This window comes from Pseudomonas shirazensis, assembly GCF_050496565.1.
GTDB classification, from domain to species: domain Bacteria; phylum Pseudomonadota; class Gammaproteobacteria; order Pseudomonadales; family Pseudomonadaceae; genus Aquipseudomonas; species Aquipseudomonas shirazensis_A.
Genome location: NZ_JBNWAE010000012.1, coordinates 113359 through 166951, shown reverse-complemented (window position 1 = coordinate 166951; position 53593 = coordinate 113359). Strand labels below are relative to the sequence as shown.

Here is a 53593-nt window from a genome sequence, read left to right as displayed (position 1 = left end):
TTAATTCACCGACTGTATCAAACAACACTCTGCACGGGGTGCTTGCGGCAAATCGAGCAACCTGCGCACTATAGTGCGCATCGCGCCCACCACAGGATCCCCGCCGAATTATGAGCACCACGCCCCGCAGCATGGCCACCACGCTGTTCCCGATCGGCCTGCTATTAATAGCCATGGCATCCATCCAGTCAGGCGCATCCCTGGCCAAGGGCATGTTCCCCTTGATCGGCGCTCAAGGCACTACCACCCTGCGGCTGATTTTTGCCAGCGTGATCATGCTGCTCATTCTGCGCCCATGGCGGGCACGTATGAACAGCAGCACTTGGCGGAATGTGCTGATCTACGGGATGGCACTGGGCGGCATGAACCTCCTCTTCTATATGTCGCTGCGCACAGTGCCACTGGGCATCGCCGTGGCACTGGAATTCACAGGCCCACTGGCAGTAGCCATTTTTGCCTCGCGCCGTGCCATCGACTTTCTCTGGATCGCGCTGGCAATCGCGGGCTTGCTCTTGCTGATACCGGTGGGGCAAAGCGCAAGCGCTGTTGACCTGATCGGCGCCAGCTATGCGCTGGCCGCCGGAGTGTGCTGGGCGCTGTACATTCTTTATGGGCAAAAGGCCGGCGCCGAGCATGGTGTGCAGACAGCCGCACTCGGTGTCGTGATCGCCGCCTTGTTCGTTGCGCCGGTCGGCGTTATCCATGCAGGCACTGCACTCCTGAACCCGGCGCTGCTGCCTGTCGCTCTGGGCGTGGCGGTGCTGTCAACTGCCCTCCCCTACAGCCTGGAGATGGTTGCCCTGATGCGCATGCCAGCGCGCACGTTCGGTACCTTGATGAGTATCGAGCCAGCGTTCGGTGCTCTATCAGGTTTGCTGTTCCTCGGCGAAAAGCTCACCTCTGGGCAATGGTTGGCTATCGCTGCGATCATCACCGCTTCTGCTGGAGCTACACTGACCATGCGTAAGGAACCTGCACCCGCGGTCGTCGCTGACTGAATTGAGAAATATTTTCATTTGCCGTGTTTAGCGGTTGTACCGACCTGCTGGCCTGATTAAGCTGTCACAAAATCATAATCTCTACGCTATCTACTGTGCCGAACACGGATGCTGAGGTAAATTCAGGAAGAATCAGGCGAGGACGATGGGAGCAGGCATGCAGTCGCCCCCACATTTAAGGACAGGCATGAAACGTATTTTGCTCATCCTGGCTGTAATGGCCATCGCAGGGTGTGCCGCCACCGCACAGACTGAAGTCAAGCGTGGGAAAAAGGGTTTACACATCAATTGCTCCGGCCTTTCCTCTTCGTGGGAAAAGTGTAATGCCAAGGCGGCCAGTGCGTGCAGCAATCGCGGCTATAGAGTAGTGGCCCGCTCGGGCGATACTGACGAAGAACCGGGTGACTACCTGTTCGGGATCAACCCGGCTGGCTATACCAGCCGCAGCATGATCGTCATTTGCAAGTAATAACGCTGAAGGGTAGCCGAATGGCTACCCTTTTTACGTTGGAGCGCAGACTCAGACAGCCACCGTACGATCGCGCAACCACTGCAGTGCAGAACCCGCCAACAGAGGTGCCAACCGCTCGCTGACATGCGCATGATATTGGTTGAGCCAGCCTCTTTCCTCATCATTGAGCAATTCAATCAGCAGGCAGCGCGTATCGATCGGACACAAGGTCAAGGTTTCAAAAGCCAGAAAGTCGCCGAACTCGCTCCTGCCTGCTGCGCGATTGACCACCAGGTTTTCGATCCGTACGCCCCACTTGCCTGGCCGATAAGTGCCAGGCTCGATCGAGCTGATCATGCCCTCCTGCATCGCCGTGTGCGGCAACGCCTGGGCCTGGTAGGCAATGACCTGCGGCCCTTCATGCACATTCATGAAGTAGCCGACGCCGTGTCCAGTGCCATGACCGTAATCGACCTGATCAGCCCAGAGCGGCGTCCGTGCTATTGCGTCCAGCAACGGAGACAAAATGCCACGCGGGAAACTCGCTCGCGACAACGCGATCATGCCTTTGAGCACGCGAGTGCAATCCTCACGCTGTGCCCGGGTCGGCTGACCTACCGGGACCATCCGGGTAATGTCGGTCGTACCGCCCAGGTACTGGCCGCCCGAATCGATCAACAACAGCCCGTCGCCCTCGATTACCGCATGGGACTGCTCGGTAGCACGATAGTGCGGCATGGCGCCATTGGCATTGAAAGCGGCAATGGTCGAGAAGCTTAGTGAAACATAGCCAGGTCGCTGCGCTCGCGCCGCAGTCAGACGCTCGTCGATGGTCAACTCGGTGATCTGTTGTTTGCCAAGGTTGGCCTCGAACCAAGCAAAAAATTCACAGAGCGCAGCCCCGTCCTGCTCCATGACCTGACGAACATGCGCCAGTTCAGCATCGCCCTTGCACGACTTGCTCAACGTCGTCGGGTTGATCTGCTCGAGCAGCTTCACCTGCGCCCCGAGCCGACCGACCAGGCCACAGGTGACCCGGGCCGGGTCGATCAATACAGTGCTGCCACCCGCAATTGAGGCAAGCACGCGCCCTGCGTGGTGGTAGTCCTGCAGCTCGACACCGTCGGCCGCCAGTGCTTGACGCAGCTGGGCATCAACTTTGTTCAGGTCGACAAACAGCACCGCCTGTTGCTGACCAACCCATGCAAACGCGACGAAAACCGGGTTATAGGAAACGTCACTGCCGCGCAGATTGAACAACCAGGCGATGTCATCGAGGGTGGCAATGAAATGCCAATCGGCACCTTTGCTGCTCAAGGTACAGCGCAGCGCGTCCAGTTTTTCCGCTCGGGTGGCTGTGGCCTGGGGCGGCAAGTGCTCGTAGATTGGGGCAGCTGGCAGCGCTGGGCGTGATTCCCAGACTTGATCAAGCAGATCCTTGTCTGTCACCAACCGGATGCCGTTGGCTTGCAAACTCTGCTGAAGCTGCCGAGACGCGGTCACCGACAGCACAGCGCCGTCAACGGCAACCGTCGCCTGCGGCTGGAGATTGCTGCCGAGCCAATCGAACGGGCCTGAGCTACCTGGCATAAGCTTCATCAATTCTATGCCGCTGCCGGCGAGTTCGTTTGCAGCCTGTTCCCAGTAACGGCTGTCTACCCACAGCCCAGCGAAGTCAGCCAGTACCACCAATGTACCCACCGAGCCATGAAATCCGGACAGCCACTGACGACCTTGCCAGTGGCCCGGCAGGTACTCGGACAGGTGCGGGTCTGCCGAAGGCACCAGCAGTGCGTCCACACCCTCACTGGCCATTACCTCACGCACACGGGCGAGGCGCGACGGCACACTTTGCTGCAACTGGGACTGGCTATTCATGTCAAGTGCACTCCTGCGATGGCGACATCATCGGCGATCAAGCCAGTGATAATGGAGCAGCCTCCCGTCACTCGCAATTGGCATAGGTAACAGATGATTAGCGATGGCTACCAAGCGCCCGCGCCAACTTCACAATGCAGGCCGCCATCATTGCCACGCACCAGACTGCGCACAGCCTGATACGCGGCGAAGTTGACGCTCCTCGCCTGATGTTGCTCAAGCAGTTCGAGGAATGGCTCATCAGTGAAAGAGCCGCAGGCCGCTTGCCACTGTTCACGGTTCTGCCACTGTAAATGCTGCAGGACCCGCGTGCCGTCATCGCTGGCCTGAACACTTACCCGCACCAATGCCGGCCAGCGCGTGGCCAGTTGCTCGCTGCGCAACACCAGCGCGTTGGCAAGAGCAGCCTGACGGCTAGCCGGCACTTGATATTCGATCATTTGGGTAAACCATAGGGAATGCATCGCAGCGGCCACAGGCTGTCTCCTTTATGCAGTACTTGCAGTCATCATGGCCGGCAGGGTAAAACCTCGAGTTAAGTCAAGGTCAAGGATTAATTAGCATGCCAGCCATCCACGCCACCGATACCGAGCGCCAGCTCAGCGTCGGCCAACTGGCCAGTCGTAGTGGCGTCGCGGTTACCGCCCTGCACTTCTACGAAACCAAAGGCTTGATCCAAAGCACCCGCAACGCCGGCAATCAACGCCGCTACCCGCGTGCGATGCTGCGCCGGGTGGCGGTGATCAAGATGGCCCAGCGTCTGGGCATCCCGCTAGCCACCATCGCCAAAGCGCTATCCAGCCTGCCGCTGGGCCATACCCCGAATGCCGCTGACTGGCAGCGCCTGTCGGCCGGCTGGCGAGACGATCTCAGCCAGCGCATCGAAGAATTGACCCTGCTACGCGATCAACTGGACGGCTGCATAGGCTGCGGCTGCATGTCGCTGAAGGAGTGCCCGCTGCGCAACAATCACGATCATCTGGCGCTCGGCGGCCCTGGGCCGCATCCGTCAGATCCACCAACAACATTACTGTAGTTTTCCGTATCGCACCTGCCAGGCAATTCGCATCTATAACTAGTGTTCAACCTGACACCCGCCGCAGGAGGCAGCATGAGCAAACAGGCACTGATCGTCATCGATATCCAGAAAGACTACTTTCCTGGGGGCAAGTGGTGCCTCGACGGCGCTGATGCGGCCGCCGACAACGCCGCGTTGCTGCTCAATGCAGCGCGCAAGCGCGGCGACCTGATCGTGCATGTTCGCCATGAATTTACCAGCTCCGACGCGCCATTCTTTGCGCCGGGCTCAGCCGGAGCCGAAATTCACCCCAAGGCTGCTTCCCTCGGTGATGAGCCGGTGCTGCTCAAACAACAGGTCAATGCCTTTCAAGAGACCGGCCTTAAAGAACTGCTTGATGAGCACGCCGTGCAAGCCGTGACGATTGTCGGCAGCATGAGCCACATGTGTATCGATGCCGCCGTGCGCGCTGCCGCCGATTTTGGCTACAGCGTCACGGTCGCCCATGATGCGTGCGCCACACGAGCGCTGGAATTCAATGGCCAGCAAGTGCCAGCTGCCCAGGTGCATGCAACGTTCATGGCCTCACTGGCATTCGCTTACGCAACGGTGCAAAACACTGAGGAATGCCTGGCGGCCTACCAGCAGTGAGCTTCAGATCACAACATTGCGCACGAATCGCACGGGCAGCTCGCCGTCATTACGATAGGCATAGCGGCGGTTGCTGGCAAAGATGTGGAACTGCCCCGTCGCCAACTGCTGGGCCTGACCTTCGATGATCAGCGTCAAGCAGCCCTCGGCGATGTAGATCTGCTCGCTCCAGCCTTCGGCGTCTGCCTCGCTGGCGTAGGATTCGCCAGGGGCCAGCGTCCATTCCCATAACTCCACCTCGCGCCGCGCCGGGCTGCTCCCCAGCAACAAGGCTCTGCTGCCAGGATGCTCGCCGGCCCATGCCAGCTCTTCAATGCGGCTCGGATCGCGCTGCTCAGGAGCCTGAATCAACTGGCTGAACGCCACTCCCAAGGCCTCGGCGATCAAGTCGAGGGTGGTCAGGCTAACGTTCTTCTCACCGCCTTCGATGGCTACCAGCATGCGCCGACTGACTCCAGAGCGCTCGGCCAGGGCACTCTGGCTGAGGCCCGCCGCGCCACGCAATTGGCGAATGTTCTGACTAACGTGTTGGAGCACGGAAGCGCGATGCGTCGAGGTTTTGTGCACTATATTGCTCATCGGTAAGCCTTGCGCAGTATACTGCCCACTTTGCGGCGATTGTGCGCCGCCACTGTCGAGCGTGCAACCATGAGCCAGGCCCCCAGTCAGCCCAAGACCACTGTCAGTTTCCGCCTGAGCAAGGCAGAACTGGTACTGGTGTTCATCACTATGCTGTGGGGCGGCACCTTTCTCATCGTGCACAACGTCATGAGCGTCAGCGGCCCGATGTTCTTTGTCGGCCTGCGCTTCGCCGCGGCAGCCGTGTTCGTGGGCTTGGTTTCGGCAAGAGCGCTGGCGGGCCTGACCATGCTCGAACTCAAGGCCGGCGTTTTGATCGGCATCACCATCATGCTCGGTTACGGTTTGCAGACCATGGGCCTGCAAACGATCAACAGCAGCCAGTCGGCGTTCATCACTGCACTCTACGTACCGTTCGTACCACTGCTGCAGTGGCTGGTGCTGGGCCGACGCCCCGGTTTGATGCCGAGCCTCGGAATCTGCCTGGCATTTGTCGGCCTGATGCTGCTCGCGGGCCCCAGCAGCGCAGGCCTGCACTTCAGTGAAGGCGAACTGCTGACCTTGATCAGCGCCGTCGCGATTGCCGCTGAGATCATTTTGATCAGCCGCTATGCCGGCCAGGTCGATGTGCGCAGGGTGACGGTGGTGCAATTGGCCACGGCCTCGCTGCTGTCGTTTGCGATGATCGTGCCGACCAACGAGTCATTGCCTGATTTTTCCTGGCTACTGCTGACAAGCGCCCTCGGCCTGGGCCTGATGAGCGCGATCATTCAGGTAGCCATGAATTGGGCGCAAAAATCGGTTTCGCCCACTCGGGCAACCTTGATCTACGCGGGTGAACCGGTCTGGGCAGGCGTGGTCGGGCGTCTCGCCGGCGAGCGCCTGCCGGGGATGGCGTTGCTGGGCGGGCTGCTGATCGTGATTGCCGTAGTCATCAGCGAACTGAAGATCCGCCGCAGTGAGCGTTCTCAACAGGCAAATAGCGCGCCAGTCGACGGCGAAACCAGCCAGTAATGGAGAAAAGAACAGCTATCCTTTGTAAAAAGCTGTTATAAAAAAACTGCTTGTCACACCCCTTTTGTAGGATTCTGGCACAGCTTGCGTGTTGGTGATCAACCGTTCGGCACGTATTATCCTTACCAAACTCCTCCAGATTAGGTCGCTATGTCATTGATAGTGCTATTGCTTCTGCCCTTCGTTGGCAGTTGCCTGGCGGCCGTCCTGCCGCACAACGCAAGGAACGCCGAGTCAATTCTCGCCGGGCTGGTGGCCCTCGTCGGCACGGTCCAGGTGGCGCTGCTCTACCCTCAGGTCGCTCACGGTGGCGTGATCCGCGAGGAGTTTCTGTGGCTGCCAAGCCTGGGCTTGAACCTGGTGCTGCGCATGGACGGCTTTGCCTGGCTGTTCTCGCTGCTGGTGCTGGGCATCGGCACACTGGTGTCTCTATACGCGCGCTATTACATGTCGCCGCAAGACCCGGTGCCGCGCTTCTTCGCATTCTTCCTGGCGTTCATGGGCGCCATGCTCGGGCTGGTGATTTCCGGCAACCTGATCCAGCTGGTGTTCTTCTGGGAGCTGACCAGCCTGTTCTCGTTCCTGCTGATCGGCTACTGGCACCACCGCGCTGATGCCCGCCGCGGCGCCTATATGGCGCTGATGGTGACCGGCGCCGGGGGATTGTGCCTGCTTGTGGGTGCCCTGCTGCTCGGCCATGTGGTCGGCAGCTATGATCTGGACAAAGTGCTCGCGGCCGGGGAAACCGTGCGCCAGCATGCGCTGTATCCGGTATTGTTGCCGCTGATCCTGATTGGCGCGCTGAGCAAGAGTGCGCAGTTTCCATTCCAGTTCTGGCTGCCCCACGCCATGGCGGCGCCGACGCCAGTGTCGGCGTATCTGCACTCGGCAACCATGGTCAAGGCAGGCGTGTTCCTCATGGCTCGGCTGTGGCCCACTCTGGCTGGCACCGAGGAATGGTTCTGGATTGTCGGCGGCGCGGGTGCCATTACCCTGGTTCTGGGCGCCTTCGCGGCGATGTTTCAAAATGACCTCAAGGGCCTGCTGGCCTACTCGACCATCAGCCACCTCGGGCTGATCACCCTACTGCTCGGCCTGAACAGCCCGCTGGCGGCAGTCGCAGCAGTGTTCCACATTCTCAACCACGCGACCTTCAAGGCGTCGCTGTTCATGGCGGCCGGCATCATCGACCACGAGAGTGGGACACGCGATATCCGCCGTCTCAGCGGGTTGATGCGGCTTATCCCTTACACCGCGACCCTGGCCATGGTTGCCAGTGCGTCGATGGCCGGCGTGCCATTGATGAACGGCTTCTTGTCCAAGGAAATGTTCTTCGCCGAAACAGTGTTCATTTCCTCCACCGCCTGGGTCGAAGCGGCCTTGCCAGTCATCGCCACCCTGGCGGGCACCTTCAGCGTTGCCTACGCCCTGCGCTTTACCGTCGACGTATTCTTCGGCCCACCTGCCCAGGACCTACCGCATACACCCCACGAACCACCGCGCTGGATGCGGGCGCCGGTCGAGTTGCTGGTGCTGACCTGCCTGGTCGTCGGGATCTTCCCGGCCCAGTCAGTCGGCCCGCTGCTCGCCGCCGCCGCTCTGCCGGTAGTCGGCGGCACACTGCCAGAATACAGCCTGGCCATCTGGCACGGCTGGAATGCGCCTTTGATCATGAGCTTGGTGGCGATGTGCGGTGGCGTGATGCTGTACCTGCTGTTGCGCAAGCAACTGCGCCTGGGCAGATTCCCGTACCCGCCACTGATCGAACGCTTCAATGGCAAGCGCCTGTTCGAACATGGGCTGGTCAGGTTGATGCTGATTGCGCGTCATGTAGAGGCAGCGCTGACTACCCGACGCTTGCAGAAACAACTGTTCATGCTCGTGCTGGCGGCGTTTATCGCTGGCCTGACGCCGCTGCTGTACAGCGGCTTGAGCTGGGGTGATCGACCGAAGATACCTGGCTCCGGGGTGTTCGTAGCCTTGTGGGTGATTGCCATTGCCTGCGCCATCGGGGCTGCCTGGCAGGCCAAGTATCATCGTCTTGCGGCACTGACCATGGTCAGCGTCTGCGGCCTGATGACCTGCATTACCTTCGTCTGGTTCTCGGCCCCTGACCTGGCCCTGACTCAGTTGGCGGTTGAAGTCGTTACCACGGTACTGATCCTGCTCGGCCTGCGCTGGCTGCCTCGCCGTATCGAAGGTGTCTCGCCTCTGCCCGGCAGTCAGGAACGGGCGCGCCTGCGCCGCCTGCGTGACCTGCTGTTGGCCGTGTTGGTCGGTGGCGGCATGGCCCTGCTGTCCTACTCGATGCTGACCCGGCCTACGCCCAACGATATCTCCTCGTTCTACTTGAGCCGGGCACTGCCCCAAGGCGGCGGGACCAATGTGGTCAATGTGATGCTGGTGGACTTCCGCGGCTTCGACACCCTCGGCGAGATCACCGTGCTGGTTGCCGTGGCGCTGACCGTGTTCGCCCTGCTGCGCCGCTTCCGCCCACCCAAGGAAAGCATGCAACTGCCGGCGCAGCAGCGCCAGTTGGCCCCGGATGTGGTTACCGACCTGATCAACCCGCGGCATGCCACCGACACGGCAATGGGCTTCATGATGGTGCCCGCGGCGTTGGTGCGGCTGTTGCTGCCGGTGGCCCTGATGGTGTCGATGTACCTGTTCATGCGCGGTCACAACCAACCGGGGGGTGGCTTCGTCGCCGGCCTGGTGATGTCGGTGGCATTCATCCTGCAGTACATGGTGGCGGGCACCCAATGGGTGGAGGCGCAGATGAGCCTGCGGCCGCTGCGCTGGATGGGCACCGGCCTGCTCTGCGCAACGCTGACCGGCGCTGGCGCGATGCTACTGGGCTATCCGTTCCTGACCACCCATACCGCACACCTGCACCTGCCGCTGCTGGGTGACGTGCACGTAGCCAGTGCACTGTTCTTCGACATCGGCGTGTACAGCGTGGTGGTAGGTTCGACCTTGCTGATTCTGACGGCCTTGGCCCACCAATCAGTGCGCGCCTATCGCCCCGGCAGCGCACAGAAATCCAGCCAGACAGGAGCCGCCTGATGGAAGAAGTCATTGCAGTAGCCATCGGTGTTCTGGCCGCGTCCGGGGTCTGGCTGATCCTGCGGCCACGTACCTATCAGGTGATCATGGGGCTGTGCCTGCTGTCCTACGGGGTCAACCTGTTCATCTTCAGCATGGGCAGCCTGTTCATCGGTAAAGAGCCGATCATCAAGGAAGGCGTGACACAGGACTTGTTGCACTACACAGACCCATTGCCACAAGCATTGGTGTTGACCGCGATCGTCATCAGCTTTGCCATGACCGCGTTGTTCCTGGTTGTGCTGCTGGCCTCGCGCGGGCTGACCGGCACTGACCACGTCGATGGCCGGGAGCGTGAAGAATGAGCTGGATGAATCAATTGATCGTCGCACCAATCCTGTTGCCGCTGGTGACAGCGGCGATTATGTTGCTGCTGGGTGAGAAACATCGGCGGATCAAGGCCCACCTCAACCTGCTGTCGAGCATTATCGGCCTGGCGATTGCGCTGACGCTGCTGAACTGGGTGCGCAGCCAGGGCCAGGCCGAGTCTATCGGTGTTTATTTGCCCGGTAACTGGTCAGCCCCATTCGGCATCGTGCTGGTGGTCGACCATCTCTCGGCATTGATGCTGAGCCTGACCGGCGTGATCGGCGTCAGCGCCCTGCTGTTCGCCCGGGCGCGCTGGGACGGCGCCGGGGCGAGTTTTCATGCGTTGTTCCAGATCCAGCTGATGGGTCTGTATGGCGCATTCCTCACCGCCGACCTGTTCAACCTGTTCGTATTCTTCGAGGTGCTGCTGGCAGCGTCATATGGCCTGCTCCTGCACGGTTCAGGGCGGGCTCGGGTCAAAGCGGGCTTGCACTACATCGCCATCAACCTGTTCGCCTCTTCGCTGTTTCTGGTCGGTGCAGCCATGCTCTATGGCGTCACCGGCACACTGAACATGGCCGACCTGGCCTTGAAGATCCCGCTGGTTCCTGAGGCTGATCGTGGCCTGCTGCACGCCGGCGCAGCCATTCTGGCGATGGCGTTCCTGGCCAAGGCCGGGATCTGGCCGCTGAATTTCTGGCTGGTACCGGCCTACTCCTCGGCGAGCGCACCGGTCGCCGCCCTATTCGCAATCATGACCAAGGTCGGCCTGTACGCCGTACTGCGGCTGTGGACGTTGCTGTTTTCCGGGCAAGCCGGCGCGTCGGCGCACTTTGGCGGCGAATGGCTGGTCTACGGCGGCCTGGCGACCCTGGCGGTCGCCGCGGTGTCGATTCTGGCCGCACAGCGCCTGGAGCGTATGGCAGCGCTGAGCATTCTAGTTTCAGCCGGCACCTTGATGGCAGCGATAGGTTTTGGTCAGCCCATTCTGACCGGCAGCGCGCTGTTCTACCTGGTCAGCTCGACCCTGGCCCTGTGCGCGTTGTTCCTCCTGGCGGAGTTGATCGAGCGCTCGCGCTCGGCCAACGAGACGCCGCTGGATGATGACGAAGGCCTGTCGCCGCCACTGCTGGAGTCTCTGCATCCACCCAAGGGCATCAACCTGGACGATCAGCAGAAGGCGGTAATCGGCCAGATCATTCCGTGGACCATGGCATTCCTGGGTTTAAGCTTTATTGCCTGCGCGCTGTTGATCATCGGCATGCCGCCGCTGTCGGGCTTCATCGGCAAGCTGAGCCTGATCAGCGCGCTGTTCAACCCGCTGGGCCTGGGTGTCGCCCCGGAGCAGCCACTGTCGGCGGCCGGCTGGTGCCTGGTCGCGTTATTGGTGCTTTCCGGCATGGCGTCATTGATCGCTTTTGGCAGGGTTGGCATTCAGCGCTTCTGGAAGCCCGAAGAGCGCCCTTCGCCACTGCTGCGCCGCTATGAGTGCCTGCCGATCGCGATTCTGCTGGGTCTGTGCCTGTTCCTCAGCGTCAGGGCAGAACCGCTGCTGCGCTACACCCAGGACACTGCCGCAAGCCTGCAAGCACCGCAGGCATACATTGAGGCAGTCATGGGCTCGATGCCGATTCCAGGTCCAACCACCTTCAACACCGAGGCGCAGCCATGAACCGTCTGTTACCCGCTCCGCTGCTGTCGGTTGCGCTGTTTGCGTTGTGGCTGTTGCTGAACCTCTCGATCAGCCCTGGCAACCTGCTGCTCGGCGCCTTGCTGGCGATTCTCGCGCCCATCCTGCTGGCCCCACTGCGCCCGCAACATGCGCACGTGAAACGGCCGTGGGTGGTTGCCAAACTGATCGGCCGGGTAGGTCTGGATGTCATCACCTCCAACCTGCAAGTTGCCCGCGGCGTTCTGTCGGCAAAGCGCCGGCCGCCACGATCGGCATTCGTCCACATTCCACTGGCACTGCGCGATGTGCATGGCCTGGCCGCCTTGTCGATGATCACCACAGTGGTGCCCGGCACGGTCTGGTCAGAACTTGCTCTGGACCGCAGCATGCTGCTGCTGCACGTGTTCGATCTGCGTGATGAGGCGCAGTTCATCGAGCACTTCAAGCACACCTATGAACGCCCGCTGATGGAGATATTCGAATGACAGGCCTGCTCGCCAACGCGATTCTCGCCAGCTTGTTCATCTTCACCATTGCCATGGCGCTGGCTTTGGTCAGGTTGTTCCGCGGCCCTTCTGCCCAGGATCGGGTTCTGGCCCTGGATTACCTGTACATCCTGGCCATGTTGATGATGCTAGTGCTGGGCATTCGCTATGCCAGCGATACCTATTTCGAAGGCGCATTGCTGATTGCCTTGTTCGGCTTCGTCGGCTCATTCGCCTTGGCCAAATTCCTCCTGCGCGGTGAGGTAATAGAATGACCGAAGCTCTGCAACTGCCGTTTTGGCTCGAACTCACAACCGCAGCGTTACTGCTGATAGGCAGCCTGTTCGCGTTGATTGGTGCAATCGGTCTGGTGCGGCTGAAAGACTACTTCCAGCGGATGCACCCACCTGCACTGGCTTCAACTATCGGCGCCTGGTGCGTGAGCCTGGCATCGATCCTGTATTTTTCATGGTTGAAGCAGGGGCCAATCGTGCATGCCTGGCTGATCCCGATTCTGCTGTCGATAACCGTGCCGGTTACCACCTTGCTGTTGGCCCGCGCAGCGCTGTTTCGCAAACGTGCGGCAGGCGAGAACGTGCCTGCCGAGATCAGCGGCGGCAATAACCAGGGCAATTGAGATACCCGCCAGGCCGGCCCGAGCCTAGCGATTCAGTCGCTGCAGTTCGCGCCGGACCATTGCAGCCAAGGGCGCAGGCGTAATCTCATATAACTGGCCGGCAACCCAACTCAGCCAGGCGCTGCCCATCACTGCGCGCTGGGCCAGCAGCCGCTCGGCATGCGCCACCGCCTGTGACTCGAACTGGCGGTGAAACTCCGCCCGTCCCTGGGCAGGCAATCGGTCATCACTCACTCGCTGGCCTTGAACGTCGTCAACTCACCCTTGCGCCACTTGGCAACCTTGCCGGTCACTGCCTTGAGCAGCTTGCCCAGGCCATCCTGCACTTGCTGCTGAGCGGCAAAGACCAACATCACGCCATGGCCGTTACGAAACACGATGCCCTCACCTTCCGCCACTTTGACGAAAGCATAATCGCCCCCGTAGACATTCAGCTTGAGCTCGCGAAAACGCAGCTCCAGCTTGCCACCCTCGCGACTGGGTAGAACTGCGGCGCGGAAATGATCACCTACTTTCAGCTCAAGGCGCTGCTTGTCATCCACCACCAACGAGCTTTCGGTATCGATCTCGGCCATGTACAAGCCGTCCGGGCTTTGCTCGGTGACATAAACGAAACGCCCGTGAAACAACTGGGCCAACTTGCCACGCAAGTCGCCCAATGCAAATAACGCATGGGTATCAAGAGTACTGACTGCCAATCTCAAATCCTCAAACAGGGTTACAAGCGCCACACCCGAATTGATCGGCGGCGCAGCCATTTCAGATCGCTGCTGAAAGACTAATGAAATAGAGCACGAGCGGCCCGTACATAAAGACTACGCAGCAGGCAGGATTTCTAACCCCGCTGTGCCAGCTAGATCCGCACATCACATTTCGGCAATTTTCCCACAACGCAGGCGTAAATGCCGACTTCAACACTGCCGGTAGACATGCAATAGATAGCGACAGGTCCCAGGCCTGACGGCCCAAGGCAACCCTCTGCGCGTTACACGGGAGAAATATGCACGAAAATACTGAAATCCGTCGAGGCCCAAGCGACATTTATTGCCTGACCAGCGCTGCAGACCGGCCCAGATTTCGGGTAGTGGCTGCCGGCATCGCCTTTTTTCACGTAACCGACAGCGCTACCGGCCGGGTCAGAGGTTTTCGCCGCCGGCACAGCGATGCGTGTGAGCTGGCGCGCTTCCTGGAGGGCTGAAAAGGCTTTCAGGCTGCCTGTGTTCGGCCCAGCTGGGCCTGCCAGGCAGCTTGACAATCCAGCGCCTCTTGGCGACTGGCAAACGCCGTACCACGACGCTCGCCATTCACCAGCACGACCCAGCAGACCCGCAGGCCCCGCGCCTGCAATGCTGCCGGTACACCGGAGCCGATCATCACTGCGACATCGATCTGGCTATTCATCATCCCCTCCGGAATTTAATTAGCAACCTAACGATATCACCATGATACGCATCAACCGCAACTACAAACAGCGCGGCCTGGTACATCTGTATTGCATCAGCGGCAATAAACCCCGCTCAGTTCAGACCAGGCTCGGGCTTGTAGCCCAGACGCAGGCCACCCCAGTGCTTACCGTTGATGAACAGCGGCACCGACAGGTCATGCATGAGTTCGCCGGTATCGCGGCTGTAGGTTTGCAACAGCAACCGCTGCTTATGGTTGCCACAGCGGATACCGGTGCGGTCGTCGAACTTGCGCTTGCTGCGGTTGTGCGCGGTGTCATGCAGCGGGTCGCCGGTCAGGGGCAGGTTGAACGCCGCGTTGTGGGTCGGAACGTAGCCCTCGCCAGTGCAGGCAATCGCGTGGACCAGCCCCTCATGCTGGGCCAGCAGCGGCTCCTGCAATTGGGGCAGCACCGTATCGGTGTACTGGTCAAAGCGGGTGGTAAAGCGCGGCGGCTGCATGTTCAGGATGGGTTGGTAGCGCCGATCGAACAGCGCCTCTTCGCTAATCAGACCTTGCTCGATATCCTGCTCGAAGCGGGCAGCGATACTCCGCGCGCCCTGCTCGGCAAGCGCAAAGATGCGCTGGTGGTAGTCATCCAGGCCCACCTCAGCAAGCCGCTCGCTGAGCGCCTCGGCCTGGCGTTCCATGTGCACCGCTGCCTGAGCAAGCGTGCGCGTTTGCCCATCGCTGAGCTCCAGATCAGTGCGCACCTGCCCAACCGCCTGGAACAGGTTATCCAGTTGTTGCTGGTTGATCTGGGTCCCCTCGGCGATCTCGTCAACCTGCAGCTCCACAGAGGCCGCCAGCTTGGCGATCAAGGTCAACTGCTCGCCAGTTTGCTCGACCTGAACCAGGTCAGCGCTCAAATCCCCGGCCAGGCTACGAATCTGCTCGACCACCTCAGCGGTGCGGGCCTGAATATCGGCGACCATCGCGCCTACTTCGCCAGTAGCGGTAGCGGTGCGCCCGGCCAGCCCGCGCACTTCATCGGCAACCACTGCAAAGCCACGCCCGTGCTCGCCGGCCCGGGCCGCCTCGATCGCCGCGTTGAGCGCGAGCAGGTTGGTCTGGCTGGCGATGGCCTGGATCACCAGGGTGACCCGAGCGATATCTTCGCTGCGCTGGTGCAGGGCTTCGATCAACTCGCGACTGGCCGTGGCCCGGGCGCTCAACTGGTGCATGCGCTGGATCGACTCGGCCAGTACCTGCTGACCTGCCGCACTGTTGGAATGTGCTGAACGGGCCGCCTGCAACGCCTGCTGGCTGAGCTGAGCGGTGGCTTTCTCGGTGCCGATCATGATCTGTGCACTGTCAACGATCTGATCGGCGGCGCCCAGTTGCGACTGCAATCGAGTGGCCAACTGTTGTACCGAAAAAGCCATGGAGGCGGCAGACAAGGCGTTATGGCTGGTGCTGCGCGCCAAGGTTTGGGTTAGCTCATTGTGCGCTGGTGAAGACGGCTCGGCGTTTCTTGGCTGGGCTGCCTTGCGTCGCCAACCCGGCAACCAGAGCACCAATAATGCCAGCGGCAGGGCCAGATAGAACGCCAATTGAGCAAACGTCATGGCCGCCAGCACGGCAGCCAGCGCCGCGCCCTGCAACGCGGCAATCCCTGGCAGGACCGGGCGTTTTGCGGGTTGCGGCAAGTTACAGGTGGGCACAGATCCATCACGCATCATGTTGAGGGTCCATCCGCTAGGGCATTATTGTGCTCCCATTAGACGCCACTATAACGCCACTATCTATACTTCCTTCGGCTTAACGAGCACAGACTTGATGCAGAGCAAACATCAAAGCGCCCAGCAACCAAAGTAGTGCCGAACAAATGCAAAAAGCCCCAGGGATCGCTCCGTGGGGCCATGCATGCTGCGATCGATCAGATCTGGCGCTGGTGGCGACCGATCTGTTCGTGGCGCTCTTGCGCTTCGATGCAGTACTTGGTGGTCGGGCTGATCAGCAGACGCTGCAGGCCAATCGCCTCACCGCTGTCTTCGCACCAGCCAAAATCACCGTCGCCAATACGGCCGAGGGCCATCTCCAGCTGCGGCAGCAAGCGCTGGTCGCGCTCGATACCGTTGACCAGCCAGTGACGCTCTTCTTCGACCGACGCCACGTCGGCCGGGTCCGAAGGGGTATCCAGGCTTTCGATGGTGATGCGGCTCTGTTCGATGCGCTCGTGGGTTTCTACCTTCATCGCTTGCAGCAGCTGGGTGAAGAACTCCAACTGGGCAGCGTTCATGTAGTCATCGGCCGACATGGCCAGCAACTGTTCCTTGGTCATCGATTTCTCTATGAAAAAATGTGCATTGGGCGATTCGGGTGTCGCTCAGGCCGGTGCCTGCGCAACAGAATTCTTCAAGCGCCAACCGGCACTCTTTTACAGGGGGCGGCAGTCTAAGGCGCCAAGGCGCAACGGGCAACAGGGATTACCGGGCAATTGTCTGAAATGATGTACAAGGTCCATCAGTATCCCCTGCTCCAGCCACAGTCACTGTGCCAGCAATTGGCTGAGCACAGCGCGCAGTTTGCCTGGCTTGACCGGTTTGTTCAGCAGCGGTGCCTTCAGCCGCTGCATGGCCCGCCGGCTCTGCTCGCTGCGATCAGCGGTAATCATCACCGCCGGAATCGCGCAGGCGAAGTGCGCCCTGAGGTCGCGAACAACATGGCAGCCCGTCAGGCCTTGATCAAGGTGAAAATCCGCCAGCACCAGTTCCGGTGGCCGCCCCTGCAGGACCTGCAGCGATTCGTGCAGATCCCCAGCGGTCAATACCTCGCAGCCCCACTGGCCGAGAAGGGCCGCCATGCTCTGGCGGATACTCAGCTCGTTGTCCAGCACCAGCAGGCGCCGCCCAGGCAAAGGGTCGCCGACACTGGCCTGCGCAATCGGCAAGCCCGCCGGCGCCGGCTCCTGACTGGAGATCGGCACTTCGATACTGAACACCGAACCGCGGCCCGGCCAGGAGCGTACGCCGATGTTGCACTCAAGGATGCGTGCGATCCGCTCGACGATTGCCAGCCCCAGCCCGACCCCTTTGCGATCGGCAGCCCGGCCGACATCCAGCTGGTTGAATTCGAGAAAGATTGACTGCAAGCGCTCGGCGGCGATGCCACGGCCGCTGTCCCAGACTTCGATGCTGAGCTTGTCGCCGCGCCGCCGCCAGCCCAGCAGCACCCGCCCCTGCTCGGTGTAACGGCAGGCATTGCTGAGAAAGTTGCGCAGTATCCGCGTCAGCAAGCGCAAATCGGTGTGTATCACCGGCTGCCCACCACGCACCCGCAGCGACAGCCCGGCTGCCTCGGCAACCGGCTGAAACTCCGACTCCAGCGGTAACAGCAGATCATCGAGCCGATAACAGTCGAAGTCGGGCTTGATGGTCGCGTGATCCAGGCGGGAAATATCCAGCAGGTCGCTGAGCAAGTCTTCAGCGCCTTCCAGTGCCTGGTGCGCACGCTCGACCAGCAGGCCTTCGGCCGCGGCCAGGTCGCGTTCGCGCAAGGTCGAAATCAACAACCTGGCGGCATTCAACGGCTGCAGCAGGTCGTGGCTGGCCGCAGCCAGATACTTGTCCTTGCTCAGGTTCGCCGCCTGGGCGGCGTCGCGCGCCTCGATCAGCTCATTGGTACGTTCGGCAACCCGTTGTTCAAGCTGGTCATTGAGCTGCTGCAGGCGTGCCTGAGCCTGCTTGCGCTCGGTGATATCCGCCACGAAGCCTTCGACCACGCCGGGTTCGTCCGGACGCGAGAGCAGGTTCATCAGCACATCGACGCTGCTGCCATCACGGCGGCGCAGGCGGGTCTCATAGGCCAGCAACGCGCGCTCGCGCTGGAGGGTAGTAACGATCTCGGCCAACTCATCGGTACCCCGATCGAACAGCAAGCTGGCCAGATCGCTGCGCGAGAACAGCAATGCCTGCGCGTGGTCGTAGCCGAGCATGCGCGCCAGCGCCGGATTGGCTGCACGCATGCCGTCCTCGAGGCTGGCCTGAAAGATGCCGTGCACGGCGTGTTCGAACAGCCAGGTATAGCGATTGCGTTCCGCTTCCAGCTCTTCCAGGCGCACTGCCAGTTCTGGGTAATGGCTCTTGCGCACCGTGTGGTTGGATAACCCCAACAACCCAGCCAAGGCATCGGCGCCAGGCTCAGAGGGCCTCGCCATAGACCACCTCGACATCTCGCAGGCTCGAACTGCGCGGATTGGTCAGAATGCACGGATCGCCCATCGCATGGCGTGACAGGAACGGGATATCGCTGCTGCCGACGCCATGCAAGCCAAGGGTTTCGTGGAAACCCACCGCATGCTTGAGCGCGATCAGGTGGTCGACCAGACGCTTGCGCACCTGTTCATGATTGAGCCCACGACAATCAATCCCCAGCGTCTGCGCAATCACCTTGAAGCGCTCTGGCGCCGCACTGTAATTGAACGCCACCACATGCTCGACCAGCACCGCATTGCACAACCCATGGGGCAGGTCGAGAAAACCACCAAGGCTGTGCGACATGGCGTGCACGGCGCCAAGAATGGCATTGGAAAACGCCAGGCCCGCCTGCATGCTGCCGAGCATGACCTTTTCGCGCAGGGCAATATCGTTGGGGCTGGCGATCATCTGCACCAAGTTGCCGTTGATCAGGCGCATGGCCTCCAGCGCATGCGGGTCGGTCAGCGGGCCATGCCCGGTCGACACGAACGCCTCGATGGCATGCACCAAGGCGTCAATGCCGGTGCAGGCGGACAAGAACGGATCCATGCTCAGGGTGGTTTCAGGATCGATCAACGACACGTCCGGCACCACCGCCTTGCTGACGATGGAAAACTTCATCCGTTGCTGCTGGTTGGAAATGATCACGAACTGCGACACGTCCGCTGAGGTGCCTGCCGTGGTGGGGATCAGAATCAGCGGTGGGCTCGGCACGCGAATGGTGTCGACACCTTCGAACTCGAGAATATGCCGGCCATGGGCGACCACGATGCCGATGGCCTTGGCGCAGTCCATCGGGCTGCCACCACCGACGGCGACAATCACGTCGCACTGTTCGCTGCGGTAGCGCTCGGCGCCGGCCATGACTTCTTCAACACGGGGGTTGGGCGAGACATCGGTATGCAGGCAGTAGTCGATACCCTGCCCCTGCAGGCTGGCCTCGACGTCGGCGACCCAGCCGGCAGCCAGCACGCCGGGGTCACTGACCAGCAGTACCTTGCGCGCGCCGAAGGTCCGCGCATAGTTGGCAACGTGATGCCTGCAGCCGGCACCAAAGATGATTTCCGGGGAAACGAACTTGCGCAACTGGCTCGGATTCGCGCTCATGCAACGCCTATTGTTTTTTTGAGGGTGAAGCTCAGCCTAAAGCATCCTGAAGGGTTTGCAATCGGATCGGCGCGCACTGGCAGCGGCCTGACAGCGCGGAAAGGGCCGCGTGGCGGCCCCAGAAGATTCAGCGGTTGGCGAAATACATCGTGACTTCAAAACCAATACGCAGATCAGTGAACGCGGGTTTTTTCCACATGGGTTCATCCTCTTCTGGCACCACAGGATTGCGGTGCGTCTATTGATACACCGTTTCCGGTGTAATGCCATTGCTACTTTGGAACCATTAGTTACGGAATCTTCTTTACTTGGGGGCGCTTCGCACCCCTTTCGCGACACAAGGCCGCTCCTACAAAAAGCGAGACCACATTCCAACGCGGTCCCTGTAGGAGCGGCCTTGTGTCGCGAAAGGGGCGCAAGGCGCCCCCAGCCTACTCGGCTCATCCGCAATTTTAGAAAACGTAAATAAGTCGCACCTCAGGACCAGTTACCGCTGGTTCAGAAGAACCCGAGCGGGTTGATGTCGTAGCTGACCAGCAGGTTCTTGGTCTGCTGATAGTGGTCGAGCATCATCTTGTGCGTCTCGCGGCCCACGCCAGACTTCTTGTAGCCGCCGAACGCCGCGTGCGCTGGATACAGGTGGTAGCAGTTGGTCCAGACTCGCCCAGCCTTGATCCCGCGGCCCATGCGATAGGCGCGGTTGATATCACGCGTCCAGACCCCGGCGCCGAGGCCGAACTCGGTATCGTTGGCAATTGCCAGTGCCTCGGCCTCATCCTTGAAGGTGGTCACGCTGACTACCGGGCCGAAGATTTCTTCCTGGAACACGCGCATGCCGTTATGGCCCTTGAGCAGGGTCGGCTGCAGGTAGTAACCGCCAGCCAGATCACCTTCAAGCCGCTCGACGTGACCGCCGGTGAGCAGCTCGGCGCCTTCCTGTTCGGCTACTTCGAGGTAGGTGAGAATGCGGTCGAACTGTTGCTGCGAGGCCTGCGCGCCGACCATGGTCTCGGTGTCGAGCGGGTTGCCACGCTTGATCTTGCGGATCTTCTCCAGCACCACCTGCATGAACTGCGGATAGATCGACTCCTGCACCAGCGCGCGCGATGGGCAGGTGCACACTTCGCCCTGGTTGAAGAACGCCAGCACCAGCCCTTCGGCGGCTTTGTCGATAAAGGCCGGTTCGGCCTGGAGAATATCTTCGAAGAAGATGTTCGGCGACTTGCCACCCAGCTCCACAGTGGACGGAATTATGTTCTCGGCAGCGCACTTCATGATGTGCGAGCCCACCGGGGTCGAGCCGGTGAAGGCAATCTTGGCGATCCGCTTGCTGGTGGCCAGCGCTTCGCCCGCCTCGCGGCCATAGCCATGGACGATGTTGAGCACACCGGCGGGCAGCAAGTCGCCTACCAGCTCTACCAGCAAAGTGATTGATTGAGGCGTCTGCTCGGCAGGCTTGAGGATTACGCAGTTACCGGCAGCCAGCGCTGGGGCGAGCTTCCAGGCGGCCATCAGCAGCGGGAAGTTCCACGGAATGATCTGCCCGACCACCCCCAACGGCTCATGCAGATGGTAGGCCACGGTGTTCTGATTGATCTCGGCCGCGCCGCCTTCCTGAGCGCGGATGCACCCGGCAAAGTAGCGGAAATGATCGGCGGCCAACGGCACATCGGCGTTGAGCGTTTCGCGGATTGGCTTGCCGTTATCCCAGCTCTCGGTAATCGCCAGCTGCTCGAGGTGCGCTTCAATGCGGTCGGCGATCTTCAGCAGAATCAACGAACGGTCCTGTACCGACGTATGCCCCCAGGACTCGGCCACCGCATGCGCGGCATCCAGCGCCGCGTCGATGTCCTCGGCACCAGAGCGCGGGAATTCGGCAATCGGCTGGCCATTGACTGGCGAGGTGTTGGTGAAGTACTCGCCCTTGATCGGCGGCACGAACTGCCCGTTGATGTAGTTGCCGTAGCGCAGCTTGAATTGAACAAGGGCACCGGCGGTGCCGGGAGCGGCGTAAATCATGAAAGCCTCGACTGTCCATGGCCCGTCGGCGCGACAGGCAATGAGCCGATACTAGGCAGTGCGAAGGCCTGCTTGAATCATGCGAAGGGCCAAGCGCTGTGCTTCCTTGGTCGCAAGCCGGCGGCGGATCATTGGTATTGAGTGGGAGCGGTTGCAGGCATCCGCCCCACCTGCAACCACGCGCCGTTGTCAGGCGTCCTTGAACTGCGCCTCGCGCTTGGCGATAAACGCCGCCATGCCTTCTTTCTGGTCGTGAGTCGCAAAGGCTGCATGGAATACCCGACGCTCGAAGCGCACACCTTCGCTGAGGGTGACTTCAAAGGCGCGGTTGACGCTCTCTTTGACCATCATGCTAATCGGGATCGACTTGGCGGCGATGCTTGCCGCCACCTTCAAGGCTTCTTCAAGCAACTCGGCCTGCGGGATGACGCGTGCCACCAGCCCTGCGCGTTCGGCTTCCTCGGCGCCCATCAAACGACCGCTCAGGCACAGCTCCATGGCTTTGGCCTTACCTACGGCACGGGTCAGCCGTTGGGTGCCGCCCATGCCCGGCAGCACACCGAGGTTGACTTCTGGCTGACCGAACTTGGCGTTGTCGGCGGCGAGGATGAAGTCGCACATCATCGCCAGCTCACAGCCCCCGCCCAGGGCAAAACCAGACACCGCGGCGATGATCGGCTTGCGCCGATTGGCGATCCGATCGGACTCGCTGAACAGGTCGTCAAGGTAGATCTGCGGGTAGCTCAGCTCGGCCATTTCCTTGATGTCGGCACCGGCAGCAAAGGCCTTGGCAGAACCAGTGAGGACCACGCAGCCGATCTGTGGGTCTTGCTCCAACTGGTCCAGCGCCTGGTTGATTTCCGCGATGATCTGCGCGTTAAGGGCGTTCAGTGCCTGCGGCCGGTTGAGGGTGATCAGGCCGACCTTGCCGTGGATGTCCAACAGAATGGTTTCGAATGCCATGCAGGTTGCTCCTTCAAAGGTTGCGCGCAATGACCATGCGCTGAATGTCGCTGGTGCCTTCGTAGATCTGGCAGACACGCACGTCGCGGTAGATCCGCTCCAGCGGGAAGTCGCTCAGATAGCCATAACCGCCGAGCGTCTGCAAGGCATCCGAGCAGACCTTTTCGGCCATTTCCGAGGCGAACAGCTTGGCCATAGACGCCTCCTGCAACGCCGGCCGTCCTGCGTCGCGCAATGCTGCGGCGTGCAGCACCATCTGCCGGGCGACAGCGATACGAGTAGCCATGTCGGCCAGGCGGAACGCCACGGCCTGGTGCTCGATCAGTGGCTTGCCGAAGCTTTGCCGCTCACGGGCATAGTCACGGGCTACCTCGAACGCCGCGCGAGCCATGCCGACCGCTTGCGAAGCGATACCGATGCGCCCGCCTTCGAGGTTGGCCAGGGCAATCTTGTAGCCCTGCCCCTCCTCGCCCAGCCGGTTGGCCAGCGGTATGCGCACATCATCGAAGACGATCTGGCAGGTGTCGGAGGCGTGCTGACCGAGCTTGTCCTCGACCCGGGTGACCTGATAACCGGGCGCATCAGTCGGCACGATGAACGCACTGATACCGCGCTTGCCGGCGGCCGGATCGGTCACAGCAAACACGATCACCACCCCGGCATTCTGGCCGGAGGTGATGAACTGTTTGCTGCCATTTAGCACGTAATGGTCACCGTCCAACCGCGCCCGAGTTTTCAGGCTACTGGCATCGGAGCCGGCCTGGGGTTCGGTCAGGGCAAAGGCGCCGAGCATGGCGCCAGTGGCCAGTGGTTGCAGAAACTGCTGCTTCTGCTGTTCGGTGCCGAACTTCAGGATCGGCACGCAGCCGACCGAGTTATGCACGCTCATGATCGTCGAGCAGGCACCGTCGCCGGCGGCGATTTCTTCCAGCGCCATGGCGTAGGCAACGTAGCCGGTATCGCTGCCGCCCCATTGCTCGGGGACCAGCATGCCAAACAGGCCAAGCTCGGCCATCTCGGCTGTCGCCTCGCGGGGGAAGCGGTGCTCCTTGTCCCACTGTTCGGCAAACGGCTTGAGCCGCTCCTGGGCAAAATCTCGCACCGCATCGGCGATTTGTTGTTGCTCATCAGTTACCAGCATGGTTCACCTCAGTACAGACATTCAACGGCCATGGCGGTCGCTTCACCGCCGCCGATGCAGATCGCCGCCACACCACGGCGCAGATTGCGCTGGCGCAGGGCCGACAGCAGGGTCACCAGAATCCGCGCACCAGAGGCACCGATCGGATGGCCGAGGGCGCAGGCGCCGCCGTGCACATTGACCTTGTCATGAGGCAGATCCAGGTGCTGCATCGCCGCCAGGGTAACCACGGCGAAGGCCTCGTTGATCTCGAACAGATCGACCTCGGCCAGGCTCCAGCCGGTGCGCTTGAGCAGCTTGTCGATGGCGCCGATGGGTGCGGTGGGGAACAGTGCCGGCGCATCAGCGAACGCCGCATGGGCGTGGATCACCGCCAGCGGTGTCAGACCGCGCTGCTCGGCCTGCGAGCGACGCATCAGCACCAGCGCCGCCGCACCGTCGGAGATCGAGCTTGAATTGGCGGCGGTCACGCTGCCGCCCTCGCGAAATGCCGGGCGCAACTGCGGGATCTTGTCCAGACGTGCCTTGGGCGGCTGTTCGTCATCGCTGATCAGCCGCGTCTGCTTGCCTTCGGTCACTTCAACGGCAACGATTTCAGCAGCGAAACGGCCCTCTGTGATAGCCGCCTGAGCGCGGGTCAGCGAGGCGATGGCAAAGGCATCCTGAGCCTCCCGGCTAAAGCCACCGGCCTGGGCGCAGTCTTCGGCGAAGGTGCCCATCAGGCGACCTTTGTCATAGGCATCCTCGAGACCGTCGAGGAACATGTGATCAAGCATCCGGCCATGGCCCATGCGGTAGCCGCTGCAGGCCTTGTCCAGCAGGTAAGGCGCATTGCTCATGCTCTCCATGCCACCCGCCACCACCACCTCGGCGCTGCCGGCCAGCAACAGATCATGGGCCATGATCGCGGCCTGCATGCCTGAACCACACATCTTGTTCAGCGTGGTGCAGGTAGTGCTTTTATCCAGGCCTGCGCCCAGTGCCGCCTGGCGTGCCGGGGCCTGGCCGAGGCCAGCCGGCAGCACACAACCAAACAGCAGTTGATCAACGCTGGCCGGGGCTACCCCGGCGCGCTCTACGGCAGCGCGAATGGCCGCGGCACCCAATTGCGGGGCAGTCAGGCTCTTCAGATCGCCCTGCAAGCCGCCCATGGGCGTGCGCACGGCGCTGACAATGACGATTGGATCGTTGGCGAGGGTCATCTGCACTTCTCCTTAGCGGGCAGCCATGCGCAGGGCGCCGTCGAGGCGGATCACCTCACCGTTGAGCATGCTGTTTTCAATGATGTGCAGCGCCAGTGCGGCGTACTCCTGAGGGCGACCCAGGCGTGGCGGGAACGGCACGCCGGCGGCCAGCGAGTCGCGCACTTCCTGGGTCATGCCGGCCATCATCGGCGTCTCGAAGATGCCCGGGGCGATGGTCATCACGCGGATGCCAAACCGCGCCAGTTCCCGTGCCGCAGGCAAGGTCATGCTGGCGACCGCGCCCTTGGATGCAGCGTAGGCGGCCTGGCCGATCTGCCCGTCATAGGCGGCTACCGATGCGGTATTGATGATCACCCCGCGCTCGCCATCGGCATCCGCCGCCGTTTCGGCAATCGCCGCAGCGGCCAGGCGCAGCATGTTGAAGCTGCCTATCAGGTTGACGTTGATAACCTTGGCGAAGCTAGCCAGGCCATGCGGCCCCTGCTTGCCGAGGATTTTTTCAGCGCCGACGATACCGGCGCAGTTGACCAGCCCTTGCAGGCTGCCGAAGGCTGCAACCGCTGCAGTCACTGCGGCCTGGGCGGCTTGTTCGTCGCTGATGTCAGCAACCGCGAAATGAGCATTGTCACCAAGCTCGCTGGCCTTGGCCGCTACGGCCTCGGCATTGAGGTCGACCAACATGACCCGAGCGCCGGCCTCGATCAGCGCCTGCGCGGTGGCAGCACCGAGCCCGGAGGCTGCACCGGTGACAATGAAGTGTTTGCCTTGTACATGCATGGGGAAGTTCCTTGCTGGTGTCGACCGCACGCGGCCCAGACAGACTGGGCCGGCAATGCGCATCGTCGAACTGCTGAGTTGTTGTTGGGCTGCAGTACAACGATGTTCGCGCCGCTGTCCTCAGGCGGCAATGGCCAAAACTGTCAACTCCAGTGACTGATCTGAACGATCAGCGCTTCGCCGTAGAGGGGCTGTCCAACCGCGCGGCGTCCTGCTCCAGTGCCTCACGCGTAAGCTCCAGGCTCAACGCCTGCAGCGCCGCCTCTCGCTCATTGCCCAGATCCTGCCAGCGCTCGGTGTAGAGCTGGCTGTTGAGCTGCTCCCGTTGTTGATCCAGCTGCTCGCCCCTGGCAGCGTAATCCTCGGTAATCGCATCGAACGCCGTGTCATGCCGCTCCCGCAGATAGGCCTGCCAGAACTCGCGCTGGTTCAGGCTGTGCGCCAGCGCCTCATCAGTTTCGGCGGCACGCACAACCCGCAATGCGTCGGCAATTTGTTGCGCGCTCACCGCCGCAGCCAGGGAATAGCGCATGGTCCGCGGCTGCGCGGGCAAATCCAGCGCAGTGGCCAGCTCGATCCGGTAGTACAACAGCACCTCGATTTCGTCCACGCCGCGCTGTGCTCTGACGCGCCCGGCAATGTCCTCGCGAGCGAACCGATCCAGCTGTTCCAAGCGGAATAACTGCCGGTTCAGCTGGATCAGGCGGCTACCGCGCTCATGTAAGGCGCCGTCACGATTGGCCAGGGCAACACGCAATTGCAGTTGCAGCTCGCTGAAGCGCTCGGCGATGCCGTCAGCACAGGTCTGGCTGTTCTGCGTGTGGGTAAAGATCTGCTCGCGCAGCTCAGAGTCATCGTTGAGTGCCTCGAGCAGCGCCCACACCTGCCCCGTCAGGTACTCGCGGTGGCTGGCGAAGTCAGAGGTCGCTTGCAGCTGGCCAAGCAGTTCAAACAGATTGGTGCTGCCAGGTAACGCGCCTAGCGTGTCCCATACCTGCAGACGCGAAGCGTGCTGCTCGGCGCCAGCACCCAACAACCAGGACGCACTGTCGCCGCCGTCGGCAGTGTCGATTTCCTGCGCAGGCTCGGCGATCGCATGCAGGCGATGGTAGTCCTGAACGCTGTAGAGACGCACGATCTCCTGAGTGGGCAGCGGGTTGCGGTCGAGCAGAAATGCCCTGCGGTAGGACAGCGGCATCATCATGATGTCATCGGGCAGCGCCGGCACCTGATTGTCACGCAGATCAACATGTTCCAGGTAACCGCACAGTTCCAGCCCGAACGGCCAAACAGTCAGGCTACAGTGACGCAAGCGTAACTCACGCAGATGCGACAGATGATTGAAGCGCAGTTGCAGGAAACCCACCGGATTATAGCTCAGGTCCAACTGGGCAAGGCGCGGCAGGCTGCTGAGCACGGCCAGGCTATCGGCATTCATGCGTATGCGGTTATGGGAAAGTCGCAGTATCTCCAGGTCTGGCAGGTAAGCCAACCCACGGGGCACTGACAGCAACTGGTTGCTGTTGATGCTAAGCCGCCGCAAGCGCGGGAATGCACGCAGAAAATCGACCGGGATGGTATCTACTTGCAGGTCGGTCAACGCCAACTCCGCGATGTGGTTGAACTCCACTTCAGGCGGTAGGAACGGCAACGTGCGGGCAGGGAAACCACTCAGATCCAGGCGCATGCTTGGCAGTGCATCAGCCTGCAGATCAATCGGCTCACCTTCGAGGCGCCAAGCTCTACGCAGGCTGTCGCCGAACTGCGCGCGCAGGTGGTTGCGCGCCTCGCTGAGCTCAGCGCTCTGCCATTGATTCAAAGTGGAGTCGAGCGCGGCATAGGCCTGTTCCTGTTGAAGCAACAGTGCCATCGGTGAAAGCGGCGAGCGTAACAGCAGCTGCAGGAATTGGCCGACTTCAGCATCGCTGAAGCTGGGATACAGCGCACGTATGCGCTCACGCAGCACCGTCGAGGCCGAGCGCGCCACGGCCTGGCCGCGCCCGCTAAGCAGATAGCCGACGCGCCCGTCGGCGAGGCGCCGACCCGGGTTGAACCAAGGCGTCTGCGCCTGCCAGCCAAGCAGACTGTGCAGGCCACTACCGGTCACAGGCAGCTGTGCAGTGGCAGCGACACGCAGGCGATCAGCGGGCGTGGCTTGCGGATTGGGCAAGCGCTCAAGTTGCGCATCCGTGAGCAGAGCGCTGATCGCTTCGAAGAATCCTGCCGGCTCGGCAACGTCCTCCTCGCGCTCCAGGCCCTGACTGGTATATAGACGCACCCGCCCCTCGCGCAGTGCCAGTATGGTGCGCTCCGCCTCTGCGCCCTGCGGGTTGAGGATCGACAAGAGCCGCCCACTGTCGCTGCCTTCGCGCAGCTCGAGATTGACCGCAGCCGGCCAGCCAGGCGTACGCCGCAGCAAGGCAATGACCAGCTCCCCCGTATCATTGCTGGCCGCGTTCGCCAGGTACAACCCCTCTACAGCGCGGTTGATCCGAGCCAAACCGAGTAAAGCGCGGGCGCGTTTGGCCAGCGCCAGCGGCAGCCGCCCCTCGCGCACGGCTATTTGCCGTTGCGCCTGGCTGGCATCGCGCACTGCAGTCTGTGCATAGGCGGGAGGCAGGCCGGGGAAGTCCCGGCGGATGATATTGAGCAACGCATCATTGGCGGGCAGCACAACATTGCTGAGGTGGTCGAACAGGCCCTTGCGCAGGCGCACGTCCTGATCGAGCAAGGCCTCACGCAGGGCATCGGCGTCAAGCCCGGCCATGCCCGGTTGGGCCATGCACCAGGCCTGGATCTGTGCATCGCTGGCGACGTCGCCGTTGCCAGCCAGGCTGACGAAGAAGCGCTGGGTCCGCGCATCGGCGTCGAACCGGCGCAAAGTTTCGCGCAGGTTGACCGGTAGCGGCCGATTGGCCACCAGCAGGCCGCGCAGTTCTTCCTGATCGATCCTGGCGACCTGCATGATCCGCGAGGCTTGTGCAGCATCCACCGGCGGATCCTGAGGCCACAGCCGCTCCAGCATACGCGCACTGTCATCCCACTCCAGCGGCCGCTCCAGACGCAGGCGCCAGCCGCGCTCGCCGTTGAATTCGACCACCGGGCCAAAAGCCCCCTCGCGCTGCGGGTGACGCAACCGCCACGGGCCATTGGGCTCGGGACGGTGGACCTCATAATAATGCTCGTCGTGCCGCATCCAACGCTGCTCGCCGCTGCCGTACAGGCCATCGGCTTGCAAGCCACTGTCATCCGGACGCGCGCGGTACTGGCTCAAGTCAGCCGACCACAGGCGCATTTCGCCGTCACCTACAGTCACCGGCTCCAGACCGTGGACGAACTCGCTGCGGACAAACCCGCGTGCCACCAGCGCTGCGCCACCGGCAATCGCAGCCGCTACCGCCAGCGTCTCGGCTACGCCCAGCATGTGCTCGAGCGCTTCGTGCTGGTGCCCATAGAGCCAGTCAACGCTGCCTTCGTAGACCTGCGACAGGGTTTGCACCACCAACAGCCCGAGCAGCAGTGCGCCGACCCCGGGAATGAACAGCCCGGCCAGGTTGACCACCCCTAGCCCTACCTCCTCCCAGGCCTGCAAGCGCTGCGCACGAGCTTGCCGGTCAGCCTCCGCCGTAGGCACCAGCAGCAGCCGTGCATCTTCGTGGATGCGTTGCACTTGCTGATTGACCAGCTCGACGAATATCTCATCCTGCGGAGTGACGCCCTCAAGCGCGAGATCTGGCGTCGGGTCACCGAGCCGTTTGGCCAGGGTATTGAGGAAGGCTGGACGTTCGCTCAGAGCGATCATGTGACTGATACGCTGACGACCCGCCGAATCGCGTAACTGGCTCAGCAGCTCGGTTGACAACGCACCCCAATCGGCGAAGCGCTGCAGTGCGCGCTTGGGATCACTGGGCAGGTAAAGCAACAGGCCATGGTCCTCACCCTCGACGCCACGCAACTGGATCACCAGGGCATCGCTGGCCGTACAACCAAGAATGCTCAGCATACCGGCAAAACCGCGCAACCCTTGTTGGTTGGCATCGTGATGCCCGCGTGCAACTTCTTCCAGGGCGATCTGTTCGGCAGCGCTGATTTCGCCTTTCAAGGCCGCAACCTCGACTGCAAGCTTCAACCCGGCCTGCTTGTCGGCTACCAGCATGGCGCAAGTGGCGGTGTTGAAGACCTTGTCCAACTGCTGCTGATACTTCGCACCTACGTCAAGCGCACGGCAGGCTGCCGCCAGCGCTACGGGGTCGCCGGAAAGCACCTGGTCGCTGCCGGCGGCGACCAGGCCACTGCCCTGCAGGACGCTGTCCTCAGGATGGAAGTTCTGCATCAGCCGCAACAGGCCCGGCTCGCGGACTATGTTCGGGATGTAAAAGGGCCATTGCGTCCCCGGCAGCCTCCCGAACTCGCGGCGCACCTCAAGCCATTGCAGGTCTGCGATGTTGCTGCCAGCAGGCAGCTTGCCGGCCAACAGCGCTGTGAACTGAGTCTGCACGAACGTCTGCAGAGGGATCAGATCCAGCGTCGCGGCGCGCACACCTTGTTGGCTTTTGCGGTATTGCTTGAAGCGGTCACGCAAGCGATTGATCTGGCTGGGGGAAGCGCGCTTGAGCCAGTCAGGAAGAATGCCACCGATAAATTCATAGGTGGCATTGCCCAGACGTAACGTCGTGCTGTCGGCGGGTGCGAGCGGTTTCGGAGACATTGTGCAGTCCTTGGTAGAAAGAGCCTCCAAGTTGCTCCGAGGCACATGCACACGGGCAGCGGGAAGCCCTGTCTAGCAAGCCTTGTCAGCCACTCAGGTCCCGTTGACTTCCTCCAACGCCTCTTTGGTCAGGCGCAGCGCCAACGTGTCGAGCGCCGCCCTGCGCTCTTTCGCCAGGTCGTTGACCTGTTCCAGGTAGCGCCCTTCGCGGCGATGCAGTTGCGGGCTGAGCTGATCCAGCCTCGCCCAGAAGGGTGCCTCGACTTCACTGAAAAGCGTGCCGTGCTCCCGTCGCAGGTTCTCCAGCCAGAAATCCCGCTGGCTGACGAAGCGGGCCAGTTCATCACTGGCCTCACTCAAGCGCACCGCAGCAGCCGCGTCGCTCAGTTGCTGCGGGGTGACATCGGCGATGGCCTGGAACTGCAGCGTGCGTGGTTGTCCGGGCAGTTCCAGGACCTCAGCCAGTCCGCTGCGATAGGCCAGGCTTACCTCGACTTCATCAACCTGCTCGCCGTTTTCCTGACGTTGTTGGAAATCATCGCGAGCAAACGCTTCGACACGGTCAAGCCGAAACAGGCGTCTGGCCAGGCGCAGGCGAGCAGCATGGGCGCTGGCAGGCTCACGAATCTCAAGCGTCTGGGCGATGTACAGACGCACCTCCAGGGCGCTGAAACAGGATGCCACGCTGTCAACACACGTGCGCGGATCACCGGCCAGGCTGAACAGCTCGCTGCGCAAGGTGCTGTTCTCACTCGCTGCTACCAGCACGGCCCAGACTCTGCGCGCGAGGTCTGCCTGGGTCAGGCGATAATCGCTGGTCCCGGTCAACTCGCTGAGCAGCGTGAAAAAGTCATCGCTGCCGGGCTCAGCGCGCAAACTGTCCCAGTGGCCGCCGCTGGTTTTGCGATCGGCCTCAGGCAGTGCCTGCAGCCACAATTCGCGCGCCCTGGCCGCTGAGACATCGGATGAAAGCGGCAAAGCTGCTGCCCCTGCCAGGCCCAGTTGCAAACGCTGGGTGACCGCCTCAGGCAGCGGGTTGCCATCGAGCTGCAACGCTTGGCGCAACGATGCTGGCGCGTCCAGCAGCCCTTGTGGCAGCGTAGCAATATGGTTATTGCGCAGATCGGCAACCTCCAGCAGGCCGCACCAATCCAGATCGACCGGCACTGCCTGCAAGTTGGCTCCACGCAGGTTGAGTTGGCGCAAACGGACCAGCGGGGTCAGTTGCAGGCTCACGGCGCCCAGCGGGTTGTAACTCAGGTCCAATGATTCCAGTTGGGTCAGGTTGCGTAACATCGAGACGCCCGAGGCAGTCAGGCTGATCTGATTGTTGGCCAACTGCAACATGCGCAGGTGGCGCAGCCGATCAATCTCACTGGGGACATGGCGCAGGGCATTGTTGCTCAGGTTCAGCCAACGCACCTGGGGGAAGCAACTGAGAAAATCCTCAGGCATTGTTTCTATACCCAGGCCCATCAAGACCAGCTCGCCGACATGGGCAAAGTCAATGTCGCCCGGCAGATCGGGAAGGCTGCGCAATGGGAGGTTGGTCAGGTTCAGGCTCAAACCATATGAAACCTCGTCCTCATCGACGATCCGCTCACCGATCAGCCGCCAGGTACGCCGCATGCGCCGTCCGGCCTGGCGGCGCGCCTCGGCATTGGCTGTGCTGCGGGCCCGGTCTATCCACAGCGCGAGCAGCTCTTTGAGCCGCTGGTATTGCTGCTCCTGCTCCAGCAGGGTGCTGTAGGCGACCTCCGGATGCTCCAACAGCATGGTCATGTAAGCGTCGATCTGGGTTTCGTCAAAACCTGTGTACAAGGCACCAATGCGCCTTCTCAGCACGGTCTGGGACGGGCTCCCGGCAGGCCGTCGGCCACTGAGCAAATAACCGACCCTGCCATCTGGCAAGCGCTGCATCGAGCGTGCCGGCACACCTGCGTCGCGCTTGCCGATGAGTTCCAGCAAACCCGCGCGGGTGCTTGGCAGCCATTGCCGCAGCCAAGCCTGGAGGGTCCTGACGCCGCCCGACTCGTTCAGACCCAACTGGGTTCGTACAGTCGCCGGCATGCATACGTATAGCGCCTCGAACAGGCCCCGCGGCTCGGCGATGGCGAGGGTAGATTCCAAGCCTGCGCTGTCATACAAGCGCATTCCACCCTGGGTTCTCACCAGCACCATCACCGGGCCCGTAGGTTCCGGCGCTTGCAGCCGCGCCAGCAACCTGCCGGCGGCAGAATCTTCACGAAGTTCCAGCACCAACGATGGCGGCCAGACGGTGTGCTGATTCAGCAGGGCGAATACCAGTTCAACTACATCGGCGCGGTAACTGTCCTGCAGATAAAGGCCTTCACGCATGCGTGTGAGCTGCGCAACCTGGAGCATTTCACGAGCATGCTGCGCCACACTCAGGGGGACTCGCTGATCGGCGCGCAGCACACTGCGCTGCTCGCTGCTGACATGCCTGAGCACGTGCAGGGCGTAGGCGTCTGGCAAACTTGGAAAGTCCCGTTGCACAAGCGCCAGCGCAGGGTCGGGAGCGAGATACAGTTTGGCTACATGCTCGAGTAACAATGGCCGCAGGCTACGTGCCTGCTCGTTGATGGTAATGGCCTGGGCCTCGAACGAAAGGCTTTGGACACCGACCTGATCAACGCAGAACTGCCACAGTTGGATATCGCTGGCGGCCGTAGGCAGTCCGGCGAAAAACAACTCAATGCGGTCCTGAACAGCAAACCGCTCGAGGCTGTCACGCAATGCCACCGGCATACGCCGACTTTCCACCAGCAAGCCGCGCAACTCCTCTTCATCCACCTGTGCAACACGCAACACCTGGACTCGCTGCTCAGCACTCAGCGAACTGACCTGTGGCCATAACCGGGTCAGCAGTGACTCAGCGCCCTGCCAAGTCAACGGTTGGTCGTACTCGAGCCGCCACGACTGCTCGCCGTTGAAATCCAGCGCGGGACCAAACGCCGCCGGGTGCTGCGAGTCCTGCAATCGCCATGGGCCGTTCTGACCTTGCGCACGGACCCGATAGACAGCGCCTTCATGGCGCCACCAGCAGCTGTCGCCATCGCTCAGCAGGCCGTTGTCGAGTTCGAGTAACGCCTGCTCGGACGGCGTGTCCTGGTAGTGGCTAAGATCATTGTTCCACAGCCGCTGCTGCCCGGCGTCATTGGTGACCGGTTCCAGCGTCTCGACAAATGCACTGCGTTTGAAGGTCCGCACCACCAATTGCGAGCCGCCCGCAATCGCCGCGTTGACGGCCAAGTTTTCGGCGACACCGAGGAAATGCTGCAGAGCTTCATGCTGGTGCCCTCGCGCCCAGTGGTAAACCCCTTCGCACAGCTGCAACAGCGTCTGCCGGACCATGTCCGCCATCAGCAATGTCCCGACCAGCGGGACAAAAAGCCCCGCCAGATTCAGCACACCCAGCCCCACCGACGCCAATGCATCCAGACGTCGCTGGCGCGCCTGGCTATCAGCCTGTGCGTTGGGGACGGCGAGAAAGCGCGCATCATTCTTGATGCGTGTGATGCGCTGGGCTGCCAGCCAACTGAACAGCTCATCGGCGGCGCTGAGCAGGCTGACTTCAAGGTCTGGTTCTGGGTCTTTGAGGCGCACCTGCAGCTTGCTGGTGAAAGCGGCTCGCTCCCGCAGTGCGATACGCTGCAGCAGTGCCTCAGTACTGGCAGGAACCGCCAGAGCGAGTACAAGAAAATCCTGCACGGCCGACCAACTGCTGAAGTGACGCACCGGAAACTGCTCGTCGTTCGGTACCAGCAAGAGCACTGCTACGGTCTCGGTCAGCCGGGGGACTGGGTAAAAGCCGTCGGCGCGTTGACCCAGTTCTACCAACCATGTGCCGGTCACAGCCGTATCGAGCACGCTGAGCTCGCCGCAACGAACGATCCCCGCCTGCGGATGATTGGGGGTGCGATCCGCAGCCAGGTCAAGCAGCACATTGACCTCATCGTCTGGCAGCAGTCGCTTGGCCTGCGCGAGCCGAGCAGCGAGGATGAATGCGTGGCGGGCGTCCTCGGCGAGTGCCTGCGCTGCCTGGGCATCCAGTACTGAATCCAGGTGCGCCTGATAGGCCCCACCCACATCGACCTGACGACACAGTTCAACGATACGTGCCGAGTTTTCACTCAGGATCGTTGCCGACTGCCCGGCCGCCTCGTTGCCCGGATAGATCAACCCGCTGCCGTCGTAGAACGACTCGCTGCTGGCGAAGTTCTGCAGCAACCGCTGCATGGCCGGCTCGCTGACAAAGTAAGGCTCGTCGGTTGGCAAGCCCGCGGGTTCAACGGTGAACCTACGGCGCACTTCGCGCCAGCAGGCCTTGTCCAGATCAACCTGCAATGCCATCTGGGTCAACAGCACCGACTCGAGCCGCTGCCTGGCAAAATCATGCAGCGCTGACACCCGAGCGAGTGTGGCTGCAAGTATCGTCTGGCTCTGCATATGCGCAATGTAGGCATCGCGCACTGCGCTAACCTGCGCCGCACTGGCTTGCTTGAGCCAGTCAGGCAGGATTGCCTCGATGAAATGGTCGGTGATGCACTCGATTTTTACCGGGAGAGCAGTGTTAAACATGGTTCGAGATCCTGCTTGAGAAGATCGCGCAACCATGAAGTGCCTGTGGCCTGGGTGGCAGGGGGAATCAGTGACTGACGCAGCGGGTTTGAATCAACATCCGATACTGCCCGGGATTACAGCCATACCACTTGCGAAAGGCCTTGTAGAACGAGCTGGCATCCGCAAAACCCAGCCGCTCGGCGATTTCATCCATGGCATGGTCGGCATCCGCCAGCCAGACCATAGCCAGCTCGCGCCGGGCGCTGTCTTTGAGGCCTTGGTAGGTCTGCCCCTCTTCGGCAAGACGCCGGCGCAGGGTCGACGCGGAAACGTGCAGTTGTCGCGCCAGGCCTTCGGCGTCAGGCCAATCGGCCGGCGGCGCTTGCAGCAGGTCGCTGCGGATACGCCGGGCCAGACTTTCCGGGTCGCGGTATCTCACCAGAATATTACCCGGTGCCTCAGCCAGAAAACGCTGCAGATCATCCACCGTGCGTTTAACTGGCCACTGCAGGCAATCGGCCGGGATCATCATCCGAGCGCGCGGCCTCTCGAACTGCAGGTTGGGCGAAAACATCACCCGGTAGTCTTCGCAATACGGAGGCTCGGCACAGGGCAGGTCAATTGCCAGAATCGGGATGCGCCGGCCAGCCAGCCAGCAGCCCACACCGTGCACGATCATCCAGAAGGTGAAATACATGAAGGCTCGGCGCGGCTGCGGGCGCGGTTCATGGAGCATGATTTCTGCCAGCCCATCCTGCTGTTGCAACGCTGGCTGCAGGTCCTGAAGCATCAGCGCCAGGAAGTCCAGCACACTCTGCAGGGCTGCGCCCAGAGTAGGCTGAAGCATGCTCGCACGGCAGGCAAATGCCAGACTACCGCGTGGCAGGCCGCGCGGATCCATGGCGAAGAACTCATCGTTGCAGCGGCGTGCCAACAGTCGCCAAAGGCGTGCATAGGCGTTGGCTGCGACCCGCGCATCTGCCTGCTGCAACTGCCCTGGGTCGATCCCGGCGCGTGTCAGCACAGCCAACGCCGCATCACCCTCTGCGCAGGTCTGCAACAGCGCCTCGCGCACCATTTGCATGGAGATGGTGTCTTTCTCGCTCATGGCTTGCCCGTCATTGACTACTGCCGGCCATCTTAGGCCGGCAGCAGAAAAAAACCACCCTGATCACGCGGGCACGGTATCAGCCTGGCGAGCTGCTGGCTTCCCTGGCCAAGGCTGCACGGGTCAGCTCAAGGGCCTGGGCGGTGACAGCCACCTCACGATCGTTCGCCAGTTGGTTGACCTGAGCCAGGTACTGGCCATCCTCCAACCCCTCACGCTGGGCATCAAGGGTTTCCATGCGCGCCCAGAAAGGCGCCTCGACTGTCTCGAACGCAGCCGCGTGTTCGCGGTGCAGATACTGTAACCAGAAATCCCGCTGACTGATGTACTGCGCCAGCGCCTCTCCGGCTTCAGCCTCGCGGACTACTGCTTCGGCGAGAACCAGATCCTGCTGGCTTACGCCGCCGATGGTGCCGAACTGCATGGTCCGCGGTTGCCCCGGCAGGTTCAACGTAGCAGCGAGGCCTACCCGATAGGCGAGGCTCACCTCCACCTCGTCGACGCCACGCTCCTGCGCACTGCGCCGGAGCATGTCGTCGCGGGCGTAGGCCTCGACCTGATCAAGTCGGAACAAACGCCGGGCCAGGCCGAGCAGCCCCGCCTCGCTTGCAGCCTCCTCGCCGCTGGCGGCGGCGGCCAGCACTCGCACTTCCAACACGCTGAAGCATGAGATGACACTGTCGACGCAGGTCCGCGGCTGGCTGGCAAGGGTAAACACCTCCTCGCGCAGCGCCGTGTTCTGCTCGATTGCATCGAATATGCTCCACACTCGCGCTTCCAGATCTGTGCGAGCAAGGCGAAAGTCACTGGTTTGCACCAGATCCTGAAGCAAGCGGAAGAAATCTGCGCTGCCCGCCTCTTCAGCCAGCCGGTCCCACTGCGCGGTGCGGGTAGCCATGGCCTCGCCATCAAGCAGTTCCAGCCAGCGTAGTCGGTATGAGCCCTCGCTACCGGTGCTGGCCTCACTGTCGGATGTTCTCGCCGCGTTCATCCAGCGCTCGCTGTATTCCTCGGGCAAGGTATTCCCTGACAGTGCCAGTCGGCGGCGCCAGTGCGCCCGGTTGTCGCGCAGCTGCGCAGGCAGCGTGGTGATCAGGTTGTCACGCAGGTCGACGTAATCGAGCGAAATACCCAGGGTCAGATGCTGCGGCACCTGTGCCAGCTGCGTACTGCGCAGACCCAGCTGTCGCAGCCGCGGCAAGCGGTCCAGGGCCAGGTTGAAAGCGCCAAGCGGATTGTCGCTCAGGTCCAGCACGCGCAACTGGGTCAGCCCGGAAAGCACCGTATCGCTCGCCGAGGTGAGCTGCAGGGCGTTGCGCGAGAGAATCAGTTCCTGCAGGTGCGGCAGATGAGACAAGCCGTGCGGCAGGGTATTCAGGCTGTTGTTGTCCAGATTCAGATGCAGCAGATTGCCGAACGCGCGCAGGAAGCCCTCTGGCACAGCGCTAAGCTGCATATTCGACACACTGATTTCGGTGACATGCTCAAAACCGCCATGGCCGGTGAGATCCGGCAGATCACCTGCGGCATGGGCTGACAAGATCAGCACCATGCCGGGGGTGCCATTCAGTTGCCGCCGCCCGGCTGCGCCCTGCAGCCGCCACGAGCGGCGAATTTCGTCCGCGACCGCGCGCCGTAGCGGCCGGCGCACTACGTCGCCACCCTCCGCCGTCCAATGCTCAAGCGTGAAGTCCAGCCGCTGGTAGTTCTGCTCTTCAGCCAGCAGCAGGCTAAATGGCGATTGCGGCTGCTCATGCAATATCTGCAGGTACAGCTCCAGGTCCTCTGCATTGAAACCGGGAAACAGGCTGCGCACACGATCTTGCAACGTCCGCTCGGCATGATGATTGCCGCCGCCACGACCACTGAGCAGATAACCAAAACGGCCATCGGGCAGCCGCGTCGGTGCTCGAAACGTAGGCTTTGGTGGCGTTATTGCCAACAGTTCGAGGAGCTCGCCGCGGGTTTTGGGCAGGCGCTGCTGCAGGTCGGCGCGCAGCGTAGCCAGCGCTGCGCCGTCCGTCCAGCCAAGGCGTGACCGGTCTGCCTCGGGCAGGAAGTGCCACATGGTTTCAAGCAGCCCGCCTGGCCCGGAGACGCCCGAGAAGAGTTGTTTGGCGCCCTCGTAGACGTCCAGCTGACCGGCGTTCCAGACCATGACCTTAGGCGGATAGCGCACGTCCAGAGGATGCAACCGGGCGATCAGCCGTCCATCGGCGGTAGCCTCACGGACCTCGAAGTTGATCTGCTGCGGCCAGACGGGTTCACGGCGCATCAAGGCGAAGACCAGCGTTGGTAGCTCGGCGTGATAGGCGTTATCGAGAAACAGGCCCTGGAGCAATCGGCAAAGACGCGCTTCATGGGCCGCTAGGCGCGCCTGCTCGGCCAGTGCCAGGGCCAACGTCCCCTTCTGCGCCAAGCGCTGCCGTTGAGGGGCGGTTGCTCGGGCCATGACATCCGCCGCGTAGCGATCCGGCAGCGCGGGAAAATCCCGCTGGATCACGCTGGAGTGCTCGGGCAGGTTTGCCACTGTGCTCAGATGGCCCATCAGTTTTTCGCGCAGTGTCGGTGCATGGTCCAGAATGGCCTGAGCACTCAGCTCCGGCGCACGGCGATCAGCTGGGAGCTGTTCGATGCAGAATTTGAGCAGCTCGCCATCGACAATGTCTGGGCCCTGCTGCACTTCGAGGAAGAATGCATTGATCCGCGTATCTGCCGAGAAGCGCTCCAGCGTGTCGGCCAGGCCCACCGGCAGCCCACGTTGCTCGGCGACCAGCCGGCGCAGCACTGGCTCGCCAACATCGGCCACCTTCAACACGTGTTGAATACGCGCTGCATCGAACGATGCGGACAATGGCCACAAATGGCCAAGCAACGCTGCGTCGCCGTACCATTCCTGCGGGCGCTGCCAGGCCAGCCGCCAACCGTGGTCGCCATTCCACTGCAACATCGGGGCGAACCCAGCCTTGCCATCCGTGCGCTTCAACTGCCACTGCCGAGTGTGCAACTGCACGACTTCGTGCAACCGCCCTTGGTGCAGCCAGTAGTGCCGGTCGCCATGCACATAGAGACCAGTGCTCGCCCGGTGCAATTGGCTGGGCACGTCTCGAGCGCGGTAGGGCGTCAGGTCATACGACCAGAGTTTGCCGACGTCCGGCTGCGAGGCAACCGGCATCAGCTCATCGACAAACGCGCTGCGTTCGAAGCCCCGGGCAACCGCAGCCCCGCCGGCTGCGGCCAAGGTATTGACTGCAACCACTTCGGCGACGCCGAGCATGTGCTCCAGCGCTTCATGCTGGTGACCGCGCTGCCAGTCACCAACGCCTTCGTAAACCTCTTTGATTACCTCGACAACCATCTCTGCCGTCAGCAATTGCCCCAGTACGGGGACGAACAAGCCCGCCATCTGCAGCAGGTTCATGCCTACCGATTCGAGCGTCTGCAACCGTTGCCATTTGCTCTGATCATCGACATCCGCGACCGGCACCAGCAGGTAACGCGCATCGGAGCGCATGCGTTGCAGTTGCATGCGGGCCAGCTCGTCGAACAGATCGCTTGCCGCAACGCGGCCGCTGACCTCGAGATCAGGGACGGGATCTCGCAGACGTTTGCCCAAGGTCGTATGCACGGTGATGCGATCCTTGAGCGCTATCAGCGCAAGCAACTTGGCCTGCTCGTGGGTATCGCGAAGGAGGCTCAACAGGTGAGCAGACAGTGCTGCCCAGCTGTCGAAGCATTGCAGCGGTCGGTGCGGCAGGTACAGCGCGATCAGAGCGTGCGCCAGCGCGGTGCCCTCGGCATCGACCGTCACCTCCAGCGCCAGGCCGCCCTGCAGCGCACAACCGAGCATATGCAGATGCTTGACGGTGACTCTGGAGCCAATCGACTGCACCGGTGACAGCAGCGCCAGCTCGGCATCACTCAGCTTGCTCTGGAGATGGGCGAGATTGATGCTGAGCTCAAGGCGCTGGCGTTTTTCAAGTTTGAGGGCCTCACCGAACGCGGCATCCAACACCGTATCGAGGTGGGCCTGATAGCGCTGGCCGGCATCCTCTTTGCGACACATCTGAACGAACTTCGAAGTCTCGATCAACAAATGCTTGGTCGTCAGAAACGCGTCATGGCCGCCAGCGATGAGGCCTGTCTTGGCATCGTATAACATCCCTTCTGGAAAGTTCTGCAGCACGTGATGGAGCGCTGGCTCGATGGTGTAGTGGTTGACGAACGACTCACCGCCCAACAGGCTGTACTTGTCCCAGTGCTGGCGCCATAAGGCGTTGACCAGATCGAATTCGAGTTTCAGTTGCGCTTTTACCGCCTGGTTGAGCAGCATGCGCGCATATTCGTGAGGCGCCTTGAGCTGCTGCAACGCTTTGTGCAAGGTAGCCTCGGTAGTACGGTACGCCGCAAACCGAGCCTGCAATGCACCGATCTGCTCGACTGAAGCGGCATGCAGCCAGGCTGGCAAGTTGTCGCTGATGAAGGCATCGGTGGCATTGCTGTACATAACGGGGTTGGCCATGCTGGGTTCCTCGAGGGGTCAGCCGGCAGCATCGCCCTCCAGTCGCCCACGATGCAGCGGGAACTGCCCTCCCCGATGTGCTGCTCTACAGCACAGGCGCAAGCGCCATGAACGCCTGGATCAGGCGCAGCTCGCGCCGGCGCTCGAGGCAGCCAAGCATATGCTGATTAAGCAGCCCCTCAGCTGCCATCGGCCGTGCCACCACGCGCGGATCGTGGGCCACCTCCATCGACGATACGATGCCAATTCCAAGTTCCGCTGCCACGGCTTCGGTCACGGCTTCGCGGCTGTCCAGCTCCAGCAACACCCTTGGCTGTACTCCTGCCCGCAGGCAGGCCTGGTCAAATGTGCGCCGGGTGATCGAGCTCGGCTCGCGCAGCACCATGATCTGCTTGTCCAACGCCTCAAGCGCCAACGCTTCAGGCGCTCTGGCCCAAGGGTGAGCTACCGGCAGCAGCGCGCAAAGCTGCGACTGGCCCAAGCTGCGCAGGTATAGCCCCTTACGCGGCTCGACTTCAGTCAGAACGGCCACATCGGCGTGTTCACTCAGCAGCGCCGCGAGGGTTTCCTGAGCATTGCCCAGCCGCAGGTTGACGGTGATACCAGGGTAACGTGCGCGCAGCTGCGCGAGCATCGGCATGACCCGGTGCGGCCCGTCGGCAGCGACCTCGAGGCGCCCGGTAAGCAACTGGCGGTTGGCCTCGAGCATGGCCTGCGCCTCCTCGGCCAGGCCAAACATGGCGCGGGTGATGGCTGCCAGCCGTGTGCCCTCCTCGGTCAGCTCCACCCGTCGGGCGGTACGCCGCAGCAGGGTGATCTGATAGTGCTCCTCCAGCGCTTTGACGTGCCCGGTCACCGCCGGCTGGCTGATGAACAGGCGCGCTGCAGCGCGGGTGAAGCTGCCTTCACGGGCAACGGCGTCAAACGCACGTAACTGGAACAGGTTCATAGCTATCGGCCTGACTTATGGCTGGCATAACGACAAACAATTTGATTGATAGCACGCCCAATTGCAACCTTGACCTCGCAGTCTCAGCCCACCGCTTGCGAGGATTCACGCAATGAGCAATGCCCCGATTCTGCTGACCCCCGGCCCCCTCACTACCTCTCTGCGTACCCGCCAGGCGATGCTGGTGGACTGGGGTTCCTGGGACCGAGACTTCAATCAGCTGACCGCCAGCGTCTGCGAGCAGCTACTGGCCATCCTCGATGCCAGCGCCAGCCATCACTGCGTACCGTTGCAAGGCAGCGGCACCTTTGCCGTGGAAGCTGCCATCGGCACGCTGGTGCCGCGCGACGGCAAGGTGCTGGTGCTGATCAACGGCGCCTACGGCCAGCGCCTGGCCAAGATCTGCAAGGTACTCGGTCGACGTTACAGCACCTTCGAAACCGCCGAGGACCAACCCACCACCGCCGACGATGTCGAGCGCATGCTGGCAGCGGATGCCGAGCTGACCCATGTGGCACTGATCCACTGTGAGACCAGCACCGGCATCCTCAATCCGCTCAAGGCCATCGCCGATGTAGTGCACAGCCATGGCAAGCGCCTGATCATCGATGCCATGAGCTCATTCGGCGCATTGCCGATCGACGCTCGCGAAGTGCCGTTCGAGGCGCTGATCGCAGCTTCCGGCAAATGCCTTGAGGGCGTCCCCGGGATGGGCTTCGTCTTCGCTGAAAAAACCGCCTTGGCAGCCGCTGAGGGTAACTCCCAATCGCTGGCCATGGACCTGTTCGACCAGCATGCCTATATGGCCAAGACCGGCCAGTGGCGCTTCACTCCGCCTACCCACGTGATCGCCGCCCTGCACGAGGCGCTCAAGCAATACACCGAAGAAGGCGGCCTGCAGGCCAGACACCAGCGTTATGCCAACAACTGCCGGACGCTGCTCGACGGTATGGCAGCGATCGGCCTACGCAGCTTCCTCCCGGCTGCTATTCAGGCGCCGATCATCGTCACCTTCCACGCCCCGGATGATCCACGCTACCGGTTCCAGGACTTCTATGAACGGGTCAAGGCCAAAGGCTTCATCCTCTACCCGGGCAAGTTGACCCAGGTCGAAACCTTCCGCGTTGGCTGCATCGGTGCCGTCGGTGCGCAGGGCATGCAGGCCGCAGTCGATGCCGTAGCTCAGGTGCTGCGGGAAATGCAGGTGCACACCGGTACTCAACTCTTGAGCGAGGCTCTGTGACATGAACTACACCAACCCAACCCGCCTGCAAGCCGCCATCCTTGACTGGGCGGGTACCGTGGTCGACTTCGGCTCGTTTGCGCCCACGCAGATCTTTGTCGAAGCGTTCGCCGAGTTCGACGTCGAAGTGTCCATAGAAGAAGCCCGCGGGCCGATGGGCATGGGCAAGTGGGACCATATCCGTACCTTGTGCGATCAGCCGGCAATTGCCGAGCGCTACCGCAAGGTGTTTGGCCGCACGCCAAGCGATGACGATGTGACTGCCATCTATGAACGCTTCATGCCCCTGCAGATCGACAAGATCGCCGTGCACTCGGCACTGATACCCGGGGCTTTGCAAACGCTGACCGGGCTGCGTGCAGATGGCCTGAAGATTGGCTCGTGCTCGGGCTACCCCAAAGTCGTCATGGACAAGGTAGTCGAGCTGGCCAAGCGCAACGGCTACGTTGCCGACCATGTGGTGGCGACCGACGAAACCCCCAATGGCCGCCCTTGGCCTGCACAGGCGCTGGCCAATGTGATCGCCTTGGCTATCGATGACGTCGGCGCCTGCGTCAAGGTCGATGACACCGTACCGGGGATTCTCGAAGGCCGCCGCGCCGGCATGTGGACGGTGGCGCTGGTGTGTTCGGGCAACGCCTTGGGGCTGACCTGGGAGGAGTATCTCGCCCTCGATGCAGACACACTGGAGCGTGAGCGGCAGCGCATTCATGCGCTGTTCGAAAGCTCTCGACCGCATTACCTGGTCGACACCATCAATGATCTGCCTGAAGTGGTTGCCGACATCAACCGACGCCTGGCCAACGGCGAAATGCCGCAAGGGGCGTAATGCAAGCCAGGCGTCACAAGTCGGCGCTGCAATCCTGAGGAGCCAGCTGTCTTTCATCATCTACGATGAGCGGGCATCTTGCTGACCTAATCACATTAGGGCCGCTTTGCGCCCCTTCGCGGGTGAACCCGCTCCCACAGGATTTAGCTGCGCCGCCGACTTGTGGGAGCGGGTTCACCCGCGAAGGGCCGCAGAGCGGCCCCAACAGGGCTGCCGGCAGGTTCACACCGCGCGGTTGAGCTTCACCCACGCCGCAAACTTGTCGATGAATGCCTGCAGGAACGGCCGGGTTTTGTCATTGAGCTTGCCAGCGTCATCGAACAGGGTCGCCGCCCCGCCGATATACGCCTCAGGCATCTGCATGCACGGCATGTCCAGGAACACCAGGCACTGGCGTACGGCGTGGTTGGCGCCAAAACCACCAACTGCACCAGGCGAAACGCTCACCACTGCCGTAGGCTTGCCGCCCCAGGCACTTTGCCCATAAGGCCGCGACCCCACATCAATGGCGTTTTTCAGGCAACCGGGCAGCGAGCGGTTGTACTCCGGGGTGACGAACAGCACCGCATCACTACGCTTGATCTCGTCACGAAAACGCTGCCACGGTTGCGGCGCACCGGCACTCTCGACATCTTCGTTGTACAGCGGCAAGTCACCGATCTCGATGATCTTCAAGCTGAGGCTGGAGGAAGCCAGCTCACCCAGGGCCTTGGCCACCTTGCGATTATAGGAATCCTTGCGCAAGCTGCCGACTACGACTGCTACCGAATACACCTGGCTCATGGCGTTTTACAACCTCTGCTGGTTGATGGAGTTAATAGTTATAGATGACCGTTTTTCGCCGCCGAGGTTTTTTTCCCGTTGCAAGAAAACTTCCCGGCAGTTTCACTGGTCTATGACTGCAGACATTTCTCCAATTTTTCAGAGGTTTCCCCCCAAAATGGCAGCAGTACTGGTCGGCCAATTTCACGCCCGTGACGCCGAAGGCCGAATCTACCCCGTGCACGAATTCCAGGAATCGACCTTTCAGGCCGACGGCAGCGCCCATGGTGAACCGATCACCAGCTATCGACTGGCCATCGGCGATCGCGTCCGGCACCTGGGTGAAGATCGCTTCGAGCTGACCCAGAGTGGCGTCGAGATCATTCGTATTCCCTGAATGCGCTTTACGGCAACCAGCAGGCCACGGAAGGCCCGCACGCAGGCCTGATCAGGCTTCGCTCAAGCTCTGCCACAATGCGGGGCCGCCAGCAGATTTGGCCACCGCTGCCAGACGCTGAGCATGCGCCTCCAGCTCCTCCGCAGAAGCCATCAACACAGGCTGCGGCTGACGCCCGACGATCCGGCGAATCTCACTGCCGGTACTGTCCCCGCCCTCTTCTCCATCAGCACCATGCCCCGCCAGCGACAGGCTGGTCTGGCCACCGGTCATGGCCAGGTAGACATCCGCCAGCAATTCCGAGTCGAGCAACGCGCCGTGCAGCTCACGCCCGGAGTTGTCGATGCCGTAGCGCTTGCACAACGCATCGAGGCTGTTGCGTTGGCCTGGGTGGCGCGAGCGCGCCAGCATCAGGGTATCGAGGATGCCGCAGTGTTTGGAGATATCGGCGCGATCATGCTGGCCAAGCAGGGCGAACTCGTTGTTGATGAAGCCAACGTCGAACGCCGCGTTGTGGATGACCAGCTGCGCGCCATGAATGAAGTCGAAAAACTCGTCAGCCACTTCAGCGAAGCGCGGCTTGCCGATCAGGAATGCGTCGGTGATGCCGTGGACGCCAATCGCGCCCTCGTCACTCTCGCGGTCAGGCTGCAGATAAACATGAAAGTGCCGCCCGGTCAGACGCCGACCCAGCACTTCGACGCAACCGATTTCGATGATCCGATGACCCTCGCCAACCGGCATGCCGGTAGTTTCGGTATCGAGGACGACGTATCGGGTGTTCTGCTGCTCCACGGGCGGTGGCTCCAACTGCTACGAGAAAAAAGAGCCGGGAGTATACCCCAGCGTCAGATTACTTGTGACGCGCGCGAACTTCGTCGACGCCGCGGTTGGCCAACTGGTCGGCGCGTTCGTTGCCATGATGGCCGATATGCCCGCGTACCCATTTCCAGGTGACCTTGTGCCGGTTGACCTGCTCATCGAGCTCGCGCCACAGGTCGGCGTTTTTCACTGGTTCCTTGGCGGCAGTCTTCCAGCCGCGCTTCTTCCAGTTGGCCATCCACTCGTTGATGCCTTTCATCACATATTGCGAGTCGGTGGTCAGCACCACCTCGCACTCACGCTTGAGCGCCTTGAGGCCCTGGATGGCCGCCATCAGCTCCATGCGGTTGTTGGTGGTTTCCAGCTCGCCACCCCAGAGCTCTTTTTCGACGCCCTTGTACACCATCAGCACGCCCCAGCCGCCAGGGCCCGGATTGCCCTTGCAGGCGCCGTCGGTAAACATCTCGATGCTTTCTTCGCTCATGTACTGCCTTAATTCGCTGTAGTTTAACGACCTGGATGATGGTCGCGGTTGGCCGGGTCGCGATTGACCTTGGCCAGGGGCAGCGGCAGCAGTTTGCCCATCGGCTCGCGCCGGGCCGGTTGCAGTGGCCGCAGGCCAACCACCATCTTGCGCGCTATCAGCAGGTAGACGCCGCCACCTGACATCTGCCAGCCGCCGGCTACCCGCTCCCAGCCGGTCAGGCGCTGCTGCCAGGCCGGTGAAGCAAGCGGCGGACGATAACAGCCGAAGCGGCGTTTCTCCAGCGCGAAGCCAAGCAGGTTGAGCCAGTCGCCGACCCGCGACGGCGGGATGCAGCGGGCCTTGCGCAAGGCGCCTTTGCTGAACAGGTGGCGCATGCCCCAACTGCTCCACGGGTTGATACCGACGATCAGCAGATGGCCACCCGGACGCACCGCACTGGCGGCTTGGCGCAGCAGGCCGTGAGGCGACAGGCTGAAGTCCAGCCCGTGCTGCAGCACCACGACGTCCGCAGCATGTTCGGCGAGCGGCCAGGCCTGTTCTTCGCAGACGATTTCAACCCCGGGCAACGGCGCACCGAGGCGCACATTGCGATGCACCTGCTTGGCATGCGGCGGTGCTTCCGCACCTGGCCCGTAATGCACCAGATAGCCACCAAAAAACCGCGCGAGTTCAGTTTCAAGCAACTTTTCCTCTTCGCGCAGCATCAACTGCCCAACAGGGCCTTGAAACCATTCGCGGGCCAGGCTGATCAGCTCGACCCATTCAGGGTCGGCCTGGGCAAAGGCTTGGTCGGTCATTGCGTCTTCCCTCCAAGGTTCTCCCGCCGCGCCATCGCGGCTAAGATGCCCTTATGTCCCACGGCAGATGATTCGGATCCGCACATGATACAGATCGATGCACTACCCGCTTTCTCTGATAACTACATCTGGTTGTTACAGGATACTGCCAAACGCCACTGTGCGGTGGTCGATCCTGGTGACGCCCAACCGGTGTTGGACTGGCTCGAGGCCAACCCGGGCTGGGAGCTGAAGGATATCCTCATCACCCACCATCACCACGATCATGTCGGCGGCGTAGTCGAGCTCAAGCGGGCCACCGGAGCGCGGGTCAGCGGCCCGGCCCGTGAGCAGATTCCAGGCCGTGACCTGGCGCTCGAAGACAACGCCCAGGTCATTGCGCTGGGGCTGACCTTCGAGGTGCTGGCGATGCCCGGGCACACCCTGGGCCACATCGCCTTTTATACCGCACAGACGCCGACACCCGTGCTGTTCAGTGGCGACACGCTGTTTGCCGGCGGTTGCGGCCGTTTGTTCGAGGGCACGCCTGCGCAGATGCACAACTCGCTCGAGCGTCTCGCCGCCCTGCCTGGTGCAACCGAGGTCTACTGCGCCCATGAATACACCCTGAGCAACCTGCGTTTTGCCAAGGCCGTAGAGCCAGGCAATCCCGACGTCCTCGCGCGCTTTGACGAGGTGACCAGGCTACGCGCAGCCGGCCGTATAACGCTGCCTTCCAGTATTGGCCTGGAACGCCTTACCAACCCTTTTTTGCGTACCGCAGAAACATCCGTTAAACAAAAAGCAGACGAATGGAAGGGACATTCAAACGAAGGCCAAGCTGCTGTTTTTGCTGCCTTGAGGTCTTGGAAAGACGGCTTCTGATAACCTCAAGATATATCGTAATTGAGGGGCAAAGGTTGACCCGGGCAGAAGCGGTTCCTAGAATCGCCCAACTTTTTTCACCCGGATACCTGCCCCAGCCGATGCCTTCCAGTAGCCGCAGAACCTCGCAATCCGTCGCTTTGACGCGCCTCGCACAGATCAGTGCGCTGGCCCTGGCCGCCACTTTGGTGGGCTGCCAGAGCACCCGTCAGGTAGATGAATCCGAAAGCGTTCGCGCGCACAACTATCAGGCACGGATCAAGCACAAGCCAGCTCCGTTGATCATGGTCAAGCCCAAGCAGCAAGCGCCCCAGGATGTCTGGGAACGCATGCGCCAGGGCTTCGCGCTGCAGGACACCATCGACGTCAACCCGCGCATCGAGCAACAGCGCCTGTGGTTCGCCAGCAACCCGCGCTTCGTTGAAACCGCCGGCGAGCGCGGCAGCCTGTACCTGCATTACATTGTCGAGCGCCTCGAAGAACGCGACATGCCACTGGAGTTGGCCCTGCTGCCGGCGATCGAGAGCGCCTACAACCCGATGGCGTATTCCCGGGCCCACGCGGCCGGCATGTGGCAGTTCATCCCCTCGACCGGGCGCCACTTCAACCTGCGTCAGACCAACTTCTACGATGGCCGCCGCGACGTCACGGCATCGACCAACGCTGCACTGGATTACCTGAGCCGTCTGCACGACATGTTCAACGGCGACTGGCTGCTGGCCCTGGCGGCCTACAACGCCGGCGAAGGCACCGTCAGCCGCGCCATCGAACGCAACGAAAAGCTCGGCCTGCCGACCGATTACTGGAACCTGCCGCTGCCCCAGGAAACCCGCGACTACGTGCCCAAGCTGCTGGCCCTGTCGCAAGTGGTGTCGACGCCTGAATCGTATGGCGTCAACCTCAACCCAATCGCCAACGAACCGTACTTTGCCGCCGTCGCCATCAACGACCGCCTCGACCTGTCGCGGGTCGCAGCCTTTGCCGATATCGACGAAGACGAGCTGATCCAGCTCAACCCGGCATTCAAGAAGCGCATGACGGTCGACGGCCCGCAACAGCTGCTGGTGCCGACCGCCAAGGCGCAGTTGCTCTCGGCCAGCCTGTCCAACCTGAACCCCGAACAGCTGCTCAGCCTGCAACCACGCAAGGCCGTGTTCGAAGCCGCTGTCGCCGAAGCCAGCGCGCCGGCCGCGCGCAGCTACCGGGTCAAGCGCGGTGACAACCTGGGCAGCATCGCCAAGGCCAACCGGGTTTCGGTCAAGGATATCCAGCGCTGGAACAAGATCCCCGGCAATCGCCTGAAGGCCGGCCAGGTCCTGGCCATGCGCGGTGGCAACGCGCCGTCTGCAGCCGCCAACCGGGTCGCCTCGGCCAAGCAACGCTCGACTCAGTACAAGGTCCGCAAGGGCGATTCACTGTACCTGGTGGCCAAGCGTTTCAACGTCGAAATGCAGCACTTGAAGCGCTGGAATCCGCGCAGTGGGCATGCCCTCAAACCAGGCCAGACCCTGACCGTCTACCTCGGCCATTGAGCCTCGCGGGGCTGTCAGCCAGCCCCGCTTGCCGCCCCCTCTCGCATCACTCTTTTTCCAATCCCGCCAAGCTGTTACTGTAGCCCGACCAAAGCCCAACGCCCTCTGGATCGGATGCCGATTTGATACGTCCCCTCCTGCTGTCCTTCAGCCTGGCCTTGAGCTTCCCCGCCGCCGCCACCGTCAGCGAAAGCCACGGTTACGCGCAGTTCGGCACGCTCAAATACCCAGCCACATTCACCCACTTCGATTGGGTCAACCCGCAAGCGCCCAAGGGCGGAACCTTGCGGGCCATGGCATTTGGCACGTTCGACACGCTCAACCCCTACACCTTCAAAGGGTCGAGCCCGGTCACCACGCCAAACTTTCTGCAATACGGCGTCAGCGAGCTGAACGAGACGCTGATGGTCGGTACAGGCATGTACGATCCGTCTGGCGATGAGCCAACCTCAAGCTACGGCCTGATTGCGCGGTCGGTCGAGTACAGCGAGGACCGCAGCTGGGTGGTGTTCAACCTGCGTCCCGAGGCACGCTTTCACGACGGCAAGCCGATTACCTCGGCGGACGTGGCGTTCTCCTATCGCACCCTGCTCAAGGACGGCCACCCGCTGTACCGCACCAACCTGCAGGAAGTACAGCGGGTCGACATTCTTGGGCCACTGCGCATCCGCTTCGTGTTCAAGCGTGCCGGCAACCCGTTGTTGATCCTGCGTCTGGGTGAGATGCCAGTACTGCCCAAGCATTACTGGCAGAAGCGCGACTTCAAGGCGACCACCTTCGAGCCGCCGCTGGGCAGCGGGCCCTATCGGATCACCGAAGTGCAGCCGGGGCGGCGCCTGGTATTCAAACGGGTCAAGGATTATTGGGGCAAGGACCTGGCGGTCAATCGCGGCAAGTACAACTACAACCGCGTCGAATATGAGTTCTACCGCGACGCCACGGTCGCCTTTGAAGCGTTCAAGGCCGGCGAGTTCGACATCTACATCGAACATCAGGCGAAGAACTGGGCCAACAGCTACAACTTCCCTGCAGTGCGCCGTGGCGAGGTGATCAAGGCGCAGATCCCGCACCGCATCCCGACCCAGACCCAGGGGCTGTTCATGAACAGCCGCCGCGCCACGTTCAGCGACCCGCAGGTACGCCAGGCGCTGGGCCTGATGCTGGATTTCGAGTGGACCAACCGCGCCCTGTTCAGCAGCGCCTACCGGCGCTCGACCAGTTATTACCCAAACAGCGAGTTTGCTGCCAGCGGCCTGCCGACCGGCAAGGAGTGGCTGCTGCTGGCGCCGTTCCGCGACGAACTGCCGGCCAAGCTGTACACAGAGCCCTACCAGGTCAGCCATACCGACGGCAGCGGCGTCAGCCGCCAGACCTTGCGCGAGGCTCTGACCCTGCTGGGCAAAGCCGGCTGGAAGCTGGACGGCCAGCGCCTGGTGGACGCCAAGGGCAAGCAGTTCCGCATGGAGCTGTTGCTGGTAAACCCGAACCTCGAACGGATCCTGCAACCTTATGTCGAAAATCTGGCGAGTATCGGCATCGATGCGCGCTTGCGCACGGTAGACCGCGCCCAGTACAAACAACGGCTGGACCAGTTTGATTTCGACATGATCCTGATGACCCTGAACCAGACCCTCAGCCCTGGCCTCGAACAGTGGCTGTACTTCCATTCCAGCCAGGCTTCGACCAAGGGCAGCAAGAACTATGCGGGGGTCAAGGACCCGGTGGTCGACCACCTGCTCGACACCCTGCTCGCTGCCCGCACCCGCGACGACCAGGTTGCCGCCGCGCGTGCGCTGGACCGGGTGCTGTCGTGGCATTACTACATGATCCCCAACTGGTATCTGGACAATCATCGCCTGGCCTACCGCAACCGGTTCGCCTTCGTCACCACGCCGCCCTACACCCTGGGCCTGAACAGCTGGTGGCTCAAGACTTCGGAGAAAGCCAAATGATGCCGCACCGCCTGCGCCAACTGGCCGGCAGCCTGCTGCTAGCCTGCCTGAGCCTTCCCGTGCTGGCTGCCCCGCAGCACGCCTTGACCCTGTATGACGAGCCGCCCAAGTATCCGGCCGACTTCAAACACTTCGACTACGTCAACCCGGACGCGCCCAAAGGCGGCACCTTTCGCCAGTCCGGCTTTGGCGGCTTCGACAGCCTCAACCCGTTCATCAACAAAGGGGTTGCCGCGGAAAACGTCGGCAGCATCTACGACACACTCATGCGCCAGAGCCTGGACGAGCCGTTTACCGAGTACGGCCTGGTTGCCGGCAAGATCGAGAAGGCCCCGGACAACAGCTGGGTGCGCTTCTACCTGCGCCCGCAAGCACGTTTCCATGACGGCCACCCCATGCGTGCCGATGACGTGGTCTGGACCTTCAACACCCTGATCAGCCAAGGCGCTCCGCTGTACAAGGTGTACTACGGTGACGTTGCCGAGGTCATTGCCGAAGATCCGCTGAAGGTACTGTTCAAGTTCAAGCACAAGAACAACCGTGAGCTGCCGCTGATCCTCGGCCAGCTGCCAGTCCTGCCAAAGCACTGGTACGAAAACCGCGAATTCAACCGCGGCAACCTGGAAATCCCCTTGGGCAGCGGTCCCTACCGGGTTGCCGAGGTCAAGGCCGGTCGTTCGGTGCGTTTCGAGCGGGTCAAGGACTATTGGGCCAAGGACCTGCCGATCAACCGTGGCATGTTCAATTTCGACGTCATGACCTTTGATTATTATCGCGACAGCACCGTCGCCCTTGAGGCGCTCAAGGCCGGCCAGTTCGACTACAACCTGGAGGTGGCGGCAAAGAACTGGGCAAACGCCTACAACGTGCCCGCCGTACGCGAAGGTCGCCTGATCAAAGAAGAGCTGCCCAACGGCAACCCGACCGGCATGCAGGGCTTTGTCTTCAACCTGCGCAAGCCAATGTTCCAGGACGTGCGCGTGCGCAAGGCGCTGAGCCTGCTGCTCGACTACGAGTGGACCAACAAGCAGCTGTTCAACGGCGCCTATACCCGCACCAGCAGCTACTTCGAAAACTCCGACATGGCGGCCAAGCAGCCGGCCACGCCGGATGAACTGAAGATCCTCGAACCGCTGCGCGGCCAGATCCCCGAGCAGGCCTTTACCGAGGTGTTCAAGAACCCGGTCAGCGACGGCACCGGCATGATCCGCGAGCAGCAACGCCAGGCCTACAAGCTGCTGCAGGAAGCGGGCTGGAAAATCGTCGACGACAAGATGGTCGATGCTCAGGGCAAGCCGGTGGTGATCGAGTTTCTGCTCGCACAGACGGAGTTTGAACGCGTGCTGTTGCCGTTCAAACGCAACCTGGCAGACCTCGGCATCGAACTGACCCTGCGCCGGGTCGAGGTACCGCAGTACATCAACCGCCTGCGATCGCGTGACTTCGACATGATCGTCAGCGGCTTCCCCCAGTCCAACTCGCCAGGTAACGAACAGCGCGAGTTCTGGACCTCGGGCGCCGCCGACAACCCAGGCAGCCGCAACTTCATCGGCCTGCGCGACCCGGCCATCGACCAACTGGTCGAGCAACTGATCAACGCCGACTCCCGTCAGAGCCTGATCAACCACGCCCGCGCCCTCGACCGCGTGTTGCAGTGGGGCTACTACGTGATCCCCAACTGGCACATCAAGACCTGGCGGGTGGCCTACTGGAACCATATCGGCCACCCCAAGGTCTCGCCCAAGTACGACGTCGGCATCGACACCTGGTGGATCAAGCCTGATGTGAAACCGGCCGTGACCACGCAGCCTGCGCCAGATACCACGCCGAGCGAGGCCAACTGACATGCTCGCCTATATTCTGCGGCGCCTGCTGCTGATCATCCCGACCTTGTTCGGCATCCTGGTGATCAATTTCATCATCGTCCAGGCCGCACCCGGTGGCCCGGTCGAGCAGATGATCGCCAAACTCGAAGGCTTTGACGGCGCGACCAGCCGCATCGCCGGCGGCGGCGCCGAAGTCTCGGTGGCCGGCTCCAACTATCGCGGCGCACAGGGCCTGGACCCGGCCCTGATCGCTGAAATCGAACACATGTACGGCTTCGACAAGTCCGCCCCGGAGCGCTTGTGGATCATGGTCAAGAACTACGCCCAGCTCGACTTTGGCGACAGCTTCTTCCGTGATGCCAAGGTCATCGACCTGATTGCCGAGAAGATGCCGGTGTCGATCTCGCTCGGGCTGTGGAGCACGCTGATCATGTACCTGGTGTCGATCCCGCTGGGGATCGCCAAGGCGGTGCGCCATGGCAGCCACTTCGACGTCTGGACCAGTTCGGCGATCGTGGTCGGCTATGCCATCCCGGCGTTTCTGTTCGCCATTCTGCTGA

The 53593-nt window shown here is 61.9% G+C and carries 44 protein-coding genes (1 of these 44 cut by a window edge); 19 read left to right on the top strand and 25 right to left on the bottom strand.

The annotated features are described in order from the left end of the window. Nucleotides 1-110 precede the first annotated feature (110 nt). Together rhtA and ACQZ2L_RS18285 are read left to right on the top strand one after the other, a co-directional pair. Entirely contained in the window at nt 111-998 is an 888-nt protein-coding gene (rhtA, locus tag ACQZ2L_RS18290; RefSeq protein WP_430327253.1) for a threonine/homoserine exporter RhtA, read from the top strand. A gap of 187 nt (nt 999-1185) precedes the next feature. After that, entirely contained in the window at nt 1186-1467 is a 282-nt protein-coding gene (locus ACQZ2L_RS18285; protein ID WP_430327252.1) for a hypothetical protein, read from the top strand. 51 nt (nt 1468-1518) lie between these two features. On the opposite strand, the gene ACQZ2L_RS18280 is transcribed toward ACQZ2L_RS18285, so the two are convergent. Together ACQZ2L_RS18280 and ACQZ2L_RS18275 are read right to left on the bottom strand one after the other, a co-directional pair. Next, nucleotides 1519-3327: an aminopeptidase P family protein gene (locus ACQZ2L_RS18280; RefSeq protein WP_430327251.1), complete on the bottom strand. Its 1809-nt coding sequence runs from the start codon at nt 3325-3327 to the stop codon at nt 1519-1521. A 107-nt stretch (nt 3328-3434) separates the two neighbouring features. After that, nucleotides 3435-3767, bottom strand: coding sequence for an antibiotic biosynthesis monooxygenase (locus ACQZ2L_RS18275; protein ID WP_430327250.1), 333 nt, complete (start codon nt 3765-3767; stop codon nt 3435-3437). 122 nt (nt 3768-3889) lie between these two features. Between ACQZ2L_RS18275 and soxR the strand changes: the two genes are divergently transcribed. Together soxR and ACQZ2L_RS18265 are read left to right on the top strand one after the other, a co-directional pair. Next, on the top strand, nt 3890-4363 hold the full coding sequence (gene soxR, locus ACQZ2L_RS18270; RefSeq protein WP_430327249.1) for a redox-sensitive transcriptional activator SoxR: 474 nt from the start codon (nt 3890-3892) through the stop codon (nt 4361-4363). Nucleotides 4364-4438: 75 nt separating this feature from the next. Continuing rightward, nucleotides 4439-4996: a cysteine hydrolase family protein gene (locus ACQZ2L_RS18265; RefSeq protein WP_430327248.1), complete on the top strand. Its 558-nt coding sequence runs from the start codon at nt 4439-4441 to the stop codon at nt 4994-4996. Nucleotides 4997-4999: 3 nt separating this feature from the next. On the opposite strand, the gene ACQZ2L_RS18260 is transcribed toward ACQZ2L_RS18265, so the two are convergent. Further along, entirely contained in the window at nt 5000-5563 is a 564-nt protein-coding gene (locus tag ACQZ2L_RS18260) for a helix-turn-helix domain-containing protein (RefSeq protein WP_430327259.1), read from the bottom strand. Nucleotides 5564-5644: 81 nt separating this feature from the next. On the opposite strand from ACQZ2L_RS18260, the gene ACQZ2L_RS18255 reads away from it, so the two are divergent. From ACQZ2L_RS18255 to ACQZ2L_RS18225, 7 genes are all read left to right on the top strand, one after another. Next, entirely contained in the window at nt 5645-6589 is a 945-nt protein-coding gene (locus ACQZ2L_RS18255) for a DMT family transporter (RefSeq protein WP_430327247.1), read from the top strand. A gap of 150 nt (nt 6590-6739) precedes the next feature. Beyond that, nucleotides 6740-9655 carry a monovalent cation/H+ antiporter subunit A gene (locus ACQZ2L_RS18250; protein WP_430327246.1) on the top strand — a complete coding sequence of 972 codons (2916 nt, stop codon included), beginning with the start codon at nt 6740-6742 and terminating at the stop codon, nt 9653-9655. Beyond that, complete coding sequence (locus ACQZ2L_RS18245; protein WP_043213881.1) at nt 9655-9999, top strand: Na+/H+ antiporter subunit C; 345 nt, start codon at nt 9655-9657, stop codon at nt 9997-9999. The genes ACQZ2L_RS18250 and ACQZ2L_RS18245 overlap by 1 nt, the downstream gene beginning before the upstream one ends. After that, entirely contained in the window at nt 9996-11675 is a 1680-nt protein-coding gene (locus tag ACQZ2L_RS18240; RefSeq protein ID WP_430327245.1) for a monovalent cation/H+ antiporter subunit D, read from the top strand. The genes ACQZ2L_RS18245 and ACQZ2L_RS18240 overlap by 4 nt, the downstream gene beginning before the upstream one ends. Next, on the top strand, nt 11672-12160 hold the full coding sequence (locus ACQZ2L_RS18235; protein WP_430327244.1) for a Na+/H+ antiporter subunit E: 489 nt from the start codon (nt 11672-11674) through the stop codon (nt 12158-12160). The genes ACQZ2L_RS18240 and ACQZ2L_RS18235 overlap by 4 nt, the downstream gene beginning before the upstream one ends. Next, entirely contained in the window at nt 12157-12435 is a 279-nt protein-coding gene (locus ACQZ2L_RS18230; protein WP_101318314.1) for a K+/H+ antiporter subunit F, read from the top strand. Before ACQZ2L_RS18235 ends, ACQZ2L_RS18230 begins: the two co-directional genes overlap by 4 nt. Beyond that, nucleotides 12432-12797 (top strand): Na+/H+ antiporter subunit G, encoded by a 366-nt coding sequence (locus tag ACQZ2L_RS18225; RefSeq protein WP_430327243.1) that lies wholly within the window; start codon nt 12432-12434, stop codon nt 12795-12797. The genes ACQZ2L_RS18230 and ACQZ2L_RS18225 overlap by 4 nt, the downstream gene beginning before the upstream one ends. A gap of 24 nt (nt 12798-12821) precedes the next feature. Here the strand turns inward: ACQZ2L_RS18225 and ACQZ2L_RS18220 are convergent, their stop codons facing one another. The 18 genes from ACQZ2L_RS18220 to ACQZ2L_RS18135 all read right to left on the bottom strand — a co-directional run bounded on the left by ACQZ2L_RS18220 (nt 12822) and on the right by ACQZ2L_RS18135 (nt 41522). Then, nucleotides 12822-13031 carry a hypothetical protein gene (locus ACQZ2L_RS18220; RefSeq protein WP_430327242.1) on the bottom strand — a complete coding sequence of 70 codons (210 nt, stop codon included), beginning with the start codon at nt 13029-13031 and terminating at the stop codon, nt 12822-12824. Further along, entirely contained in the window at nt 13028-13495 is a 468-nt protein-coding gene (locus ACQZ2L_RS18215) for a hypothetical protein (protein WP_430327241.1), read from the bottom strand. Before ACQZ2L_RS18215 ends, ACQZ2L_RS18220 begins: the two co-directional genes overlap by 4 nt. A 508-nt stretch (nt 13496-14003) precedes the next feature. Beyond that, complete coding sequence (locus tag ACQZ2L_RS18210; RefSeq protein ID WP_430327240.1) at nt 14004-14198, bottom strand: hypothetical protein; 195 nt, start codon at nt 14196-14198, stop codon at nt 14004-14006. Nucleotides 14199-14314: 116 nt separating this feature from the next. After that, on the bottom strand, nt 14315-15541 hold the full coding sequence (locus ACQZ2L_RS18205) for a methyl-accepting chemotaxis protein (RefSeq protein WP_430327258.1): 1227 nt from the start codon (nt 15539-15541) through the stop codon (nt 14315-14317). Between the two features lie 578 nt (nt 15542-16119). Continuing rightward, on the bottom strand, nt 16120-16524 hold the full coding sequence (locus tag ACQZ2L_RS18200; protein WP_101318304.1) for a TraR/DksA family transcriptional regulator: 405 nt from the start codon (nt 16522-16524) through the stop codon (nt 16120-16122). A 207-nt stretch (nt 16525-16731) separates the two neighbouring features. After that, nucleotides 16732-18399, bottom strand: coding sequence for a PAS domain-containing hybrid sensor histidine kinase/response regulator (locus ACQZ2L_RS18195; protein WP_430327239.1), 1668 nt, complete (start codon nt 18397-18399; stop codon nt 16732-16734). Continuing rightward, complete coding sequence (ercA, locus tag ACQZ2L_RS18190) at nt 18383-19546, bottom strand: alcohol dehydrogenase-like regulatory protein ErcA (RefSeq protein WP_430327238.1); 1164 nt, start codon at nt 19544-19546, stop codon at nt 18383-18385. Before ercA ends, ACQZ2L_RS18195 begins: the two co-directional genes overlap by 17 nt. A 127-nt stretch (nt 19547-19673) precedes the next feature. After that, nucleotides 19674-19745 carry a pyrroloquinoline quinone precursor peptide PqqA gene (gene pqqA / locus ACQZ2L_RS18185; RefSeq protein WP_009394664.1) on the bottom strand — a complete coding sequence of 24 codons (72 nt, stop codon included), beginning with the start codon at nt 19743-19745 and terminating at the stop codon, nt 19674-19676. Between the two features lie 299 nt (nt 19746-20044). Next, on the bottom strand, nt 20045-21565 hold the full coding sequence (exaC, locus tag ACQZ2L_RS18180) for an acetaldehyde dehydrogenase ExaC (protein WP_430327237.1): 1521 nt from the start codon (nt 21563-21565) through the stop codon (nt 20045-20047). A 189-nt stretch (nt 21566-21754) separates the two neighbouring features. Beyond that, nucleotides 21755-22528 carry an enoyl-CoA hydratase gene (locus tag ACQZ2L_RS18175; RefSeq protein WP_314875549.1) on the bottom strand — a complete coding sequence of 258 codons (774 nt, stop codon included), beginning with the start codon at nt 22526-22528 and terminating at the stop codon, nt 21755-21757. A 13-nt stretch (nt 22529-22541) separates the two neighbouring features. After that, nucleotides 22542-23669 carry an acyl-CoA dehydrogenase gene (locus ACQZ2L_RS18170; RefSeq protein WP_430327236.1) on the bottom strand — a complete coding sequence of 376 codons (1128 nt, stop codon included), beginning with the start codon at nt 23667-23669 and terminating at the stop codon, nt 22542-22544. An 8-nt stretch (nt 23670-23677) separates the two neighbouring features. Then, nucleotides 23678-24871, bottom strand: coding sequence for an acetyl-CoA C-acyltransferase (locus ACQZ2L_RS18165; RefSeq protein WP_430327235.1), 1194 nt, complete (start codon nt 24869-24871; stop codon nt 23678-23680). 12 nt (nt 24872-24883) lie between these two features. Further along, the gene (locus ACQZ2L_RS18160) at nt 24884-25651 is read right to left on the bottom strand and encodes an SDR family NAD(P)-dependent oxidoreductase (protein WP_430327234.1); all 768 of its coding nucleotides are present in this window, start codon (nt 25649-25651) and stop codon (nt 24884-24886) included. A 169-nt stretch (nt 25652-25820) separates the two neighbouring features. Then, the gene (locus ACQZ2L_RS18155) at nt 25821-30359 is read right to left on the bottom strand and encodes an NEL-type E3 ubiquitin ligase domain-containing protein (RefSeq protein WP_430327233.1); all 4539 of its coding nucleotides are present in this window, start codon (nt 30357-30359) and stop codon (nt 25821-25823) included. A gap of 93 nt (nt 30360-30452) precedes the next feature. Then, complete coding sequence (locus ACQZ2L_RS18150; RefSeq protein WP_430327232.1) at nt 30453-34961, bottom strand: NEL-type E3 ubiquitin ligase domain-containing protein; 4509 nt, start codon at nt 34959-34961, stop codon at nt 30453-30455. A 67-nt stretch (nt 34962-35028) separates the two neighbouring features. After that, nucleotides 35029-36051 carry an AraC family transcriptional regulator gene (locus ACQZ2L_RS18145; RefSeq protein WP_430327231.1) on the bottom strand — a complete coding sequence of 341 codons (1023 nt, stop codon included), beginning with the start codon at nt 36049-36051 and terminating at the stop codon, nt 35029-35031. A 79-nt stretch (nt 36052-36130) separates the two neighbouring features. Then, a complete protein-coding gene (locus tag ACQZ2L_RS18140) occupies nt 36131-40573 on the bottom strand; it encodes an NEL-type E3 ubiquitin ligase domain-containing protein (RefSeq protein ID WP_430327230.1) in 4443 nt (1480 codons plus the stop codon). A gap of 85 nt (nt 40574-40658) precedes the next feature. Further along, entirely contained in the window at nt 40659-41522 is an 864-nt protein-coding gene (locus ACQZ2L_RS18135) for a LysR substrate-binding domain-containing protein (protein ID WP_430327229.1), read from the bottom strand. A 112-nt stretch (nt 41523-41634) separates the two neighbouring features. Here ACQZ2L_RS18135 and ACQZ2L_RS18130 point away from each other — a divergent pair, with 112 nt between their 5' ends. Together ACQZ2L_RS18130 and phnX are read left to right on the top strand one after the other, a co-directional pair. Beyond that, entirely contained in the window at nt 41635-42765 is a 1131-nt protein-coding gene (locus ACQZ2L_RS18130) for a 2-aminoethylphosphonate--pyruvate transaminase (RefSeq protein WP_430327228.1), read from the top strand. Between the two features lies 1 nt (nt 42766). Next, entirely contained in the window at nt 42767-43594 is an 828-nt protein-coding gene (gene phnX / locus ACQZ2L_RS18125; protein WP_430327227.1) for a phosphonoacetaldehyde hydrolase, read from the top strand. A 222-nt stretch (nt 43595-43816) separates the two neighbouring features. Here phnX and ACQZ2L_RS18120 read toward each other — a convergent pair whose 3' ends face one another. Beyond that, complete coding sequence (locus ACQZ2L_RS18120) at nt 43817-44377, bottom strand: NADPH-dependent FMN reductase (protein ID WP_101318278.1); 561 nt, start codon at nt 44375-44377, stop codon at nt 43817-43819. A 157-nt stretch (nt 44378-44534) separates the two neighbouring features. On the opposite strand from ACQZ2L_RS18120, the gene ACQZ2L_RS18115 reads away from it, so the two are divergent. Then, nucleotides 44535-44753 (top strand): hypothetical protein, encoded by a 219-nt coding sequence (locus ACQZ2L_RS18115; protein ID WP_314875567.1) that lies wholly within the window; start codon nt 44535-44537, stop codon nt 44751-44753. Nucleotides 44754-44804: 51 nt separating this feature from the next. On the opposite strand, the gene dnaQ is transcribed toward ACQZ2L_RS18115, so the two are convergent. From dnaQ to ACQZ2L_RS18100, 3 genes are read right to left on the bottom strand one after another with little or no spacing between them, the layout of a single operon-like run. Then, nucleotides 44805-45548 carry a DNA polymerase III subunit epsilon gene (dnaQ, locus tag ACQZ2L_RS18110; RefSeq protein WP_430327226.1) on the bottom strand — a complete coding sequence of 248 codons (744 nt, stop codon included), beginning with the start codon at nt 45546-45548 and terminating at the stop codon, nt 44805-44807. Nucleotides 45549-45606: 58 nt separating this feature from the next. Then, nucleotides 45607-46059 (bottom strand): ribonuclease HI, encoded by a 453-nt coding sequence (rnhA, locus tag ACQZ2L_RS18105; RefSeq protein ID WP_430327225.1) that lies wholly within the window; start codon nt 46057-46059, stop codon nt 45607-45609. A 23-nt stretch (nt 46060-46082) separates the two neighbouring features. Beyond that, entirely contained in the window at nt 46083-46859 is a 777-nt protein-coding gene (locus tag ACQZ2L_RS18100; protein WP_101318228.1) for a class I SAM-dependent methyltransferase, read from the bottom strand. A gap of 84 nt (nt 46860-46943) precedes the next feature. Between ACQZ2L_RS18100 and gloB the strand changes: the two genes are divergently transcribed. The 5 genes from gloB to ACQZ2L_RS18075 all read left to right on the top strand — a co-directional run. After that, nucleotides 46944-47723, top strand: coding sequence for a hydroxyacylglutathione hydrolase (gene gloB / locus ACQZ2L_RS18095; protein WP_430327224.1), 780 nt, complete (start codon nt 46944-46946; stop codon nt 47721-47723). Between the two features lie 101 nt (nt 47724-47824). Further along, entirely contained in the window at nt 47825-49255 is a 1431-nt protein-coding gene (locus ACQZ2L_RS18090) for a transglycosylase SLT domain-containing protein (RefSeq protein WP_430327223.1), read from the top strand. 122 nt (nt 49256-49377) lie between these two features. Beyond that, nucleotides 49378-51207, top strand: coding sequence for an extracellular solute-binding protein (locus ACQZ2L_RS18085; RefSeq protein ID WP_430327222.1), 1830 nt, complete (start codon nt 49378-49380; stop codon nt 51205-51207). After that, nucleotides 51204-53051, top strand: coding sequence for an extracellular solute-binding protein (locus ACQZ2L_RS18080; protein WP_430327221.1), 1848 nt, complete (start codon nt 51204-51206; stop codon nt 53049-53051). The genes ACQZ2L_RS18085 and ACQZ2L_RS18080 overlap by 4 nt, the downstream gene beginning before the upstream one ends. 1 nt (nt 53052) lies before the next feature. Then, nucleotides 53053-53593, top strand: the 5' portion of a protein-coding gene (locus tag ACQZ2L_RS18075) for a microcin C ABC transporter permease YejB (protein ID WP_430327220.1). It continues 533 nt past the right edge of the window; only the first 541 of its 1074 coding nucleotides appear in the window; the start codon lies at nt 53053-53055; the stop codon falls past the right edge of the window.

Bases quoted from the DNA above. Each gene is read 5' to 3' on its own strand.
- rhtA (WP_430327253.1), top strand. From the start codon at position 111: ATGAGCACCACGCCCCGCAGCATGGCCACCACGCTGTTCCCGATCGGC.
- ACQZ2L_RS18285 (WP_430327252.1), top strand. From the start codon at position 1,186: ATGAAACGTATTTTGCTCATCCTGGCTGTAATGGCCATCGCAGGGTGT.
- ACQZ2L_RS18280 (WP_430327251.1), bottom strand. From the start codon at position 3,327: ATGAATAGCCAGTCCCAGTTGCAGCAAAGTGTGCCGTCGCGCCTCGCC.
- ACQZ2L_RS18275 (WP_430327250.1), bottom strand. From the start codon at position 3,767: ATGATCGAATATCAAGTGCCGGCTAGCCGTCAGGCTGCTCTTGCCAAC.
- soxR (WP_430327249.1), top strand. From the start codon at position 3,890: ATGCCAGCCATCCACGCCACCGATACCGAGCGCCAGCTCAGCGTCGGC.
- ACQZ2L_RS18265 (WP_430327248.1), top strand. From the start codon at position 4,439: ATGAGCAAACAGGCACTGATCGTCATCGATATCCAGAAAGACTACTTT.
- ACQZ2L_RS18255 (WP_430327247.1), top strand. From the start codon at position 5,645: ATGAGCCAGGCCCCCAGTCAGCCCAAGACCACTGTCAGTTTCCGCCTG.
- ACQZ2L_RS18250 (WP_430327246.1), top strand. From the start codon at position 6,740: ATGTCATTGATAGTGCTATTGCTTCTGCCCTTCGTTGGCAGTTGCCTG.
- ACQZ2L_RS18245 (WP_043213881.1), top strand. From the start codon at position 9,655: ATGGAAGAAGTCATTGCAGTAGCCATCGGTGTTCTGGCCGCGTCCGGG.
- ACQZ2L_RS18240 (WP_430327245.1), top strand. From the start codon at position 9,996: ATGAGCTGGATGAATCAATTGATCGTCGCACCAATCCTGTTGCCGCTG.
- ACQZ2L_RS18235 (WP_430327244.1), top strand. From the start codon at position 11,672: ATGAACCGTCTGTTACCCGCTCCGCTGCTGTCGGTTGCGCTGTTTGCG.
- ACQZ2L_RS18230 (WP_101318314.1), top strand. From the start codon at position 12,157: ATGACAGGCCTGCTCGCCAACGCGATTCTCGCCAGCTTGTTCATCTTC.
- ACQZ2L_RS18225 (WP_430327243.1), top strand. From the start codon at position 12,432: ATGACCGAAGCTCTGCAACTGCCGTTTTGGCTCGAACTCACAACCGCA.
- ACQZ2L_RS18210 (WP_430327240.1), bottom strand. From the start codon at position 14,198: ATGAATAGCCAGATCGATGTCGCAGTGATGATCGGCTCCGGTGTACCG.
- ACQZ2L_RS18205 (WP_430327258.1), bottom strand. From the start codon at position 15,541: ATGATCGGCACCGAGAAAGCCACCGCTCAGCTCAGCCAGCAGGCGTTG.
- ACQZ2L_RS18200 (WP_101318304.1), bottom strand. From the start codon at position 16,524: ATGACCAAGGAACAGTTGCTGGCCATGTCGGCCGATGACTACATGAAC.
- ACQZ2L_RS18195 (WP_430327239.1), bottom strand. From the start codon at position 18,399: ATGGCGAGGCCCTCTGAGCCTGGCGCCGATGCCTTGGCTGGGTTGTTG.
- ercA (WP_430327238.1), bottom strand. From the start codon at position 19,546: ATGAGCGCGAATCCGAGCCAGTTGCGCAAGTTCGTTTCCCCGGAAATC.
- exaC (WP_430327237.1), bottom strand. From the start codon at position 21,565: ATGATTTACGCCGCTCCCGGCACCGCCGGTGCCCTTGTTCAATTCAAG.
- ACQZ2L_RS18175 (WP_314875549.1), bottom strand. From the start codon at position 22,528: ATGGCATTCGAAACCATTCTGTTGGACATCCACGGCAAGGTCGGCCTG.
- ACQZ2L_RS18170 (WP_430327236.1), bottom strand. From the start codon at position 23,669: ATGCTGGTAACTGATGAGCAACAACAAATCGCCGATGCGGTGCGAGAT.
- ACQZ2L_RS18165 (WP_430327235.1), bottom strand. From the start codon at position 24,871: ATGACCCTCGCCAACGATCCAATCGTCATTGTCAGCGCCGTGCGCACG.
- ACQZ2L_RS18160 (WP_430327234.1), bottom strand. From the start codon at position 25,651: ATGCATGTACAAGGCAAACACTTCATTGTCACCGGTGCAGCCTCCGGG.
- ACQZ2L_RS18155 (WP_430327233.1), bottom strand. From the start codon at position 30,359: ATGTCTCCGAAACCGCTCGCACCCGCCGACAGCACGACGTTACGTCTG.
- ACQZ2L_RS18150 (WP_430327232.1), bottom strand. From the start codon at position 34,961: ATGTTTAACACTGCTCTCCCGGTAAAAATCGAGTGCATCACCGACCAT.
- ACQZ2L_RS18145 (WP_430327231.1), bottom strand. From the start codon at position 36,051: ATGAGCGAGAAAGACACCATCTCCATGCAAATGGTGCGCGAGGCGCTG.
- ACQZ2L_RS18140 (WP_430327230.1), bottom strand. From the start codon at position 40,573: ATGGCCAACCCCGTTATGTACAGCAATGCCACCGATGCCTTCATCAGC.
- ACQZ2L_RS18135 (WP_430327229.1), bottom strand. From the start codon at position 41,522: ATGAACCTGTTCCAGTTACGTGCGTTTGACGCCGTTGCCCGTGAAGGC.
- ACQZ2L_RS18130 (WP_430327228.1), top strand. From the start codon at position 41,635: ATGAGCAATGCCCCGATTCTGCTGACCCCCGGCCCCCTCACTACCTCT.
- phnX (WP_430327227.1), top strand. From the start codon at position 42,767: ATGAACTACACCAACCCAACCCGCCTGCAAGCCGCCATCCTTGACTGG.
- ACQZ2L_RS18120 (WP_101318278.1), bottom strand. From the start codon at position 44,377: ATGAGCCAGGTGTATTCGGTAGCAGTCGTAGTCGGCAGCTTGCGCAAG.
- ACQZ2L_RS18115 (WP_314875567.1), top strand. From the start codon at position 44,535: ATGGCAGCAGTACTGGTCGGCCAATTTCACGCCCGTGACGCCGAAGGC.
- rnhA (WP_430327225.1), bottom strand. From the start codon at position 46,059: ATGAGCGAAGAAAGCATCGAGATGTTTACCGACGGCGCCTGCAAGGGC.
- ACQZ2L_RS18100 (WP_101318228.1), bottom strand. From the start codon at position 46,859: ATGACCGACCAAGCCTTTGCCCAGGCCGACCCTGAATGGGTCGAGCTG.
- gloB (WP_430327224.1), top strand. From the start codon at position 46,944: ATGATACAGATCGATGCACTACCCGCTTTCTCTGATAACTACATCTGG.
- ACQZ2L_RS18090 (WP_430327223.1), top strand. From the start codon at position 47,825: ATGCCTTCCAGTAGCCGCAGAACCTCGCAATCCGTCGCTTTGACGCGC.
- ACQZ2L_RS18080 (WP_430327221.1), top strand. From the start codon at position 51,204: ATGATGCCGCACCGCCTGCGCCAACTGGCCGGCAGCCTGCTGCTAGCC.